The sequence below is a fragment of the Saccharothrix sp. BKS2 genome, from assembly GCF_047689505.1.
Classification (GTDB): domain Bacteria; phylum Actinomycetota; class Actinomycetes; order Mycobacteriales; family Pseudonocardiaceae; genus Actinosynnema; species Actinosynnema lopnurensis.
Window position 1 is genome coordinate 288358 of record NZ_JAUQOL010000005.1, and the last position, 57671, is coordinate 346028.

A 57671-nucleotide genomic window follows, 5' to 3' on the forward strand; every position below is an offset into this window, starting at 1 on the left:
CACGACAACGTCGAGAGCCACCTCGATCCGGCGCGCCAGGATCGGCTTCACCAGATCACGGGCGGCGTCCAGGGTGTGGAGGCCGACCGAGCGGATCTCGGGATCGGTGGGTTCGATCCGCACCACCTCTTCCTCGGTGATCACTCCGCCGTCGAAGATGAACGCCAGCCCTTCGGGCATCGGCCCGTCGGTGGGGACGTAGTCGATCAGCAGGAGCCGGCCGAGCGGACGGTCGATGTGGATCTCTTCCAGCACCTCGCGCACGGCTGTTCGCCAGGGTGTCTCGTCCGCGTCGACGGAGCCGCCGGGGATTTCCCAGGCCCGCTTGTACGTGGTCTCGACCAGGAGCACCCGGTCCTCCGCGTCCCTGAAGAGAACACCCGCGGACGTGCGCTTCCGGTTCAGCGAGGCGGCGTACTCCTCGAACGGTAGAAGGTCCACGGCACAGGAGGCTACCGGGTGCGCGAGAACCGCCGGTTCTCCGCATTTAATGCCGGATACGACGTGGACCACTGGCCATGTTCCGCCGTGGAAGCTGTGTTTTCCCAGCTCATCTACCTGAACACTGATCACTGCGAGCGCGTGGCACCGCGAAGTGGCCGAGCACCACCGCGCTTTGCCGACCTGTCGACGGGAGGAGTGCCATGGAGCCCTCGGTCTATCGCATTCGGCTTCGTCGGGACGAACTCGACCGGGCCTGCGAAGCCGCCGGTCTGAACTCCGCCTACGCCCTGGCCCGGGTGATCGGGATGAACCGCTCCACCGTCACGCGGATCCTCGCGGGTGACCTCCAGCCGGGTGCGGCGTTCATCGCCGGGGTGGTCGCGGTGTTCGCCCGGTTCGACCGCTACTTCGAGGTGGTGCGGGGAGAAACCGAGGTGGTGGTGCCCGGCATCGACAGCGGCAGAACGCCGCAAGGGGACGTTGAGGATGTCGGTCGCGCTCGACGAGCCGCCTGATCTGTTCCGTCTTGTCCGCTACCTGAAGAAGCACACATCGACGGAGGCGACAGCACTGATGTCATCAGCACTGACAACGCACATTCCGGACCACTTCGGCAGCGCGGGAACGGCCAGGTCCCGCCTCGTTGTCCCCTACATCGCCATGTGGAGCGGGGAAACGACGGAGGACCCGCGACTCGTGGTACTCCCGGGCGGGGCAGGCATCGCCTACGCGGACGAGATCCTCGGCGACCGCGACAGCAGGGGCGTCCTGTGGGACCGCGCCACGGTCAACCCCGGCCAGGGCACGCCCCGGTTCGCCCAGATCCACGTCCACCGGCAACGTCGAGCCATGCGCAAACTGCTGTGCCAGGTCTGCGCCGGACCGGCCGACCGCAACGACGACGGCACACTCTGGCTCATCCCCGACCGCACCCGGGAGTGGTCCGGCTGGCCCGAGGGGATGGTCGTCGCCGAGCCCCCGGTCTGCCTGCCCTGCGCGCACCTGGCGACTCGCGTCTGCCCCGCGCTGCGCAAGGAAGGGCACTTCGTCATCCGCGCACGCGAACACCCGATCCACGGCGTCGACGGGGTCCACTACCGCGCAGGACCGCACTTCCCCGTGCCCGTCGACCACGAACCGGTCACCTTCGACGACCCTGCGATCCGCTGGGTCCTGGCGTCGAAACTGGTGCGAACGCTCCACGACTGCACGGTTGTCACGAACTTCTGACGAGGATCAGCAACGAGGAGTCAGCCAGCGGTTAACGGCGGCACCGCGCCCGGACGCGTCCTCTACGCGGAACCAGCCCCCCGGACGGGCCTTACTGGCGGTCAGAGCCACCAGGGCCAACGATGAGGCAGGGCTTGACCTGCTGAAACAGGCAGCACAACTATGGGCAGTGAGTCAGAAGTTGACATTGGCCAGCTTGGACTGCCCGTAGGCGGCAGCCCGGTTGTAGGACCGTTCCCACTGGAGGTCGTCGAAGTGGATCGCGGCCCGGATGCGGTGGCCGGTGCTGCTGACCGTCACCACGCGCGAGCCGGGCACCGGCAGCATCAGGTCCAGCAGCAGCCCGGTGAGCGCGAAGTGGCCGAGGTGGTTGGTGCCGAACTGCATCTCGAAGCCGTCCCGGGTGGTCTGCTTCGGGGTGTACATCACGCCGGCGTTGTTGATCAGCAGGTCGACCCGGTGGAGCCGGGACCGCAGCGCAGCAGCCGCGGTCCGGACGGAGTCGAGCGAGGTCAGGTCCAGCGCCTGCACGGTCACGTCACCGGTCAGGCGGGCCGCGGCCCGCCTGCCCTTCTCGACGTCGCGCACGGCGAGCACCACGGACGCCCCGTGCTCGGCGAGCGCCTTGGCGGTCTCGTACCCCAGCCCGGTGTTGGCCCCCGTCACCACGGCCACCCGCCCGCGCTGGTCCGGGATGTCCGCCGTCGTCCACTTCTCGCCCATGTCAGGCTCCCCACCACTAAAGTACCGAAGGTATCTTGTAGTGACGACCATAAGGTACCTGCGGTACGTTGTCAACGTACCGCAGGTACTCAAGTTAGGCTGGCGATCGTGACTTTCCAGCGGGCGCGCACCGAGGAGCAGCGGGAGATCCGCCGACGGGCGATCCTCGACACGGCGTCGGCGATGCTCGACGAGATGCCCGTGGCCGCGGTCACCTTGAACGAGCTCAGCCGCCGGGTGGGCCTGGCCAAGCCGAACGTGCTGCGCTACTTCGAGTCCCGCGAGGCGGTGCTGCTGGAACTGCTGGACCACTTCCTCCGGGAGTGGCTGACGGAACTGGCGGGCGAGCTGGCCGCCGGCGTCGACCGGGAACTGCCCATGGGCGAGCGGGCGACAGCGGTGGCCGAGGTCCTCAGCCGCTCGCTCTCCGGCCGAGTGGTGCTGTGCGAGCTCTTCGGCGCACAGGGCAGCGTCCTGGAGCACAACGTCTCCGTCGAGGTCGTGGCGCGCTACAAGCGCGCCTCCCTGGAACGCCTGACGACCATGACCGCCCTGCTCCGGGAGTACCTGCCGGAACTGGGCGAGAACGCGACGCTGTTCAGCCTGCAAACCATGGTCATGGCCGGCGCGCTGTCGGCGTACGGCACACCCCCGCCCAGCTTGCAGGCGGCCTACCGGGCCGAGCCCGACCTGGCCCGCTTCCACCTGGAGCTGGGGGACTACCTGAAGCTGGCCCTGACCGCGACCCTCCTGGGCGTGCTACCCCGCCGCTGACCCGTGTCGCACCGAGCCACCTCCACCGTGGTGGTGCAGGTCATGGCGCCGCCCGGCCGATCCGATCCGCGCGGAGCCGGACCAACGGCCCGATGAACGGCCGGTGCCGCACCTCGGGACGTTGACCCTGTGGTCACGTCGCGACGATGAGCGCCTGCGGTGCGGCCGCCTTCATCCGGGTGTCGAGCCAGGCCAGTTGGCGTGAGATCCCGCCGCCGGCGTCCCGCGCGATCCGCAGGAGCCCGACGTCGCGCAGTCCCTGCGCGGCCCGGGTGATGACGGTCCAGGCGGTGAGGACCAGGGCGCCCAGGACGTGGAGGTCCTGGAGGTCGCGCAGGAGCCCCACCGGGCCGGAGCGGACCTCGGCCAGGCCGGCGGCGTGCAGGCGCTCGGGTTCCTCGACGTCGCCGTGGCCCTGGTCGCCGCAGCGCCGCACGACCGGGCCGAGCCGCGTGACGTGGTCGCCGCTGAAGGCGGCCGGGGTTCGGCAGGTGAACAGCACGTCGGGGTGCCTGGCGTGGCCCTCGCCGACGACGCGGAAGGAGTCGGCGAGGGCCTGCTCGGACCGGTGGGCCAGGCCGAGGTAGGTGTTCAGGTGCATCACCGGCCCCCGGCGGCGGCGTCGGCCGGTGCGGAACCGGAGGTGCCCGCCGCCGGGTCGTTCGGGTAGTGCGGCGTGTCGACGCGCCGGGTGGTCGTGGGCGCCCCGCCCGCGGTGGGTGGGACCCCGTCGCCGGCGGGTGCGGACGCGGCGGTGGTGGGCGCCGGTGCGGGGCCGTCGCCGTCGCGGACCTTGACCACGCGGCAGGCGGCGGTCTTGGAGCAGGGCTGCTTGGACACCGGGTCCCAGACGGTCATGGTCAGCTCGTTGGCCTGACCGGAGTGGCGGTGGGGGTCGGCGTCCTCGAGGTCCCAGGAGCCGTAGTGGAACGGGGCGAACACCGCTCCCGCCACGACCTGCCCGACGCGGGCCTTGACCTGGATCGCGCCGCGGGGCGACTCGACCCGGACCACGTCGCCCTCGCCGGTGCCGAGGTCGGTCACGTCGGCGACCGACAGCTCCACCCAGGCGTCGGGCGCGGCGTCGCGCGGCGAGCGGGAGCGGCCGGTCTTGGTGCGGGTGTGGAACCGGTAGGCGGTGCGGCCGGTGGTGCAGAGCAGCGGGTAGTCCTCACTCGGCTCCTCGTGCGCCGGTGTGTGGTGCGCGCCCTTGAGGAACGCCCGCCCGCCGGGTCGCAGGGCCCGGTGCTCCTGCCCGGTGACCGCCGCGCCGGTGAGCAGGTCGTGGCCGTAGGTCTCGCACTCGTCGGTGGCGGTGGGGAACACCGCGTCGGTGCAGAGCCGGTCGGTGCCGTCCGGGGCCTGGTCGTTGACGGGCCACGGGATGCCGGTCGGGCCGCGCAGCCTGGCGTAGGACAGACCGGTGTAGTCGACCGGTCGACTACGGGTGGCCTCGCGCCAGGCGTCGAAGACCTCCTCCGGGGTGCGCCAGGTGATCAGCGGGGCGCCGTCCCCGTCGCGGAAGTCCACCGCCGCGGCGTACATCAGGAAGATGTCCAGGTCGCTCCTGGCCTCGCCGGGCGGGTCGACGGCCTTCTCCGACAGGTGCACGGTGCGGTTGACGTTGGTGAACGTGCCGGTCTTCTCGCCCCACCCGGCGGCGGCGGGCAGCACGACGTCGGCCAGTCGGGCGGTCTCGGTGAGGAACAGGTCCTGCACGACGACGAAGCACCGGTCGCCGTCGAGGATGCGGCGGATGCGGGCGGCCCGGCGCAGGTCGTCGGCGTCGACGCCGCAGGTGCGGGCCACCTCCTGGGGGGTGCAGGGCTCCACCGTGGCGCGCAGGTCCTCCACGCCCGGGGTGTGGGCGTCCACCCACCGCTCGTCCACCCAGCCGTTGACGAACAGCTCGCGGGTCAGGCCGTTCATCAGCGCCAGGTTGGTGCCCACCCTGGGCGCGAGGTGCACTCCCCCCGTGCGTTCGGCCTCCAGCGCGACCGGGGTGCGGCGCGGGTCGACGCACACGATGGTCGGCGGGTCGGCGGGTCGGGTGCGGTCCAGGACGCGCATCCACAGCACGGTCCGGGTCTCGGCCGTGTTGTGGCCGTAGAGGAAGATCGCGTCGCAGTGCTCGATGTCGGTGCAGGAGCCGGGTTGCCCGTCGGCGCCGAGGGATTCCTTGAACGCCGCCGCGCTGGTCGCGGTGCACAGGCGCGTGTTGCCGTCCATGTGCGGCGTGCCCAGACCCGCCTTGCCGATGACGCCGAGGGCGTAGTACTCCTCGATGAACATCTGGCCGGTGGTGTGGAAGCCGTGGGTCAGCGGCCCCTTGTCGGCCGGCAGCCGCTTCGAGACCTCCACGACCCGGCCCATCGCGGTGCCCCAGTCGGTCTCCACCAGGCGGCCGGCTGCGACGGACGCGTGACGCCCTCGCTCACGGGGGTGAGGTGCGATCGCACGGCGCGTGGAACCCGCCCGAACGGGTAGGCCACCGGGGGCCAACGCCGCCTTGGCCGTCGCGGTGGCCGGCAGCGGGTTCCTCACGACGGAGCCGACCACAACGCCCCGAGCCCGGCTGGACGACTCTTTCGAGACCCCGGCACCTCGACGACGCACGACGCGAAGGAGAGCAGGATGAGCACACCCGGCAGCACCCCGCCGATGGGCGCGAGCAACGAGGCCGACCCCGGCCAGCTCGACGTGGCCCGCGCCGAGGGCGCCGCCTACCGCAAGGCCCTCGAAGCGATGCGCGAGGAGTCCGGCGCGGTGATCAAGCAGGCGGGCGAGTTCCTGGTGGCGCTGGTGCAGGAGGACGCCGAGGGCATGTACGCCCTCCAGGACGGGCACCTGGTCTGGCACGAGGCGCCCGAGGACGCCAACGGCCACCTGGAGATCGCCGTCGCCGACGCCTCCGACGGCCGCTTCGTGCCCGGCCTGGACGTGACCGTCACCGTCACCGTCACCTCACGCGGGGAGAAGGTGCTCGACACGACGCTGCCCTTCCTGTGGCACCCGTTCCTGTACCACTACGGCACCAACTTCACCATGCCCGGGGCGGGCGACTACGACGTCCAGGTCCACATCGACCCGCCGCAGTTCATGCGCCACGACCCGGTCAACGGCAAGCGCTACGAGCACCCGGTCGAGGTAGCCTTCCTGACCGTCCCCTTCAACCCCGGCCGCAAGCCCAGCCCCGACGCCCAGCCCCGCGCGCAGGGAACCCCCACCGGGTGAACCCGGTGTCGCCGGGGTCCGCGCCGGCGGTATTGGGCCTCGGTGCACGGCGGTGAGCAGGTCGCGGCACGCACGCTCCCACACCTGGCACTGCGGCGGACAGAACACCCGCGCTCGCCGTGTTCCCGTCGACGCGTTCGAGTCGGGCCTGCACCCAGCCGGCGCTACGGGGAGGGATGGGACAGGGATGCAGCCGAAAGACCGTCTGGTCCGTGTCAGCCGGATCCTGCGGTCCGGCACCCGTCCATCGGCAGACAGCGTGGCCGGCGGTGTCCCCAGGCGAGCAGGAGCGATGCGCACGACGTCCTGGTCCCCGCCAACGCAGCCTTGTGGTCCGCGCGTCGTCGGCGTCTCGTCTCCGGGAGAATCAGACGATCACCGATGTACGAGACTGAAACAAACCGAATGAAAACGCGCACCTCGGCTTGTGAAGTCCCTGGTCAAGAAGTGTGCTCCTCGCGCGAGCGGGGTGGTCCCGCCGTCACCAGCCCCGATGGTCAAGGATCATTGTGCTCCCCGCGCGAACACGAGGTCCACGCACGGCCGATCGCCCCACCAACCAATCCAGGAGCCCCGTTCTCATCGAACTGTGCCTGCTCCTGCGCGATTTCCTCGGCGATCCCGACCTCGACACCCGGATCGACGACCTGACCGACGACGACCTCTACCGGCACATCACCTTCGCGGCGTCCCTCCGGCACTCCCGCCCCGACTTCACCGCGCGGCACACGCCGGAACTCGACCACATCGCCACCGCCGTCCTGCGACGGCTGTCGACGGGGTCCCTCGGCAACACCTCGCTGCGGTCGCCCCAGTCGAGGTACGGGAGGGACGCGACACCGGGCACGGTCCAGGTGTCCGACGGACCCGCGAGCACCACGGCCCCCGACAAACCGGTCGGGGCGCTGTGGACCTCGTCCTTCCTGCCCGAGGGCGCCGGCATGTGGCAGTGGGGCGAATGGGCGGAGTTCGGCCACGGCAGGCAGTTGTTCACCGTCGTGTTCGACCCGACCGACCTCCGCGTGTCCACCATCGGCTCGCCCGCCGACTACGAACGGCTGGTGAACCGGTACCCGCGCTCATCGGACGGCCGGGCACGGGTATGCTGGACCCGCGCCGCCGAAGACCTCGACGCCGTGCACCTGACCGTGTCGGGTCTCCTCGTGGCGCAACACGTCCCGGTCGCGACACCGCACGGTATCGCCACCCTGACCGGTTGGGATGCCGAGTCCACCGCCTGGCTGCACCTGCCGGCCGACCTCCGGTTGACCGCCGCGACCACCTGACCGCATCCGGTGAAGCCGGCCGACACGCGGACCCGATGAGCACGGAGCCACCTGGCACACCGACCAGGTCGAACCGACCACCACCCCGGCGTCGGGTCCCGCCCGACGGGTACGAGCGCCCACCGCGACTCCCGCCCGGTGCGCCGCACGACGTCCTTGACGAAGTCGAGGGGCGGCCTGCCCGTTCTGGACAGCACCCCCTCGGAATTGGAGTTCCAGGCGAACAGGCCGTGCCCGGTGAGTTCGGCGATCGACACGTCGGCGAAGTGCCCGGACACGGACCGGCCGCAGCCCTTTTTCGGGTTGTTGCTCCTGGCGTGCCACGCGTCCCGGCCCAGTGTCACCCGCGAGTTGGGCGCCTCTTCGTGGAATCAGCTTCGCCGTGCCGTCGTTGGTGACGAGGATGTTGCCCGGCGTGACGTTCCGGTGCACCATTCGGGTCACCGCATCCCCGCAGGGTGGTGTCCGGGTGACCCACCTGAACGCAGCCCTCTCCCACAGGCGGCGGAGAACGGTCAGGGGTGGTCGACACCCTGCGACCGGTTTCACGGAAACCGGTTCGTCGGTGCGATCCGGGGACAAGCGGGTCGTGCGGTGCCGGTGGGTTCCGCGGTGACCGGTGCGGGGTGTGCCAGGTCGAGCAAGAGAACGTGGGTCTGCGTGCGGCTCGGTGTGTGTTGCAGGAGCAGGGTGGCCGTATCGCGGTAGTTCTCGACCAGGTCGGGGTGGTCGGGGAACAGGCTGCACGTTGGGGTCTGGACGTGGACTACGGGCGGGAAGGTCGTGGCTTTCATCAATGTGGAGGACGCCTGTTCCCAGTGCCCAGCCCGCCCCAGGAGGTCGCCGACCTGGTGGCGTTCCTGGTCTCGGACCGGGCCTCGGCCATCACCGGTGCCGAGCATCGCATCGACGGCAGCACCGTCCGCACCGCCTGAACCACCCGCACCACCGAAGCCGTGACCGTCACCGCCACGATCAGCACCGCGCGGGGCGGCAACCCCACCGGGCAGCAACCGGGTCGCCGGGCGGTCGGCAACCGCGACACCCCCAGGTCCGGGGTGCGATCGACCGGTGGTCCGGCCGCCCCGGTGCAGAGGCGCTCCCCTGGCCTTCGCCAGAGCGGCACGGCCGCGGCGATCCTGGTCGTGACCGCGGTCGCGGGTTCCGACGACGGGGTGTCGTCGACGGCCGGTCGTGGAGGCACCTCGGCGGGCTTCGATCCGCAGGTTCGTTGTCGTATACCGGCCGGTAGCGGGTACACCGGCGGGGACACCGCAGACGCTGCCGCCGGGCCGCGACGACACAGCAGCGGTGCCCCGGCGGCGATCCGACAGGAGGCAGGGTGGTGGAGCAGTCCCCCCCGCACAGGAGGGCCTTTACCCGATCCAGGCGTGTACGGAGAAGCGGCGGTGCGGGAGTTCCTCGATCCGTGGCACCCGCGGGCCAGCGTCGAGGGCGGTCGCCCCGAACGCGTGTTCGTCGATCCCGAGCGCGTGTTGGACAACATCACCCTGGCCCTGCACCGGTTCGACGTCGACATCGACTCGCCACCGGCGTTCGACCCCGACACGGTGACGGTGAACGAGCTGTCGGTGATGCTGGAGGACCCGGATCGAGCGGCGGTGCTGGTGTCCCACCTGGTCAACGTCGCCGTGCAGCTCATGGCGGCCCGCTATCCCGAGGCGCTCGTCCGGTTCCCGCTGCCCGACACCTACGACCTGCGCGATGTCGACGGGTTGGCCATCGGCGACCGCGAGCACGACCTCGCCCGCACCATCCTCAACCAGCGCCTCGCCACCGATGCCGACCTGGGTCCCGACGACCTCGTCGAGCGGCTGCGACCACTGGGCCCCGGTGGGCAGGTCCACCTCCTGGTCGCCCTGTGCCGCATGTACCGCCACAAACTCCTGGCCCTCAAACACCACACCGGCACCTGCTGATCCGCCTGGGGCGACCTGCCTCCCCGCCGTTCCCACCCCGCTCGGCCAAGGCCCCACCACCCCGTCCCCGTCCCCGGCTCCGCCGGGGCCGGCGGGCAGCAGGCCCACGCCGCAGTCCGGCCGCTCCGCGAACGCGTCCGGCGCGGACCTCGACCTCTTCCGGGTCGCCGGCGGGCCGGTCGACCCGTGACGGGTCGCGCACCCCGAGGTCGGTGTCCGCGATCGCCGTGGATGAGCGGTAGGTGGAGTGCTCGTGGCACGGCACGAGTCCGCTGTGGTTCACCCGTGCCGGCCGTCGTGGACGGTCGTGGCAGTACCGGGTTCAGCCGATCGCCGAGACGACGACGTCCCCGGTGGCCCCGTACCGGCTCAGGTGGGCCTGGACCAGGGGAACGGCCATGGATTCCAGGCCGCCGGGGACGGCCAGGGTCGGGTGCACGTTGACCTCGAACACCACGCCGCCGTTCTCCACGGCCAGGTCGACCCCGCCGAAGACCAGGCCCAGCGACCGGGTCGCCGCGATCGCCAACGCCCGGTACCGCTCGGGCAGGGCCTCCACCGGCAGCACCCCGGACACCGCGCCCCGGGCCTCGTTGCACGGCGCGTCCGGATCGCCCTGGACGTGCTCGCACACCCGCAGCACCCGGTCCCCCAGCACGACGACGCGGAACTGGTGACGGCGCCCGTCCGGGCCGAAGTTGCCCGCGTCGCGGGAGAGCAACCAGTCCTGGCCCTTCCCCGCGTAGTGGGCCGCCGCCCGGTGCAGCTCCGGCTCACCGGTCACGTGGAACACGTCGGCACCGCCGGCGCCCACCGCCGGGCGGGCCCACGCGTCGCCGCCCAGTTCCCGCAACGCCGCCGACGCCGCACCGGCATCGGGCCGGTGCAGGGCGATGGTCGGCATGTGCGCCACACCCGCGCGGCGGAAGCACTGGACCGCGCGGCGCTTGTCCGTGGCGTCGCGCCACCCCCGCCGACCCGCACCCGGGCCGACAGGTCCGTCAGGTGGCAGGCGGTCCAGGAAACCGGCGAGTTCCCCGCGCCGATGCGGTCGGACCTCGTAGACCACCAGCACGTCCGGCACCGCGACGAACCCCTTCGCCGGCACCTCCAGCCGCAGCCCTTCCGGTACGAGGTCCGCCCGACCACCTCCACCGGCCATGAAGTGCCGGGCGTCCACGCGCACCGCCGGGCGCCCGGTCAACCGCTCGACCGCCTGCGCCAACGGCTCCGCGCTGCCCTCGTGCGAACCGTGGTCGGTCATCAGCACCACCACCGGGATACCGCCGGGGTCGTCCGGTGTGCGAGTGGGGTTGTCCACGACTGCGCCTCCGCACCCTGCTCCGACCGGGGAGGACCGGACCTCGGGGCCGGACCGGCCGCCACCTCACCCTATCGCCGACAGCGGTCGCGCGGGTTCCGGTGGGCGGTGAGGGTGTCGGGGGCGAGCGCGGTGGCGAGCGAGCCGTCGCGGGCGAGCGGGAGGGACCACCAGTCGCCGCCGACCGATCCGGACGGGTCCTCGCCCCACACGAGCAGTTCGGTGGCGATGACGCGGTGCCCGGCGAGGTGCGCGGGGGTGGTGTCCAGCGCGCACCGCCCGTGTCCACCGTGCCGGGCTGTCACCCGGTGACGGAGGAGCGGAACGTCTTGGTCACACCCCCGGTGGCCACGCAGGGCGAAATGGGCGAGGTGCCTCGCGGCACGCAGAAGGCCGACAACGCCTCCGGGCCGAGCACCACCAAGAACTCCGCGCCCTCGAGGCCGCGCAACGCCTCCGGTGCCGGGCCCAGCAGGATCGTGCCGGCGGCGAGTTGATGACCGCCCCTTGATCGCACGCCGCTCGAACCGGGGAGCTGCTGCTCGTGCGCGGTCCCCCACGGCCCACAACGGTCGGGCGGATCCCGCCACGCGACACCCGTGCGCAGCGTCCACGGGATCGCGGGATCACCGGACACCCTGATCAACGACCTGCAGGCCACCACCTGGAGGTCTCCGCGTCCTGGTGCTCGATGAGCGGTACCACAACCTCACTCCCGGAGGAGGATTCATGACGATGTGCGTCTTGATCCCCCTGGCTCGTGTCGGCGTGGTCCATCCGGTGAAGAGCGGTTGCCCCTGGCCTGCGATGATTTCTTTTGGTCTTCACTGAAACTTCCAAGAATCTTGATAAGCCTACCCGTGCTCGTCGGTTCCGGAGAAGGCATGTCGACGGACACGGGCGAAGCCCTGGTGGAGCCGGTGATCCACCGCTGGGCAGGAGGCCGCCGTCGGGGTTGGTCAACAGCGCCTGGCGCAACAGCGCGGTGGAGGGCAGTTCGTCGAACAGCGCGGAGATCGGGCACATCTCGATCGACGTCCACGGTGACGACTGCCCGTGCGGCAACGTCGGGTGCCTGGAGAACTACGCCGGCCCGTCGGCCCTCGTCCGGCAGGCGCCGGCGATGCCGGACCTCGCCCGGCGGCCGGCGCTCGACCCGGCGGCCGACGACTTCCTGACCGAGTTCGCGCGGATCGCCGCGGCCGCGAACGCCGGCGACCCCGAGGCCCGTGGACTCGTCGAGCGGTCGGCGCGCTACCTCGGTCACGCCGCGGTCACCGTGGCGGTCCTGTTCGACCTGGACGCGATCGTCCTGGCCGGGCAGGGCTTCGCGGTGGCGGGCTCGATCCACCAGGCGGTGCTCCAGCGGGAGCTGGACCGCCGGTTGTTCGCCCGCAAGGCGCACCCGGTCCGGGTGGTGCCCTCGGTCAACGGGTCGGACGCGGCTGCGGTCGGCGGGGCGGTCGACGTGGAAGACCAGGTCCGCTTCTTCGCGACCGGGCGGCGCTGCCGGCGCAGGAGGGTGTCCGGTGCCACCAACCGGTGCTCGCACAGCAGCCGTGGCAGGCGCCGCACCAACGCGGTGAGCGCTGACCGATCGGACCACCCCGGGCGCGGGCGGGGAGTGCGGTCGGACGTGTGCCCGCCGGAATGGGGGAACGCGCCCGGTGACCGCCTCCGGCGTCGCCACCGCCGGGCGGCGGGCGCCGGGTCGCTCCATGATGGACCTCCGATCGCTGGCGGAGGTGTGGGTGTGGCAACGGAGGAACAGGCCGACCGGCGGTCGGAGCGGGTCGCGGCACCGATCCGACCCCGGCGGTGGGCGGTGGTCGCGGTCGCGGCCTCCGGGGTGGCGGCGCTGGTCTACGTGCTCGCCGTGTGGACGGTGGGGGGCCAGGAGTTGGAGAACGCCGCGCTGCGCGGCGCGGACCAGGCCGACGCGGCCCAGGCCGGTGAGGCGTGGCGGGCGCTGGACGAGATCACCGTCTACTCGCTGGCGGCGGCCGTGGTGCTGATCGCGCTGGTCGGCGTGCTGCGGCGGCGGTGGGACCTCGCGGTCGCGGCGGTCGGCGTGGTCGTGCTCGGCCAGGTGGTCGTCCAGGGCCTCAAGCGGTTCGTGCTCGTCCGGCCCCCGTTGGTGGAGGTGGCGGGCGACTACACCCACAACAGCCTGCCCAGCGGGCACACCGCGATCGCCATGACCGTCCTGTTCGCCGCCGTGATCGTGGCGCCTCACCGCTGGCGCGGCGTGGTGGTGCTGCTCCTGCTGCCGTGGGCCGTGGGCATCGGCCAGTACACGCTCACCGCGAAGTGGCACCGGCTCAGCGACACCCTCGCCGCGGACGCGATCGCCCTGGCCCTGGCCGCGCTCGCGTCGTGGTGGCTGGCGCGGCGCGGGGGGCTGCACCGCTACGAGGGTCCTCGTCGGGTCGGCCGGGTTGTCATCGGGGCGTTCGCCGGTGTGTCGGCGGTGGTCGGACTGGCGCTGGGGGGCGTTCTGTGGGGCGTACCGCTCGCCCGGGTCGGCCTGGCCGGCGTGGTGCGGGACCACGACTACGAGTGGAACACCTACCTCGGCGCCGGGTCGTTCGCCTCGGCCGGATCGCTCATCGCGGCCCTGGTGTTCCTGATCTCCTGGCGACGGCTGGCGACCTGACGGCGCGCGGCGGGCGCCGCGGAGGTGACGGCCGCGCCGCGTTCCCGGACGACGGTCTCCACGTCGACCACGATCGGGTGGGACGGGCTGCCCCCACCGCGGCTTCCCCGACCACCAGCCGGCGATCGGGTCCACCGCGGGCGGACTCGTCCGGGAGCCGGTGCTCGGCACGGTCGTGCGCGTGGACCGCGGCGCGGTCGCCATCGAGCCCTCACTTGCCAAGGTGGACAGATTAGTCTCAATGTGTAAAGTTTGACCAAAGCCTCGTGAGGAGTGTGATGACGACGCAGACCGTGCGCAGGGCGCAGGGAGGTACGGGACCAGGACGCGGACGGCGCGTCGGCCGCGGGGAGACGAACGCGGACCTGACGGGCACGGACCACTCGCCCCCCGGGCGGCGGGAAGCGCAGGTGCCCGCGTGACGGGCCGGAGCGGGCGGGCGCTGTCGCGCAGTGAGGAGATCGCGGACGCCGCGATACCGGTCTTCCTGCGCTTCGGCCTGCGCAAGACCTCCATGGACGACCTCGCCAAGGCGGCCGGGCTCTCCCGTCAGGGCCTGTACCTGCACTTCAAGAACAAGCAGCAGCTCTTCCACGCCGGCCTTCAGCGCGTGGTCGCCCAGACCCAGGCCGCCGTCGCCCGGGAACTGGCCAGAGCGGACCTGCCGGCGCACGAGCGGCTGATGGGCGCCTTCACCGCGTTGCACGGACCCGCCGCCACGGCGACCGGCGACGCGGTGGACGAACTCCTCGCCGCAGCACGCACGTCGGGGAACTCGCTCCTGCACGACCTGGAGCGCTTCGTCGTCGAGGCGGTGTCCGACGTTCTCCGCGCCGAGGGGGCGCCGGAGCGCAACCCGGGCGCCTCCGCCGAGGACCTCGCCTTCCAGTTGCTCGCCGTCGCGGCCGGCGTCAAGCAACTCACCGTCCCGCCCAGCGACCGGGCCCGGCACATCCACCTCGCGATCGCCCTTGTCCTCGGCCCAGCCGACCGACCCCCACGACTGGACACACCATGACGTCGACTGAAACCCACAAGCTGGTCGTGGTCACCGGAGCCTCCACGGGCATGGGCGCGTCAGCCGCCCGCGAACTGGCCCGGCGGGGGTTCCACGTCCTGGCCGGCGTGCGACGCGACCGCGACGCCGACGCCGTCCGATCGACCGGCATCGAGCCGGTGATCCTCGACATCACCGAGTCCGAGCACGTGGAGGCACTCGCCGCGCGGATCGCCGACGACCCGCGCGCACTGCACGCACTCGTCAACAACGCCGGCATCCAGGTGAACGCCCCGGTCGAAGCCCTGCCGATGGCCGAGTGGCGGCGGGTGTTCGAAGTCAACCTGTTCGGCCACATCGCCGTCACCCAGGCGCTCCTGCCCGCACTGCTGCGCAGCGGGGGCCGTGTGGTCAACATCAGCTCGATCGGCGGCAAGTACGCCATGGCCACCTACGGCGCGTACGCCGGCGCGAAGTTCGCCCTGGAAGCAGTCAGCGACTCACTCCGCCGCGAGGTCGCACCGCTGGGCGTACAGGTCGTCGTGGTCGAGCCCGGCGGCGTCCGCACGCAGATCGCCGCCCGCGGGATCGCGACGGCCAACAACCTGGCGGCCAAGATGACACCCGAGCAGGAGGAGCGCTACGGCGGCCTGGTCCAGGCGAACAACGAGCTGATGGCCTCGGGCACCGCGTCGGGCCTGACCGCCGACGCCGCCGCCCGGGTCATCGCGAAGGCCGTGACGACCCGCAGACCGCGCACCCGCTACACCGCCGGCCGGGATGCCGCCCTGATCATGCGCCTGGGCCCGCTCCTGTCGGACCGCGCACTCGACCGCATCCTCGCCGCCAACCTGCGCCGCCTCTCACCGAAGGCAGCCACGGCATGACCGCTGCGCCGGCACGGCCGGGCTGAGCCCGGGCCGTCACACCACCTGCGTCGCGGCCACCGGGTTCGACCTCGCCGAAGTGGCCGTCTTCCGCGGCGGCCGGCTGCCGAGCACCGACATCCCGACCAGCCGGCCCGAGCCGACCCCGACCCCGACCCCGAACCTCACCGGACGTGTCCCCTTACCCGTCGGGGAGGACCACGTCGGGCCCCGGTCGCCGCGAACAGCCGTCGCACCGCGGAGGAGGGGGCGGACCTCACGGTCCGCACCCTCCTCGTCGTCATCGGCAGCGGTCGGTGACCGGGACTACTGCCCGTAGGACTTCGCGGTCCAGCCGAGCGAGCCGAGCGAGCCGCCCTTGATGGAGGGTGGCGCCGGCCGCGCCGAGGGCGAGTGCGGTGGCGCCGGACCGGCCACCTGACCGATGGGCTCGGCGGCGACCACGTGGCGCTGCGTGGCATCCCCCGCTGCGTGGCATCCCCGCTGTGTGGACGTCGCGGTGTTCCGCCCGTACGCGTGAGGAGTGGTGGACGGGTTCGCGCCGCGCGTGTCGAGCGCTCAGACCTGGTGCGCCGACCGTCCAGGACCCCCGGGTTCGACGTTCCGGTCGGGGTGGGGGGTGCGGCCCAGGGTGCTCTGCCGGGCGACCAGCTCGTGCGCGGCGCGCACCTCGATGCCGGGCAACGGCCCGGTGCTGCCGATGCGCGCGAGCAGCCGTTCCACCGCCGTGGTCGCTATGGTCACCTTGTCCGGCGAGATGGTGCTGATCGTCGGGTTGGAGTAACGGCCTTCCTCGATGTCGTCGTACCCGATGAGGGCGATGTCCTCGGGCACGCGCAGCCCGCGTTCCAGCACCTCGTGCAGCGCGCCGAGCGCGACCAGGTCGCTGTAGCAGAACACGGCGTCCGGCGGGTCGTCCCGGTCGAGCAGCAGGCGCATCGCGCCCGAGCCGTCGGCCCGGTTGAACCTCGGGGTGCGGACCACCAACGACTCGTCCACCGGCAACCCGGCCTCGGCGTGCGCCTGCCGGTAGCCGAGCGTGCGCAGCTGCGCCGCCTCGCCGGTCGGGTACGGCTGGTCCCCGATGGCCGCGATCCGGCGCCTGCCCAGCCCGATCAGGTGCGCGGTGGCCTCGCGGGAGGCCGCCACGTCGTCGATGCCGACGTGGTCGAACGTGCCGTTGGAGGACCGCTCGCCGAGGACGACCAGCGGCAGCGCGGGATCGCCGTCGTCCAGGTCCTCCTGCGCCAGCCCGAGCGGGCTGAAGATCATGCCGTCGAACAGCAGCGCCCGCGCGCCGCGCCGGATCAGCTCGCGCTCGTGCGCCGGGTCGCCGTCGGTCTGGTCGATCAGGACGTTGTAGCCGCGCTCGCGCGCCCTGGGGATGATGGCCTGCAGCAGCTCCGCGAAGTACGGGGTGTCCAGGTAGGGCACGACCACGGCGATCTGCCCGGAACGGCCGTTGGCCAGGTTGCGGGCCAGGACGTTGGGCCGGTAGCCCAGCTCCTGGATCGCCCGCTCCACCTTCTCGCGGGTCCGCTCGGTCACCCTGGCGTAGCCGTTGACCACGTTCGAGACCGTCCGCGCGGACACACCCGCGAGTTCGGCTACGTCACGGAGCGTGGCGTCGCGCATCGTTCTCCTCCGTCGGACCGGTGCGGCGGCCCTACCGCTACAGCGCTGCAAAGGAGTGTGCCCGGCGACCGCCACCCCGGCAAGCCCAGGCCGTCGGGTGATCGCAGCCCCCTCACATCTCGTTTGAATTAACTTCAGGTGAGGTCTTGCAGCGCGGCAAAAGGGCGTTCATAGTGCTTTGCAGCGCAGCAATACCGGTGCCACGGCGGCAACCACGGTCGGTTCGCCAACCTGCCGGCCGTGGCGCGACACCCGGACCACGACTTGCGAGGCACCGGATCGTGCCTCGCGGGGTCGACGCATACCCCTGTCCGTCTCGCTCACGCACCGTGATCGCGGTCGCGCGTGCCCTGACGCATGCCGCGACGGAAAGGCGCACTCATGCCCGGCACCACATGGTTGGCGAAACTCCGAGGGGGGCTCGCCGCCTGCGGCCTGCTCGCCGTGGCCGCGTGCGGCGGGGCCGGCGGTGACGACGGCGGACCCGTGACGGTGTCCGTCTGGGCCTGGTACCCGGAGTTCAAGGAGGTGGTCGAGGCGTTCAACGCCTCGCACACCGACATCAAGGTCGAGTGGACCAACGTCGGCACCGGCCCCGACCAGTACGCCAAGCTCAAGACGGCGTTCACCGCCGGCAAGGGCGCGCCGGACGTGGCGATGGTGGAGTTCCAGCAGATACCCACCTTCATCATCCTCGACGCCCTGGTGGACATGGGCGAGCACGGCGCCAACGAGGACAGGGACCTCTACGCCGAGTGGGCGTGGAAGCAGGCCACCGACGGGGAGAAGGTCTACGCGATCCCCGTCGACGGCGGTCCGATGGCGTTGATGTACCGCAAGGACCTCTTCGACCGGCACGGCATCGAGGTGCCGGCCACCTGGGCCGAGTACGGCGAGGCGGCCGCGAAGATCAAGGCGGCCGACCCGAACGCGTACGTCGCGAGCTTCGGCAGCGACGGCGGCTGGATCAACGGCCTGATGTGGCAGGCGGGCTGCCGGCCCTACGGCTACTCGCAGGCCACCGCCAAGGACCAGGTGAAGATCGACCTGACCGCGCCCGAGTGCAAGAAGGTCTTCGACTTCTACGGCGACCTGGTCGACCGGGGCCTCATGGCCAAGGACCCGTTCTTCACCGCCGACGCCACCGCCGCGCTGGACTCGGGCAAGTACTGGACCTGGGCCGCGGCCGGGTGGACACCCGGCTACGTCGCGGGCTCGTTGAAGAACACGGCGGGCAAGTGGGCGGTCGCGCCCATGCCGCAGTGGACCGCGGGTGCCGACGAGCAGGGCGACTGGGGTGGCTCCACGTTCACCGTGACCAAGCAGGCCGAGAACCCGGGGGCCGCGACCGTCGTGGCACGTGAGCTGTTCGGCAGGTCCAAGGCCGCCTGGGACGTCGGGTTGAACAAGGCGTTCCTCTACCCGCTGGTCAAGGACGTCGCGGCGGACCCGGCGTTCACCGGCAAGTCCTACGACTTCTTCAACGGCCAGAAGGTGAACGAGATCTTCGTGCCGGTGTCGAACAAGCTCGGCGAGTTCCAGTACACGCCGTTCCAGGACTTCGTGTTCGGCGAGCTGAACGACCGCAGCGCCGAGGCCATGTCCGGCAGCAGGCCGTGGAGCACGGTGTTGGAGGAGACGCAGGAGAACGTCGTCGCGTACGCCGAGCAGCAGGGCTTCAAGGTCAGCCAGTAGCGCTCCGGCGCCCGTCGCGGTGTGCTCGACACCGCGGCGGGCGCCGGGCCGAGTCAGGAGGTTCACCGTGACGCGGTCCACGCCGATCACGGCGCCCGAGGCCGACGACCCGCCGCCGGTCGTGCCGGTCGAGTCCCGCGCGCGGCGGCGTTCGCGCCGGGTCACCGCGCACCCGGTGGCCGGGATGTTGTTCGTCCTGCCGTTCTTCCTCGTGGTCGTCGCGTTCCTGGTCGTGCCGCTCGGGTACGCGTTCTGGCTCAGCCTGTCCAGCAAGAGCCTGGCCCTCGGCACGCGGTTCAGCGGCATCGACAACTACGTGCGCGCGTTCACCGACCCGTTGCTGCTGGACGGCCTGCTGCGGGTCGTCCTCTTCGGACTCGTGCAGATCCCGGTCATGCTCGGCATCGCGTTGGCGGGCGCGCTCGTGCTGGACGTGGTGACCACGAGGTTCGCCCTGGCGTTCCGGCTCATCGCGTTCATGCCCTACGCCGTGCCCGCCGTCGTCGGCGCGCTCATGTGGGGCTTCCTGTACAGCCGCACGTTCGGCCCGTTCGCCGACCTGCCGACGCTGGTGGGCGGCGATCCGATCGAGTTCTTCAGCACCTCGTTGCTGCTGGTGTCGCTGGGCAACATCGTGACGTGGGCCTGGACCGGCTACAACATGATCATCATGTACTCGGCGTTGCAGGGCGTGCCGCGGGAGATGCACGAGGCCGCGGTGATCGACGGCGCGACGCCCGTGCAGATCGCGCTGCGGGTCAAGGTGCCCGCGATCAAGCAGGCCATCTCGCTGGCCGCGATCTTCACCGTCATCGGCACCATGCAGTTCTTCACCGAACCGCACATCATGGCCCGGTTCGCGCCGCAGATCTCCGCCGGGTACACGCCGAACCTGTACGCCTACAACCAGGCGTTCGCCTACTCGGACTTCCACTACTCGGCGGCGCTGTCGTTCGCGCTCGGCTTCCTGGTGTTCGTGGTGGCCTACCTGTTCGTGTTCATCAACCGCAGGCGGGTGGCCCGCTCATGAAGGTGAAGACCCGGCTCCCCCACCTGCTGATGGGCGTGGGCATCCTGTACTTCCTCGTCCCGCTGCTGTGGGTGGTCGTCGCGGCCACCAAGAGCCAGCCCGACCTGCTCGACAGCCCGGCGCTGTGGTTCGCCGAGTTCAACCTGGTCGAGAACATCGGGCTGCTGTTCCGCGAGGACGACGGCGTCTACGGCAAGTGGCTGGTCAACACGGCGCTGTACTCGGGGCTGAGCGCGTTGGGCGCGACGGCGCTCGCGGCGGCGGCGGGCTACGGCCTGGCCCGGTTCCGGTTCACGGGCAAGCGGTTGTTCGAGACGGCGCTGCTGGGCATGATCATGGTGCCGGCCACCGCCCTGGTCCTGCCGACCTACCTGATCCTGTCCGAGGTGGAGCTCGTCGACACGATGTGGGCGGTCATCCTGCCGTCGCTGCTCAGCCCGTTCGGCGCGTACCTCATCCGGGTGTACGTGGACGAGAGCGTGCCGGTGGAGCTGATCGACGCCGCCCGCATCGACCGGGCGGGCGAGCTGCGCATCTTCTGGCAGATCGTGGTGCCGATGATGCGGCCCGCCATCGTCACCGTCTTCCTGTTCACCCTGGTCGCCACCTGGAACAACTACTTCCTGCCGCTGGTGATGCTCAGCGACTCCGACCTGTACCCGCTGACCGTCGGCCTGACCACGTGGTTCAACACCGCGCAGCAGGAGGCGGGCACCCGCGTGCTGTTCAACCTCGTGGTGACCGGCTCCCTGCTGGCCATCGTCCCGCTCATCGTCGCCTTCGTCCTGCTGCAGCGCTTCTGGCGCAGCGGTGCGGCCACGGGCGCCCTGAAGTAGGAGCACCGTGCTCAACGCCTCCCTCGTCCTCAACCCCGACTACGTCATCGCGCCCGTGCGACGCCGGCTCTTCGGGTCGTTCGTCGAGCACATGGGCCGCTGCGTCTACACCGGCATCTACGAACCCGGCCACCCGACCGCCGACGAGGACGGGTTCCGGGGCGACGTGCTGGCCCTGACCCGTGAGATGGGCGTCGAGCTGGTCCGCTACCCCGGCGGCAACTTCGTGTCCGGCTACCGCTGGGAGGACGGCGTCGGCCCCGCCTCGCAGCGGCCGGTGCGCCGCGAGCTCGCGTGGCACAGCATCGAGACCAACGAGGTCGGCATCGACGAGTTCGTCCGCTGGGCGCGCAAGGCCGACGTCGAGATCATGTACGCCGTGAACCTCGGCACGCGCGGTGTCGCGGAGGCTCTCGACGTGCACGAGTACGTGAACCACGACGGCGGCACGCACCTGTCCGACCTGCGCCGCGAGAACGGCGCCGAGAAGCCGCACGGCGTGAAGCTGTGGTGCCTGGGCAACGAGCTGGACGGCCCGTGGCAGCTCGGCCACAAGACCGCGCACGAGTACGGCCGGCTGGCCGCCGAGACGGGCCGCGCGCTGCGGCAGGCGGAACCGGACCTGGAACTGGTGGCGTGCGGCAGCTCCAGCTCGTCCATGCCGACGTTCGGCGAGTGGGAGTCCACCGTGCTGGAGCTGGCTTACGACGAGGTGGACCACATCTCGCTGCACGCCTACTACGAGGTCGTCGACGGCGACGTGGACAGCTTCCTGGCCTCCGCCGCGGACATGGACCACTTCATCGACAGCGTGGTGGCCACCGCGGACGCGGTCGGCGCGCGGCTCAAGAGCAGCAAGAAGATCACGCTCTCGTTCGACGAGTGGAACGTCTGGTACATGAAGCGGTTCCAGGCCGAGCCGCGCACGGAGTGGGAGGTCGCACCGCGCGTCATCGAGGACCAGTACGACGTCACCGACGCGGTGGTCGTCGGCAACCTGCTGATCTCGCTGCTGCGCCACAGCGACCGGGTGGCGGTGGCGTGCCAGGCGCAGCTGGTGAACGTGATCGCGCCGATCCGGAGCGAACCGGGAGGCCCGGCGTGGCGGCAGACGACTTTCCACCCGTTCGCGCTGACCTCGCGGCTGGCGCGGGGGAAGGTGCTGCGGGTGGAGACGTCCTCGCCGACGTACTCGACCGAGCGGTTCGGCGACGTGCCGGTGGTCGACTCGGTCGCCACGCACGACGAGGAGACCGGCGACACGGTGGTGTTCGTGGTCAACCGGCACCGGTCGGAGCCGGTCGACCTGGAGGTCGCGCTGGTCGCGTTCGGCGACGTCGAGGTGACCGAGGCGTGGACCGTGCACGACCCCGACGGCTCCGCGACCAACACCGAGGCCGAGCCGGACCGCGTCGTGCCGAAGCCGCAGGACGCCACCATCACCGACGGTGAGCTGCACGTCGTGCTGCCGCCCGTCTCGTGGACCGCCGTACGCCTCACCCGCACCTCCTGACCCGTGCGCGTCCCGGAGCGCCGTTCAGGGCGTTGACCCCGGGGTGGCAGCGCGACAGCCCAGCACCCCCGTCCGGCTCGGCACCACCCTCACCGCGCCCTCCGGCGAACCTGCCGGCCGAACGACGAACCCCGTGGTGGCCGGCGGCCCTCCTCCCGCCGGCCACCACCTCCCGCGGAGGAGCTGTTCCGCCGGGGGAAGACCACCGGACCGGTGGCGGGCACGCCTCGGGGGTGCTCCGGCTCCGGCGTCCCACCTCTTACGCGCTGGTGGCACCGCGAACACCGGTCGGGCGACGGGCGGGCTCTCGGTGGCGATCACCTCCGATCCGCGGAGCGGGGACCCGAGCCCCGTCGGGTCTCGGGTCCCACGCGCCGGCGGGTGAAGCGCTGGTCGGGGTTGCCGTTGCAGGTCCGCTGCGCGATGCGGGAGCCGTCGGCGGTGGAGGCTTCGTCGACCTCGGCGGCCTTGCCGCTGTGCTGGGCGGTGAGGTGCAGGCGGCCGGACCACCGGGTGTGTCGCCAGGAGGTGAGCAGGCCGCGGGTGAGCAGGCCGCCGGGACCAGGGCCCGGATGACGACCAGGGAGGGAGTCCTGCGGGCTGCTGCCCGTAGCCGTGGGTCGTGTTGCGGACGGGAGGACGCCGTTGGCGACGGGGGCGTTCGTCACCGGGTTGCCGCCGGCGGCGGCCGGGCGGCCGGCCACCCGCGTCCCGGCCCCGCGGGCCGGGGAGGTCAGCCGGCTGCCACCACGACGTCGAGGTGGTCGACGTTGGGCAGACCTTCCGCGGTGGTGGGTTCGAGGCGGACGGTGTTGCCGCCGGCGTTCAGGTGGGCGGTGATGTCCTTGGTGATCCAGGTCGTCCACGCACCGGTGGTCTCGAACGTGACCGCGCCGACCACGGAACCGTTGACCACGAGGTTCGCCGGTCGGGCGGTGCCGCTGCTGTGGCCGTTGGCGAACCTCACGCCCAGCGCCGCGGTGCCCGCCTGCGCCGCGTTGACGCTGAACTGGGCGTAGGCGCCCACGGCGGCGTTGCCGTTGCAGAACCCGGTACCGGTGAAGCCCGCCTGGTTCGAGTCGACCGTGCCCTGGCACACCGCCGGTGCCGCCTCCGCCTCGTAGCGCTGCCCCACCTCCGTCCCCCCGTCGGTCCTGACGAGGCCGAGCTGGTCGACGGCGAGGTAACCGTTGCCGGCGGCCGCGCGGATGGTGACCGTGGCGTCGCCGGCTGAGAGCGGGATGTTCGACAGCTCGCGGCGGGTCCAGCCGCTGGAGGCGGGGATGTCGAGCGTGCGGGAGTTGCCGGCGGCGTCGGTGACCGTCATCTGCGCGGCGCCGGGCGAACCGGAGGTCTTGGCGTGCAGGAACACCTTGTAGTTCCCGGCCGGGATGGTGATCCGCTGCCGCGCGCCACCGGCGTAGGGCTGGGCGGCGCCGATCTGCAGCGCGAAGCGGGAGCCGTTCGCACCGGCGACGTTGGTCACGAACGAACTCGGCCCGGACTCACGGAAGTTGGTCCACCCCGTCAACGTGGAGGTCGTGATGCGGTCGGCCTGGAAATCGGGGTTGAGGACGTAGTTGTTGTCCGGACCGACCCGCCACTCACCGGTCGTGATGTTGAACTGCCACTGGCTGACCGAGTGGAACCGGGGCCGGGCGCCGGTCTTGGTGATCGGCAGCCACTGGTTGTAGCCGATGCCGTTCCAGGCGAAGTCGGCCCAGCGGTCACCCGCGTAGATCACCGTGTTCTGCTTGGTGCCCTTGACGGTGACGAAGAACCCCGTCTGGGTGACGTGGCTGTAGTCCATCTCGGTGCCGGGCAGGACGTACTCGCTCGAGTAGGAGCCCTGGACGTCGCCGGAGGTCGATTCCAGGACGTAGTTGACCGAGGTGTTCCAGCCGTGCAGGTCGGAGGCGGCGTGGTAGTACCTGCCGTCGAGCTTGAACATGGCGTTGCCCTCGCGGCCGTCGGGGTTGCGGCCGATTTCCACCCCGGGTTCGATCCGCAGTGAGTCCGACTCGCGGAACTTCCCGACGAAGGCGCGGGAACGTCCTTCGCGGTTGGAGAAGATCAGGTAGTCCCGGCCGTCGTCGTCGGTGAAGACGGTCTGGTCACCGGTGCCGGTCGTCGGCGAGTTGACGACCTGCGTCTGGAAGTAGCCGTAGGTGAAGTTGGCGGTGGGGGTGTTGCCCTGCAGGAACAGCACCCCGTGCCCGCCTCCGACGTACGCCTGGGTGGCGAGCACGTACTTGCCGGTGTTCTCGTTGTAGGAGACCCCGAGCCGCCCGACCCAGCCCGCCTGGCCGAGCGTGGCACCGTTGTTGATCGCGGTCGAGCCCGTCGCGACCCGGTTCTCGAACCTCCAGTTCACCAGGTCCCTGGACGAGTACACCGGGATCGACACGAACGAGACCTCGTTGTCGTACTTGCGCGTCGGGTTGGCGCGGTAGCTCTCCGCACCCCGGTAGTGCACGCCGTACCAGTAGTACGTGTCCCCGAACCTGAAGACCCCGCCGCCCTGCGAGTGGATCGGGTTGCCGCTGGTGTCGTTCCAGAAGGTGTTGTTGGTGATGGTCTGGAATGTGCCCTCGTCCGCGGCCTCCAGGTCGGCGGCGGCGGTGACCAGGGCCGTCTTCGCCGCGGCGGCTTCCGCCACGCTCGCCGAAGGCTTCTTCGCGATGTCGTCGGCCGTGGTCAGCGCCTTGGCGAAGGACTTCCAGGAGTCGGTCGTGTACTTGGCGGGGACCCGTGTCCGGTAGTCGGCGACCGTCTTCTTCAGACCGTGCGGATCGGCCGCGACGTCCTCGACGACCTGGGTCTCCTCGGCGGACTGGGTCTCCTCGGCGACCGGGGCGGCTTCGGCGACCGGGGCCGCCGCGGTGGCGGACTGCGGCGCGGCCGTCGCCGGCTGCGGTGTCAGCACCGTTGCGAACAGCAGTGCGGCTGCGGTCAGCAGGCGCCGTTTCACGGGCGTGCGCGGTGTTCTGGTCATCTTGGCGCCTTTCACGGGGAGAGGTGTGCGGTGGGGTTCTTGGTGGTCCACGCGCCGGTGGTTGTGGAGTACACGGGGATCTCCTCGGGATCCTGTGGTGTGTCGGTGGCCGGGTCACACGTTGGGGGAGCCGTCCACGGCGGCGATCGGCCTGCGGCTGCCCGGGTCACACGCGGTGCTGCCGTGGAACGGGAGCGCGGCAGGGGACGCGGACGGGCTCCCGGAGCACGTCGCCCGGAGGTCGGGCGCACTCGGCGGCCCGCTTCGGTGCCGGTTCAGGCGGAGGCGGCCGGTGCGAGCGACCGGGGCGAGCCTTGTCGACCGCGCGACCGACCAGGGCTGTTCGCTCGTTGGGCGACCCGGCGTGGCCGCTCTTGGACCCTCCGGTCCCACCCGGAGGACCGGCGAGGACGGTGGAGGGGGAGACCGGGACACCGAGGTTGGAGGTGCGTTGGCGTTGCCGCGCCGGAAGACCGGGTTGGCGGACTTCGTCCACGACGACGCCGCGAGCGGGTCGCCGCGGCGGTGCTCCGGTGTCCCGGCTCGTGGTCCGCAGTGCCGCAGCAGCCGGCCGAGCAGGTCGGGAACGTGCGGCCGCAGAGGTACCGGCGGTTGTCGATCCGCTCCAGGTCGGGGCCCACATCGTGTTCCCCGCGGCGGGCGTCGGAACTCATCGGACCACGTCGTGCCGACGGGCGAACTCATGGGTACTCCCGATGACGGAAACGGAGTGGAAGTCGATTGCGCCGGCTCCCCCGGGAGCCCGTTCTCCACGCAGCCGAGCTTCGCCTCCTTGCGAGCAAGACCTGTTCGCGTTCCCTGCCTCCCGGCCGGTCCACCTCGCGCCGGGCCGTCGCCGCCCTGGACGACGATCGAGTGCGATCGAGGCCGAGCGGGACCGGTGACTCCGCATGTAAACGTTTACCAACTACCTACGGTAGAGGTACCGATCCAGCGCGGTCAAAGGGTTGACGGCACCGAGTAAGCGTTTTATGTTTTGACGGCCCAGCCCTGACCGGGCGACCGCCAATGACGACGGGAGGCCGATGCGGCGAACAGCCGGCGGGCGACACGCCGGCGCGCCGGCCCGAGTGCGGTCCGGGCGAGCGGTGAACGATCTGCGGCAGGGGTTGTGAGCGCTAACGCAGATCCGCTCCCGCTGCGGCCGTCCCGCTGACCCCGAAGGTTGCGCCACAGTCGTCTGGGAGCGCTCCCAGATCACCTGCGGGGCCCAGCTGGCACCGAGGTCGGCCTCTTCATGGACCTCGCCCCACAGGAGTGGTCCGCAGCAAGGGCCGACCTGTTGCGCACCATCTTGTTAGCGCTAACACAACGATTGACCGTCCGTGCCCCGGAACCGCGGGGTGCCGTCCCCCGGCACCGCAACCGGTGCGTTCGCGCTGCTCACCACCAGCTCGACGGGCGGGTGATCCGCGACGGCGACGCCGGCCCGGTCCGGTGGAGGCGCACCTCCACCTCCAAGCCGCCCGCAGCGGCTTGGCCGCTGCCACCACCGCCACGGCCGGCCCGATCACCCCGCCGGACGGCCTCACCACGCGGGTGTCGGGCCGTCGACCGGCACCCGGGGCCGGCACGACCGGCACCCGACCACCGAAAGGAGTTCCGTGATCCACTCGAACCCGGTACGCCGGAGATGGCGTGCCGCCCTGATGGCGACCGTGGGAGTCGTCGTGGCGGGCATCGTCACCGCAGCAGCCCCCACCTCCGCCGCTGCGGCGGTCATCGACACCAACGCCTGGTACCAGCTCGTCTCGCGGCACAGCGGCAAGGCCGTCAACGTGTGCGACCAGTCCACCGCCGACCGCGCCTGCCTGCAGCAGTGGGCACCGCTCGACCAGGCCGGCCAGCAGTTCCAGTTCGTCTCCTCCGGCGACGGCTACCACCGGCTCAAGGCCCGCCACTCCGGCAAGGTCGTCGACGTGCTGGACTGGTCCACCGCCGACGGCGCCGAGTTGATCCAGTGGCCCGACACCGGCGCGGCCAACCAGCAGTGGCGGGTGCTCGACACCGACAGCGGGCACGTCAAGCTGGTCAACCGGCACAGCGGCAAGGCGATGGACGTGTGGGAGCAGTCGACCGCCGACGGCGGTCGCGTCTCGCAGTTCACCGACAACGGCGGGGTCAACCAGCAGTGGCGGCTGGTCGAGGTCGACGGCGGGACCACCCCGCCCGCGGAGGGGCGCAGGGTGGAGAGCCTGGACCGCGGCGTGGTGGCCGTGCGCTCCAGCGGCACCCAGGTCCTGGTCAGCTGGCGACTGCTGGGGCTCGACCCGGCCGGCATCGGGTTCAACGTCTACCGGTCCGCCAACGGCGGCGCGGAGGTCAGGATCAACTCCTCCGTGCTGACCGGCGGCACCAACCACGTGGACTCGACGGCCACCCTGTCCCAGTCCAACACCTACCGGGTGCGGCCGGTGGTGGGCGGTGCGGAGCAGGCGCCCAGCGGGGCGTTCACGTTGCGGGCCAACTCCGCGACCGAGCCGGTGGTGCGGGTGCCGTTGCGCGCCGGCGGCGCGGTGAAGTTCCTCTGGGTCGGCGACCTCGACGGCGACGGCGAGTACGACTACGTGCTCGACCGGCAGACCTCGCCGCAGAAGATCGAGGCGTACCGCCGCGACGGCCGGTTCCTCTGGCAGGTCGACATGGGCCCCAACAGCACCGACCAGGACAACATCGAGGGTGGCTCGGCCACCATCGACGTCGGCCACAACGACGGCGTCACCGTCCAGGACCTCGACGGCGACGGCCGTGCCGAGGTCGCGGTGCGCATCGCCAACGGCGTCACGTTCGGCAACGGGGTCAGGTTCACCAACAGCGACAACAACCGGCAGTTCATCGCCGTCCTCGACGGCATGACCGGCGCGCCCCGCGCCACCGCCCCTGTTCCGACGGACTACCTGGCCGACGGCCCGATGTACGCCCGCTTCGGCGTCGGCCACCTCGACGGCGTCAACCCCAGCCTCGTGGCGTTCATGAAGAACCGGATCGGCAGCGGCGACTTCAACCTCGTGTTCACCGCCTGGCGGTTCACCGGCAGCGCGCTGACCATGCAGTGGAAGTTCCTGCGCGGCAACCAGAACCTGCCCGACGGCCACAACACCCGCATCGTCGACGTCGACGGTGACGGCCGCGACGAGATCGCCGAGATCGGGTTCGTGCTCAACGGCAACGGCACCCTGCGCTACTCACTGGGCACCCAGGGCGTCGTGCACGGCGACCGCTTCCACATCACCGACATCGACCCCAACCGCCCCGGCCTGGAGGGCTACGGCGTCCAGCAGAACAACCCCAACGGGCTGCGCGACTACTACTACGACGCCGCCACCGGCAACATCATCTGGCGACACACCGCGTCCGGCACCGCCGACGTCGGCCGCGGCATGGCCGGCGACATCGACCCCCGCCACCCCGGCATGGAGGTCTGGGCCTTCTCCGGCGTCCACAACGCCGCCGGCAACCGGCTCACCCACTCCGACACCTCGTTGCAGCCCTGGCCGCAACTGGGCCTGTACTGGGACGGCGACACCACGATGGAACTGCTCAACGACGGCAAGTTCGAGAAGTGGGACCCGAACAACCCCACCCCCACCAACCGGACACCCCGCCTGCTCACCACCGGCAACTACGGCGCGGTCGACGCCGCCCAGGGCAACTCCCCCGTCCTCCAGGGCGACATCCTCGGCGACTGGCGCGAGGAAGTCCTCTACACCAACGCCGCCTTCAACGAACTGATCATCTTCACCACCGACCGGCCCAGCAGCACCAGGCTCTACACCCTCGCCCACAACCCCGCCTACCGCAACGCCATGACCCTCAAGGGCTACATCCAGTCGAACCACACCGACTACTTCATCGGCGCGGGCATGGCGCAGCCGCCCCGCCCGAGGATCACCTACCAGCCCAGGTAGGCGGATCCGGCACCACCGGGTGAACCGGGGACCGGGCCGGCACGGGCGTCTCCCGCGCCGGCCCGGTCCGATCCCCGCACGCGACGTCCCGGGCGTCACACGCGCGGGCGCCACCTCTCGAACCAGGTCCGGGCGGCGCGCAACGGCGCCGGGAGCGGGGCGATGCCGGGGTACCACGCGCGCTCCCACTCCAGGGAGACCCAGCCCGACCACGATCGGAGCACCTCGGCGCACTCCTCCAGCGGCACGGCGCCCTCGCCGGGCGGCACCGGGGTCGGACTGCCTTCGGCCACGTCCTTGACCTGGAAGTAGCCGAGGTGCTCCCCCAGCACCCGCCTGGTCCGGGCGGGGCGCTCCCCCGCCCGCCACGGGTGCACCGCGTCCCACAGCACGGCGACCAGCTCGGGGTCGGCGAACGGCTCGACCAGGCGCAACGCCGCCTCACCCGTGGGATGGGAGTCGTGGGTCTCGACCAGCAGCCGGACGCCGCTGTCGCGCAGGTCGGGCAGGACGGCCCCGATGCGCTCCAGTGCCCGGCCGACGCCGCCGTCCACACCGCCGGGGAACACCCGGACGGCGGGAGCCCCGAGCCCGGACGCCAGGTCCACCAGTGCCCGCAACTCCGCCACCACCGGCCCGTCGGGGCCGGGCGCGCAGACCTTGGCGTAACCGGCCAGGCACGCGAGCACCACACCGCCGTCCTCGACCTGCGCGCGCACGGTGGTCCACCGCGAGGACGGCAGGCCGAGGCGCACTTCCTCGTCCGGGTGAACCCGGATCTCCAAGCCGTGGCAACCGTGCTCCGCCGCCACCCGCACGCTGTCCCGGACCGGGATGCCGGGCATTCCCAGCGTGCTCACCGCCAACCGCCACGATGCGGTCACGTGCGCCTCACCTCCGCTTGTCCGGGCGGACCGGGCGGAACCACGTCGGAACCTCGCAGGTCTTCGCCCGGTGAATGCCGTTCGGCCGTCAGCGGCGGCGTGTCAAGCGATGTACGGGAGCTGCTCGGGCTCCACCCGCCCGAGCAGCGGTGCGCCCTTGACGAACCGGCCCACCTCGGCGACGGCGAACTCGCCCAGGCGGCGCAGCTCGCGCCCCTGCGCACCGGCCAGGTGAGGGGTGATCAGGACGTTGGGCAGGGCGAAGAGCGGGTGTCCCGGCGGCAGCGGCTCCGGCTCGGTGACGTCGAGGACGGCGGAGACCGCGCCGGTGAGGCAGACCCGGGTCAACGCCTCGGTGTCGATCAGGGAGCCGCGGGCGGTGTTGACGACGACCGCGCCCTCGGGCAGCAGGCCCAGCCTGCGGGCGTCGAGGAGGTGGCGGGTCTCGGGCAGGGCGGGCGCGTGCACGGTGACGAGGTCGCTGCGGCGGCACAGGTCGTCCATGCCCACCCGCTCCGCGCCGAGCAGCACCGCTTCGGCCGGGGACACGTACGGGTCGTGGAGCAGGACCTCGACGTCGAACGACCGCAGCCGGTCCAGCACCAGCCGCCCGATCCGGGAGGCGCCCACGACTCCGACGGTGCAGCCGTGCAGCCCGGTGCCGTCGCCGGAGAGCCAGTCGCGGGGCTCGCCCTCGACGGCGGTCGAGTACCGCTTCGCGCGGTCGAACACCCGTTTCGCGCCCAGGACCAGCACGGCCATGGTGTAGTCGGCCACCGGGACGGCGTTGACCTCGGCGGCGGAGGACACGACGAGGCCGCGCTCGAAGACGACCGGGTCCACCCGGGTCTTCACGGTGCCGGCGGCGTGGACGAGGGCGCGCAGCCTCGGTGCGGCGGCCAGCACGTCGGCGTCGACCCTCGGGGCGCCCCACCCGGTGAGCAGGATGTCCGCCTCCGCCAGGGCGGCGGCGGCACCGGCCCCCTGGAACGAGGTGAACGTCGTCGTCGGGTCGATGTCGACCAGTTGCCGCAACCGGGTGATGAGGTCGGCCGGGAAGATGTCGCGGTGCGCCCACGAGGCGAGGGCGAAGACCGCGACGGGTCGCCGTGGCACGGTGTGGGCCCCTCTCGACGGATCGGCGCAGACCTATGTAAACGGTTACCGACGGGATCACTCTACGGGCCCTGTCCCCCGCCGACAACGATGTCTTCCCGAAATGCACCTGATACGTGCGAGGGACTGGGGCGCGCGGCGGAACGGGAGGGCTGTTGACGAGCCTATGTAAGCGGTTTACTTTGTGAACGCTCTGTATCGGCCTTGCCCGCGAGAGAGGCGTTCGCTGTGAGCATGACGCGGGTCCGAGGCGGTGACGGCGGTACCGAACCTCCGGGCGAGGAGGCACCCGACCGGTCGGAGCACGCCGGCGCTCGCACCGGTCGCCTCCGCCGCACCCGGGCGGACCGGGTGCTGCTGGCCGTCGCGTTACCCGGGTTGGCGTATTTCCTGGTCTTCCACTACGGCGCGCTGTTCGGCAACGTGCTGGCCTTCCAGGACTACGTCCCGTTCCTCGGCCTCGGCGGCAGCGAGTGGGTGGGCCTGGCGCACTTCGAGCGCATGTTCGGCGACCCGGCCTTCTGGAACGCGGTCGGGAACACCCTGTTCATCGCGGTGTTGCAGCTGGTGTTCTTCTTCCCCGCGCCGCTGGCCCTGGCGCTGCTGCTCAACAGCGTCGTGGGCGACACCCTGCGGCGGTTCGTGCAGAGCGTGGTCTACCTGCCGCACTTCCTGTCGTGGGTGATCGTCGTGGCGCTGTTCCAGCAGGTGCTGGGCGGCGCGGGCGTGGTGAACGGCTGGTTGTCGTCGCTGGGCTTCAGCGGTGTCGCGATCATCGGCAACCCCGATGCCTACGGGCCGCTGGTGGTCGCGCAGCTGGTGTGGAAGGAGTGCGGCTGGGCCACGATCATCTTCCTGGCCGCGCTGTCCCAGGTGGACGAGCAGCAGTACGAGGCCGCTGCGCTGGACGGCGCGGGCTGGTGGCGTCGGCTGTGGCACGTCACGCTGCCCGCGATCCGGCCGGTCATCGTGCTGCTGCTGGTGCTGCGGCTGGGAGAGTTCCTGTCCATCGGGTTCGAGCAGTTCTTCCTCCAGCGCCAATCGGTGGGCCCCGAGGCGGGCGAGGTGCTGGAGACGTTCGTCTACTTCACCGGCTTCGCCGGCGGCGACTTCGGCTACGCCGCGGCGATCGGGTTGTTCAAGGGCGTGATCGGCGTGGTGCTCGTCTACACCGCCAACAAGGTGGCACACCGACTCGGCGAACAGGGGGTCTACCACCGATGAGCAGAGCGAACACCCCCGCCTGGATGGGCCGCCCGACCCCCGCCGTGCGCGCCGCCAAGGCCGTGGCGTTGACCGTGGTGGTCGCGCTGGTGGTCTTCCCGCTGTGGACGGTGCTGGCGACGAGCCTGGCCAGTCCGCAGGACGTCATCGACAACGGCGGTTGGGTGGTGTGGCCGGACGAGTTCTCGTTCGACGCGTACACCGACATCCTCCAGGGCGGGATCATCACCCGCGCGCTGCTGGTCAGCTCGGGCGTCACCGTGGTCGGCACGGCGCTGAGCCTGCTGTGCACCATCGGTCTGGCCTACACGCTGAGCAGGCCGAAGGTCTACGGCGGCAAACCCATGCTGCTGCTGGTGCTGTTCACCTTCCTGTTCCCGCCCGGGATGGTGCCGCTGTTCCTGGTCGTGCAGGGCACCGGGCTGTTCGACTCCTACGCCGCGCTGGTCCTGCCCTTCCTGGTCAACGTGTTCAACCTGGTCGTCATGCGCGGCTTCTTCCAGTCGATCCCGCCGGAGCTGATCGACGCCGCGCGCATCGACGGAGCCGGTGAGCTGGGCATCCTGCGCCAGGTCGTGCTGCCGCTGTCCAAGGCGGTCATCGCGGTGATCGGCCTGTTCTACGCGGTCGCGTACTGGAACCGCTTCTTCGAGGCGATCATCTACTTCAACGACCAGACCAAGTGGCCCATCGGCACGGTGCTGCGCCAGTACGTCACCGGCGGCGCCTCCCTCGCCGAGACCTCCGGGGAACTGGCCACCGCCTCGCCCCAGTCCGTGCAGATGGCCGTCGTCATGCTCGCGACGCTGCCCATCGTGTGCGTGTACCCCTTCGTGCAGCGCTACTTCGTCAAGGGTGTCGTCACCGGAGCCGTGAAGGCGTGAACGCCCCCGCTCCTTCCAGCACGATGCCGGGAGAGGAACCTCGACATGGACCACCGCACCGACCGCCGCTCCCTGCTGCGGCTGGCGGGCGTCGGCGCGCTCGGCCTGGCCTTCCCGCCCCTGCTCTCGGCGTGCGGGGCCGGCTCGTCGGGGGACGGCGTCTCCAACGCGGGCAAGGACCTGGCCCCGTGGCCGACCCACGTGCCGTTCTCCGGTCCGACCCCCGACGCCCCCGGGGACGACTCCGGTGTGCAACCGCTGTTCCTGAACTACCCCGACGAGGTCGTGCGGTCGGTGCACAACCCCGTGGGTGACGGCTCGGACGTCACGGTGGTGGTCGTGTCCTACGGCGCACCGCCCAAACCGGTCGAGGACAACCGGTACTGGCAGGCGGTCAACGCCGCGCTGGGGGTCAACCTCAAGGTCACCGTCGTGCCCGACCCCGAGTACGGGCAGAAGATGGCCACCTTGATGGCGTCCGGCGGCGACCTGCCGGACATGATCATGTTCACGAACCTGGCCCTGCCGCACGCGGCCGAGTTCGTCCAGGCCCGCTGCGCGGACCTGTCGGGGTTCGTCGGCGGTGACGCGGTCAAGGAGTTCCCGAACCTGGCCAACATCCCCACCTACGCCTGGAAGGGCATGGGCCGCATCGGCGGCAAGCTCCACGGCATCCCGCTGGAACGGCCGGTGCCCGCCAACAGCCTGTTCGTCAACCGCACGGCAATGGACGCGGCCGGCATCCCGAAGGACTGGACGACCGAGCAGTACCTCGACGCGATGAGGGAGCTGACCGGCGACCGCAGGTGGGGGGTGGGCTGGTTCAAGACGCTGTTCGGCGGGCTGGGCGGCATCACCTACCACGCCGGCTCGCTCGGCGCGCCCAACACCTGGTCGGTCGACGGCGACACGTTCACCTCCACCCTCACCACACCCCAGTTCGAGCAGGCCCTGGAGGTCATGCGCAAACTGGTCGAGGCGGGCGCGCACTACCCCGACAGCCTCACCGTCAGCTCCACCGACATGCAGAGCCACTTCCACAACGGCACCGTCGCCTCGATGAACGACGGGTTCGGCTCGGTGAGCCTGGCCACCCTGAACAAGGTCGACAACCGGTTCGCGCTCGACCTCGGCCGCCCGTACGGGCCGCAGGCCACGCCCTGGCGGGGTCCGGGCGTCTTCGGCCACGTCACGTTCAAGAAGGCCGACCCCGCCCGGATCAGGCTCCTGCTGCGCGTCTGCGACTACTTCAGCGCGCCCTTCGGCACCGCGGAGCACGAGCTGGCCAACTACGGGGTGGAGGGCGAGCACTTCACCAAGGACGCCGGCGGCATCAGGACCACCGACCTGTACGGCCAGGAGAACAACTCCCTGCTGCCGACCAAGTACGTCGGCACCGCGCCCGCCGTGCTCTACCTGCCCGGCTACCCGGAGACCGCCAAGGCCGTCCACGACTGGCAGAAGGCCACCCTGCCCCGCAGCGTGCGCAACCCCGCCACCGGACTCCGCTCCGCCACCGAGGCGGGCAAGGGCGCGCAGCTCTCGCAGATCATCGGCGACGGGATCGCGGCGATCACCTTCGGCCGCAAGCCGCCGTCGGCCTGGAAGGGCGTCGTCGCCCAGTGGCAGCAGGCCGGCGGCGACCAGGTCGCCGAGGAACTGGCCAAGGAGCACGCGGCGAACCAGTGAACCGGGGCGTTTCAGGGGCGCTACCGCCCCTGAAACGCCCATTCGCACGTCGGCACACCGTCCAGTCGAACCGTCGCCATCCGCGCATCCGGCAGTTCCAGGACGACCACGTCGCCCTGGACCCGGGCGCCGACCGCGGGTGGCTCGTCGACCATCACGCCGAGCTGCACGAGGCTGACGTAGATCGCGGCTCCCCCGCCGTGGCCGTCGGCGATCACGTACGGCGTGGCCGAGCAGGGGCCGAAAGCATTGGTTCCCTCGGCCGTCAGCACCCCCGCACCGGTGTAGCCGTGCAGGGCGCGCACGGCGCTGGTCAGCCCGTCCGGACGCCGTGCCAGCGCCACGTCGCCGCCTTCACGCAGATCGAGCGGGACAGGTCCGGCGACAGCGTGGCCGCCGTCCTGCACCCGGTGCCCCGCCGGTGCGTTGACCTGGTGGATCCTGATCTCCGCCGCGCCGTGGACGATCGAGGCCGTGAGCACGTGGACGTCGCCGTCCCGGTAGGCCGAGGCGGCAAACCGGTAGCCCACCGCCAGGGGTTCGATGCGCCGGCGCGCGGAGGCCGTGCCGTCGGGTGCGATGACGGCGAGGTGGTTGTCCACCCCCGACGCCGCTCCACCGAATTCCGGCCCGGTGTGGGTGGTGTAGGCGAACTTGAGGTAGTGCGGGTCCGGCACACCGTCCGGGGGCGGGACGCGGTCGCGGTCGCTGCCGTGGTTGACCAGGCGCACCACGCCGTCCGAGCGGGTGGCGTGCAGCAGCCAGCCGGGTGCGGGCAGGGACACCGCCTGGTCCGCCAGGTCCACCGGCGCCGATTCCTCCTGGTCGGCCCACACCGGGTGGTCGGGCGGAACCAGCAGGCCCAGGAATGCCTTGCTCGCCCAGTACGGCGACGCCGGCCCCGAGTAGTCCTGGACGGTCGGCAGGAACGGCTCGTACCAGCCCAGGGTGAGCAGCCCCCGTTCGTCCGGCACGCCGTGCTCGGCGAAGTGGCGCAGCACGCCGCTGGCGATGCGCCGGGTGCGGCCGGGCGGCAGGGGTGACGCGCCGGTCAACGCGCCCAGCCACAACGGCGCCACGGTGGCGAACCGGTAGGTCAGGGACCGCCCTTGGTGCACCGGTGCGCCGTCGGCGGCGAAGAAGTGCTGGTACTGCTCCAGGAATCGGCTCAGCCGTGACGCGTACAGCTCCTGGCGGGTGGTGTCGCCGGCCATCCTCGCCCACAGCGACGGGTAGAGGTGCAGCGCCCAGCCGCAGTAGTGGTCGAAGTTCTTGCCCCTGCCGTCGGAGTACCAGCCGTCCCCGAGGTACCAGTCCTCGATCCGCTCCAGCCCGCCGGTGATCTCGTCCGGCTCGTGCGGGCCGCCGACCTCGGCCAGGAACTGCGCCACGACCACCCGGAACAGCACCCAGTTGTTCTCCGGCGTGCGCTTGCCGGTGAACCCGGCCAGCCACGCCACCACCCGCTCCCGCTCGGCGGACGACAGCAGGTCGAACAGCCACGGGCGGGTCTCGTGCAGCGCCAGCGCCACCGAGGCGGCCTCCACGAGCTGCTGGGACATGTCGACCAGGGCGGGCCACGCGTACGGGTGCGCCGGGTCGGTGCCGGCGACCAGGCCGCGCGCGTACCGCTCCAGCAGGGCGGGCGGCACGTCGCCGCCCGCGCCCGCGATCCGGAACGCGGCGAGCAGGAACGTCCGGGCGAAGCCCTCCAGCCCGTCGCTGACCTCCCCCGCCCGGCTCGGCCTGCCGGGCAGCCGGTACTGGGCGAAGTCGGCCGTCGCGTACGGCGCCACCGACGCCAGCAGGTGGTCCGCGACCGCCTCCCAGTGCGCCCGGGTCCACCCGGTGCGCGGTGACCGTTGCGGATCTGGCGGCGGCAAGGCCAACGCGGAGGCATCCATGACGTGGTTCGCTTCCTGTGCGAGGGTCACGCGGGGAGGTGATGTCCCACCAGGGCCAGGCACTGGATGGCCGCCAGGCCGTACTGGGAGCTGGCGTTGGTGGAGACGAAGGCCGCCTCGTCGACCGGCTTGAGCACGGCCGGGCCCTCCACCCGCACCGACGTGAACTCCCGGGTCGCCGGATAGCCGGCGTGGCCGGTGTCGAACTCCTGCCACGCACGTGCGGCCAGGGCGGCGTCGTCGAGCTTGGCGGCGGCGTAGGCGGTGAGCCGGGAGTGGGCCTGGCGCAGGTTGAGGCTGCCCCACGCCTGGCCCGTCTCCGCCTGCTGCTCGGCGGCGGTGCCGTTGTAGAGGCGGCAGTACTGGAGCCACGCCCTGGTGAACGCCTCGTCGCCGGTCAGGTCGATGAGTTCGCCGCACACCTCGACCAGGCCGAACACCGATCCCAGGGAACCGACGCTCACTGCGGGCTGAGCGGGCGCGAACTCGCCGTTGTCCAGGTCGTACAGGCCGCTGCCCTGCGCGAACCCGTTGGGCATCGCGGCGATGGTGCGCATGCCGTTGAGCAGCTTCTCGCGGGCGACCGGGTCACCGCCGCGCTCCCACTCGGTCAGCCACGCCATCGCGAGGCCGCTCCAGTCCGTGCCGGTGCTCACGGCCAGCGCGTGCGGGTCCGGCTCGTACGGCTCGGTGCGGATCTTGCGCAGGGGGTCCAGCGCCAAGAACGTCTTGTCCGAGTCGACGAGGTCGCGCATCAGGTCGCCGGTGCGCTCGTCGGCGGTGAGGAAGTAGTGGAAGCGCCGGTAGCCCGCGGTGCTGATCCGCAGCTGCTTGGCGCTGTCGGCCCAGTGCTGCACGCCGTGCCGCGTCCCGAGGTCGCGCCACTCGCCCAGGTGGTAGACGTCGACCTCGCCGGTGTGGCGGGTCATCGCCTCGGCGAAGCGGAACGCCTCGGCCCGGCCGGTCCGCAGGTAGTGGTACCACAGCCACAGGTCGGGGGAGAGCTCGGAGTTGGCCCAGGCGTAGCCGCCGACGTCGTAGCGCCACACGTGCCGGTCGGGGTCGTAGCTGTGCATGACGTCGCCGTAGTCCCAGAACCCGTACCAGGACCGCTGCTCCACCTGCCCCCTGTGGTGGTCGAACAGGAAGTCCAGGCGGTCCTCGACGCGCGCCTTCGCCGGGGTCGAGCGGTCCACCGGCGACCAGTCGCCGAACACCCCGGCCGCGTGCAGGTGCGCCGGCGACGCGACGACCAACGGCGGCGTCCGCACCGCCTCGGCCAGCTCCGCCACCCGCGCGGCGGCCGGCGTCGAGTCCAGCGCCCAGAACACCAGCTCGGTCGTGCGCGCGATCCCGTACGGCGTGCCGAAACCCGGCTCGTAGTCCTCGTAGGTGATCTCCAGGCCCTCCAACTGCTCCGGGTAGGTGTCCTGCCCCATGCCGTCGTGGTAGAAGCGCAGGTCCATCGCCCCGGCCTCGGGCGACCACAACCACACCGTCACCTCGGCGGCGTCCCCGGCCGCGCCGCGGATGTCGAGCTGGGTGGGGTGCAGCTGCCAGAAGTCGCGCATCCCGAAGGCGAACCCGCCGGTGGGCCCGCCGACGTACCCGAGCCCGCCCGCCCGGCCGCCGGCGTCGACCGGGATCCACGCGTGCCCGGCCTCGGTCCGCTTGCGGATCTGGAAGCCGTCGGCGGACAGCTGGCGCAGCGAGTAGTCCCCGAAGGCCGGGACGAGGTGCAGCCGCGAACTGACCCGGGTGTCCCAGGTCGCGGTGGGCGGGGTGGCCTGCCCCGCCACCTGCGCCCGGCGGACCGCCGCGCCGGGGTCGCGGCGCAGGCCCGTGATGCCGCGCACCGCTTCCGACAGCACGCCGTCGCCGGGGCCGGCGAAGCGCACGTGCCGGTCGTGCGGCTCGTCGCGCATCGGCACCTCGAACCGGATGCCCAGGCCGCGGATGAAGTCCTCCTCCTCGTCGCCGTCGAACACGAACGTGTGCACGGCGCGGATGCCGTCGCTGCCGGCGTAGAAGTACAGGCGCACGGTGAACGGCAGCCAGGACCGCCCACCGTGCCGGTGCCTGCCCTCGACCTTCACCACCGCGCGGACCGGGCCCGACTGCTCGACCGTCACCCTCTCCGTGCGGCCGGTGAACCGCTCCGACTTCACCGAGCCGCCCTCGTCGTCCCCCGCCTCGCCCTGCCGCAGGCACACCAACCTGCCCTGCCGGGCGACCTCCCGGCCGCCCCGGACGATGCTGCGCACCAGCCGGTCGCCCCGCTTGGGGATGTGGCACCGGATGGCGCCGGTGCCCACCTCGACCTCGTCACGACCGTCCTCGACGGTCAGGGCCGTCGCGGGCGCCGCGGGCCGCCCTCCCGTGAGCACGTACTGCTCGGCCGCCGGCACCTCTGCCCCGATGGCGTGCGCGGTCCACTTCAACGACCCGTCCGGCCAGTACCCGGTCGCCCACGACTGCACCGGCACCTGCTGCCCCGCGGCGGTCCGCAGTGCGAACGCCTGGTCCACCGGCACCGCGCCCCGGGGCCACGGCACACCCCACGTGCAGCCTGCGGCCAACCGCCCCGGCGCGCCGCCTTCCAACCACCTGAGCTGGACGCCGTCCTCGGGCAGGCCGCTCACCCGGACCGCCCGCGTGCCCGCAGCGGGTTCCGCGCGCGCCCGACCCGCGGGGTGGACGAGCTGTCCGGCCGCGCCGACCGCCGTCGCGCCGAGCAGGAGGTTGCGCCGGGAGATCATCGACATGAGGGCTCCGCGAGAGTGGGCGTTGCGCCGGCGAGACGGCCTCTAGTTCAACCGTTTACACGTCCTCGATCGCAGCACGTCCACTGTTTCGTGTCAACACTCCCCGACCTCATCAGGATGCGGTTACCTTCGCGCGGAGAGGGGACGATCAACCGTGGGAGCACCCGCCCTGCCCGCACCACCTGCGGTGATTTGACAGTGCGACACCCAGCCGGAAACATCGCGTGTAAGCGGTTTACCACGAGGTTTCAGCAGCAGGGGGCGACATGGTCCGGCGCGCGGCGGCCGACAACGGTGGGCCGCGGCCCACCACGATCCGCGACGTGGCCGCGCACGCGGGCGTCTCCGTCGCCACGGTGTCGCGCATCCTCTCCGGCACCTACCCCAGCGCCCCCGCCACCCGCACCAAGGTCATGCGGGCGGTCCGCGAACTCGACTACGTGGCCAACGCCAACGCCCGCGGCCTGGCCGGTGCGAGCAGCCGCAGCGTCGCCATCATCGTCAACTCCGTCATCTCGCCCCACTACGCCCACGTCGCGCAGGGCGTGCAGACCCAGGCCGCGGTCGAGGGCAAGCTGTGCATCGTCGGGACCACCGGCGGCGACCCGGAACGCGAACTCGCCACGGTCCAGCTCATGCGCGAGGAGCACGCCGAGTGCGTGATCCTCGTCGGCAACGTCGTGGCCGACGAGGCGTACCGGGAGCGCATGGCGGACTACGCCCGCGCCCTGGCGCTCGCCGGCTCGCAGCTGGTCCTGTGCGGACGCCCGGCGCTGGGCCCCGACGTGCCCGCCCTCGTCGTGGAGTACGACAACACCGGCGGCGCCCACGCCATCACCAGCCACCTGCTCTCGGCAGGCCACCGGCGCATCCTGTTCCTCGGCCGCCGCGACAACTACACCACCCCCGAGAGCCGCATCGCCGGCTACCGCAAGGCCCTGGCCGACCACCACGTGCCCCACGACCCCGACCTGGAGGTCGAGGGCACCATGGAACGCGGCGAGGGCTACCGGATGATCCGCGAACGGCTGGCCACCGGGCCACGCGACTTCACCGCCGTCTTCGCCGGCAACGACCTCATCGCCGCCGGCGCCCGCCAGGCACTGCGCGAGCACGGGCTGCGCATCCCCGACGACATCTCCCTGGTCGGCTTCGACGACCTGCCCCCCTCCGCCGACATCGACCTCACCACCGTCCACGTGCCGCACGAGGAACTGGGTCGCACCGCCGTGCGCATGGCCCTGCAACGCGCACGCGACAAGTCCCGGACCGCCGAGCACGTCATGCTCGGCACCCACATCGTCATCCGCGACTCGGTCCGCCCCCTCATCCACCCCGCTCCCCCGGCCCACCGGTAGGGCCTTGCCGGGTCGGGTGTCGGGGTGTGCCGGATGTGACCGCCCCGACGGGCGAACCCGGAGGAGACGGCGCCGGCCGGCCCGACGATCGAGGGATTCGCCGCACCCTCGACGAACACCATTCGCGGGCGGTGCCGGAACACCACGCGGCCTGCCGCAACCACCACCGACCCACCGGGCGCTCCAGCTCGCACCACCACGACCCGAACACCCGATCGCAGAGCCGGGCCATACCCCAACACACCACCGACCGGTCCTCTGCGGCCTGATCGACGAGCACGACTCCACAGCGGCCTGACCGCAGTTCAGACCGCGTATCCGACTTCCGGCACCCCGCAGGGACAACTCCCGATCCGCTTGCGCTCCCGGTTCAGCCACAGCGCCGACCTGCTCCGACGACTCGCTGGGCTCGCCGCGTGGGACGTCGTCCTCCAGCCCCTCCGCCTCGGAGCGGTCAGGCGGTCAGCTCTGCGGATCCGGTGGGTTGGTCGTCGTTGACGTGGATGAGCGGTCGAGTTGCCCCTGCAGTTGTTCGGCGTCGTCGTTGCGTCCCTGTTGCCGGTACAGCTCCAGTGCCGTGCGCCATGCGGTGCGGGCGTGGTCGTGTCGGCCGAGCGCCGCGTACGGGTGGCCGAGGTGTTCGAGGGTGCTGGCGGCGTCGTAGACGTTGCCGAGGGCGCGGCGCAGGACGAGGGCCTGGCGGTAGTGGTGGATCGCCAGGTGGTGGTTGCCGGTGTTGTGCTCGATGTAGCCGAGGCTGTCGAGGGTGTTCGCCTCGCCGGTGGCGTTGCGGTGTTGCCGGTGCAGGGCCAAGGCTGTGCGGAAGTGGTCGCGGGCGGTGTCGCAGTCCCCCAGTCGGGCGGTGTACCAGCCCACCGCGTTGTGCGCGTGGGCCTGGCACAGCGGTGCGTCGAGGCCGAGGAGCAGGCGCAGCGCGTGGGTGGCGTGGTCCAGGGCCTCGCGGTCGTCGCGCCCACCCCGCACCCGGGCGAGCGCCTGGTGGGCGTGGGCCTGCTGGTAGGGGTCGCCGTGCTCTTCGGCGAGGGCGATGGCGCGGTCCAGCTGCCCGACCGCGTCCTCGGTCAGCCCCAGGGCGGCACAGGCACCACCCAGCTGTTGGTGGGCGATGATGCGGGAGATGGAGTCGGGCAGGTGTGCCGCGGCGTGCGCGGCGGCCTGCCACGTGGCGCGGCGGTCGTGGCGGTGACCCCGTCGGTGGTGGAAGGTGTTGGTGGACATGGCCAGCCACCACACGGTGCGGTGATCGCGCTGGAGGGCCGCGAGGTGCTGGGCTTCGAGCAGGGTGGTGCGTTCGGCGTCGAACCAGGCCGTTGCCGCCGCGGCGTCGGGCAGGGGGTGGGGGTGCGCGACCGAGGTGGGCGGAGCGAGCCCGACGGGCCTGTGGTGCACGTCCAGCAGCAGGTCGGCGGTGTGGGCGGTGTGGGCGTAGAAGTCGATCACGCGCCGCAGCGCCGCGTCCCGCACGCCGCCGGGTAGTCGCCGCGCGGTGTCGGTGGCGTAGGCGCGGATCAGGTCGTGCATCCGGTAGCGGCCGTGCGCGTCGCGATCGAGCAGCGACGCCTGTTCCAGGCTCCGCAGCACGGCCCGGGCGGCGGTGGGCGGCAGGCCGGTCAGGTTGGCCGCGGCCGGCAGGCCGATGTCCGGGCCGGGTGCGACGGCCAGCAACGCGAGCGCGGCGGTGTGCTCCTCGGCGAGCGCGCGCAACGACCAGGACAGCACGGCTCGCAGGCTGGCCGACGGGTCGTCGTCGTCCAGCGCGGCCAGTCCGGATTCCCGCAGCTCGGCGACCGTGACGGACAGCGGTACCCGCGAGCGGGCGGCGATCACGCTCAACGCCAGCGGCACCCCACCGCACAGGCCGATCAGTTCGTCGACCGCCGCGTCCTGGGCGGCGACCTGCGGCGCACCGAGCCGGGCGGCCAGCAGCTCGCGCGCCTCGTCGTCGGACAGCCCGTCCAGTGGCAGGCGGTGGGCACCGTGGCCGGTGACCAAGCCGGTCAGCTGGTTGCGGCTGGTCACCACGACCGTGCAAGCCTCGCCGCCGGGCAGGAGCGGGACGACCTGATCGGTGTCGGCGGCGTTGTCCAGCACCACGAGCACCCGCTTGTCTGCGGTCAGGCTGCGGAACAGCGCGGATCGGGCGTGCACGTCGGACGGGACCGCCCCCGGTGCGACGCCGAGGGCGGTGAGGAAGCCCCGCAGCACCGCGGTCGGCGTCATCGGCGCGCTGTCCGGGTCGAAGCCGCGCAGGTCCACGAACAGCTGGCCGTCGGGGAACCGGGCGAGGCGACGGTGTGCCCACCTCAAGGCCAGCCAGGTCTTGCCGAACCCGCCCGCGCCGGTGATGGCCGAGATCACCATCGTGCCGCCCGACCTCGCGGCGTCCACCAGGTCGTCCAGGCGGTGCAGTTCGTCGTGGCGGCCGGCGAACACCAGGGGCCCGGCACGCAGTTGGCGGGGTACCACCGGCCGGGGCCCCGCGCCACGACTCGTGCCGGTGGGAGGAGCGTCGGCGGTGAGGACCTGCCGGTGGGCGTCCTGGAGGATGGTGCCGGGTTCGGTGCCCAACTCCTCGATCAACCGCGCACGGACCTGCCGGTGGTGCTCCAGGGCGTCGTTGGTGCGTCCGGCCTGGTGCAGGGCCAGCAGGTACTGACCCGCGACCCGCTCGTCCAACGGGTGCCGTGCGGCCCGCGCGGCCAGCTCGGCCACCAACTCCCGGCCGTCCCCGGCGCGCAGCACGGCGTCGGCGAGGTCGTGCTGCGCAGTCAGTCGTTCCTGGTCGAGCCGGTCGCGCTCGGCCTGCGCCCACTCCCCGCCCACGCCGGTCAGCGCCTTCCCCCGCCACAGCGCCAGCGCCTCGGTCAGGGCCCGCACCACGTGGCCGTCATCGCCGCGGGCGCGGGCGCGCAGCTCGCGGAACCGGTGCAGGTCCACCACCGGTTCGGTCGTGTCGGTGATCAGGGCGTAGCCACCCGAGCGGCGCACGATGGCCACGCCGTCCGCGCCGACCAGCGCGTGCCGCAGTCGGGAGATGTAGCTGTGCAGCGTCGACCGCGACCGCGGCGGCGCGTCCGCGCCCCACACCCGTTCGACCAACCGGTCCACCGGCACGACCCGACCCGCGTCGACCGCCAACGCCGCCAGTACGCACCGCTGCCGTGGCGTCCCCAGATCCACCGACCGATCGGCGAACTCCGCGCACACCTCCCCCAACAAACGCACCACCACACGTACCGCCTCCCCCCTGGGCACCTCCAAGAGAACCAGACGCAGCGGCTCGACCAGCGCAGTACAGAAAACCTGCCAGAAGTTCACACGATCGGGCGTGCATCGTTCCCATCGGCAACAGCGGGGGGAGAAATCATGATCGAAATTCACCGTGCACGCACGGCACGCCCCCTGACCGCCGCCGCGAAGTCGATCGAGCGGCGCCCCGTGGACCAGGCGGGACGAGGCGTCGCGGGTCGACTCGGCAGAACGACGATCGACCAACTGCCCACGACGAAGAAATGGAATGCCCATGAGAGCCGAACTCGCCATCACCGCGGCAACGCTCGCCCTGGCCACCGTCGCGGTGGTCCCCGGAACCGCCCGTGCCGCCCAGCCCGCCCAGGACACCGCCACCTCGGCGGTGTCCCCCGCACCGGACGGTTCCCACGACGTCCGGGCCGAGGCGATCAACTACACGTTCAGCCACGCCACCTCGGTGGCCCTCTACAACGCGGCGAAGACGGGCGGAGCGGGCGCGGTGGCCGTCATCTGCGCGCGGCTCGGCGGCCCGATCCCCGGGCTCGTCTGCGGCGTGCTCGCGGAATACCTCATCGACCAGGCCACGAACCCGCCGGCGCCCGGTCGCTGCTACCAGGTGTACCCGGTGGTGGGTCTTCCCCCGGTCGCCATCCGCGAGGTCAACTGCTGATCCCTGAACGATTCGGGGTGAGCGGTACAGCAAACCGGTGCGGCGGCGCCTTGCACCCGGACGGGGCACTGCCGCACCGGCTGCCGGATCCGCGTGGCGCCCCGACCCGTGGCCCTCGCACCCGCGCGATCCGATCGGCGGTGAGCGGCCCGGGGTTCGTCCGCCCGTCCCGCTCTGGTACTGGAACGTGCAGTCGCCGCCGACGACTCCGCCGGACCCCACCGAGTGAGTGGCGCAGGTGGCCACGGCGTTCGAGCGGTTCGTGTACCGAGGGAGGGGCGGGGAGAACATGAAGTTGTCGATCTTCAAGTTCACGAACCGGAAGACGTAGCGTGCGCCCGTGTCGACGAAGGCGGCTCAGCCGACGCCGGTCACCACGTCGGTGTTGATCATCCTGGTGCCGCTGGTGCAGGAGGTGGTGGTGGCCGCGGTGGCCTGCGGTGCGATCAGCAGCGCAGGCACGACGATCGAGGCACCCAGGACGAGCGCGCGTCGCAATCGGCTTCCCGTGGACATGTGCGGACTTCCCGGAGCGGTACGGACCCCATCAGAAGACCGCACCGGTTCTCGACCCGCACACCGCGACCACATGGCACATCGGGGATGCCGAACCCCGTCGGCCGCAGGGGTGGGGAGGAATTCGCCGTGCCGCTGCTGGCCGTCGACGCCGCCGGGTCCCGATCCGATCGCGCGTCCTGGTGTCGAGTCGGGAAACCCGGAGATGTGAGCTCCCGGTGGCCGCCGGGCCACGGCGTCACCAAACACCCCCGGACGCTCCCCGGTGTGGGCCTACCCGTTCTGACGGACATCCGAGATCAGGGGACGCGTGTCCCCGGAAGGATGTCCCATCATGGAGTCCATGGGCAGCAGGAAGCGGCGGCCTCGGCGGTCGTTCACTCCGGAGTTCAAGGCCGAGATCGTGGAGCTGTGCCGGCGGGGTGACCGTGTGCCGCTCGGAAAGTCATCGCTGCTGGTCAAGTGGCGTGTCTGTACTCGTTGATGAGGCCGCCGAGGATGCGGGTGCGGAGCAGTCTGCGGTTGTCGAGGTCGTCTACCGCGGTGGGGTGGTGCTGAGCCTCGGGCGGTAGTTGGTTGCGGGTCTGGTGGGGTCGGTGTCGGTTGTAGTGGTCTTCGTAGGTCGTGAGGACTTGTCGTGCATGGGCTTCGCCCAGGATCAGGATGTGGTCGAGGCCTTCGCGTCGGATGGTGCCGATGACCGTTCGCAGTGGGCGTTCATCCGGGGTGCCTGCGGCGCACTCTTGATCACACGCAGATCGTCGGCTTGGAAGACGGCGTCGAACGCCTGGCCGTACTTGCCGTCACGGTCGCGGAGCAGGAAGCACAGCGACTCCATCCGGCGTCCGAGGTCGGCGGCGAGGTTCCCGGCCTGCTGTGTCGTCCACTCCCGGGTGGGGTGGGCGGTGACGCCGGTGACGTGCAGGCGCCTGGTGCCGTGTTCGAGGAACACCAGCGCGTACAGGCGTGTGCCGAGCACGGTGTCGAGGTGGAGGAAGTCCGCCGCGATGATGCTCTCGGCCTGGGCGGTGAGGAACTCGCGCCAGGTCGGGCCGCTCCGGCGTGGCGCCGGGTCGATGCCCGCATCGTGCAGGATCCGCCAGACCGTCGAGTGGGCGATGCGGTGGCCGAGCCGGGCCAGTTCGCCCTGGATCCGTCGATGACCCCACCTCGGATTCTCCCTGGCGAGGCGCAACACGAGCGACTTGACCGCCGCTCGGGTCGGTGGGCGTCCGGTAGGTCGCCGCGCGGAGTAGTCCCACTTGCGGACCACGAGTGTGCGGTGCCAGGCGAGCAGGGTGCCCGCCGTGACAGGGAAGACCTCCCGCCACCGCCGACGATCCACCAACCCGGACAGGGCGGCGAACCAGAACCGATCCGCGGGTTCATAGCGGACCGGGCCTGTCAGGTGCCGACGAAGGACCGCATTCTCGTGCCGCAGCACGAGCAGCTCGGCGTCCTTCGCCGCCTCGCTGCGCAGCAGGGCCGACGGGACGGACAGCAACCTCCGGGTCATCTTGTACAGCAGGGACACGATCACCCGGACATGCTCTCAACACGGCGACACGCCTTGCTCTACCAGCGACGATGACTTTTCGAGCGGCACAGGCGCCGCGGTCGGACAGGCCCAGCAGGAACTGCAGCACGCTCACCGTGGCCAGTTGGGCGGGTGAGAGCCCGGGGCGTCCGTTACGCGAGTAACAGTCGGCGAAGTCCTCGTCGCTCCACAGACCGCCGAGACGGTCACGCACCCACATCGCCGTCGTACCACCGGGATTGCTGGCTCGTGCCATCCACGCGGTGAGCTCCGGGACCTCCACCACAGACCGGGAACCAACCGGTAACGACATCTGACCACCTCGGGAGCCTTGTGACCTTCACAGACCCCTGAAGCCTCAGTTACCGATCGGTCACCCTCCGCGACACGCTGATCGCTCCAAGATCACCGACAGAGTCAAGCTCAGAGCCCGGCCGTACCCAACACACCACCGACCGGTCCTCGACGGCCTGATCGACGAGCACGACTCCACAACGGCCTGACCGCATCTCAGACCGCGTAGCCGACTTCCGGCACCCCGCAGGGACAACTCCCGATCCGCTTGCGCTCCCGGTTCAGCGGCCCACCGATCACCGGCCCGGAAGGTACGGGCAACAGCCGGGAAACCGCGGTGGCGATCGCCACCGCGGTTTCCCGGCCGGAATTCGGACACCGACGAGGGGAATTCGGCACCCCGCGGCGGCACGTCGTTCACAAACCCATCGGCGAAGCGACTCCCAGCGCCTTGGCCTGCTCGACCTGCGCCGGCGTCGGCTCGACCCGGCTGAAGGAGTCCTTCCCGACGCGCGTGGCGCTCCACTCGTCCGCGGGCAGGGTGCTGGAGGTCAGCAACCAGTGCGTGACGATGCGCTCCTGCGCGCCGCCGAAGTACTGGCCGCTCCACGTGGCCGTGGAGTGCGCGTTGCGGTAGCTGTTGCGGTAGGTCACCGTCCAGCCGAGCGTGGTGCCCGCGCCGGTGGCCAGCGGCTGGGTGTCGTAGCGACCGCGCAGCACGTAGGTGTTCTCCGCGTTGCCGACCGCCGACTCGTAGGTCCCGGTGAGCGTGCCCCCGGGACCTGCGGTGATCACCATCTCGGAGCCCAGTTGGTTGTACCAGCTGCCGGTGATGGCCGAGAGCTGCTGCTGCTCCTCCACCTGCGGTTCGGCGGCACTGGCGGAAACCGAGAGAACGCTGAGCACCATCGCCATGGCGATGACCAGCACCTGTCGCGCACGAGACACTTTTTCTCCTGAAATCGAATTCGGAGGCATACGCACGATATTGAGCGGACGCACCGGACGGCACGCTTGACACCGTTCCCGGGAGCCAATGATAACGAGGGCGACAACGTTCTGGGCACCGATTCCCAAAACGCCACCTCGTCGCACCGGCAACCATATCGGCAGGCGCCCGACGGGAACATGCGCCGTTGGAGTGACCCGCAGTTGAAATGCCGAAGCAACCACTAATACTCCAAACGGCCTGCTTGGCACGTTCAATCGCGGAAGTGCGGCCCTTTTTTTGCGTTGATGAACCTGACGGGTGCACCGGAGGATGGGTTACGTGCACCCCGCACTCGGCTCACCGCACGGACAGGTTCGGCGGAGCACGACGCGGGCCGTGCGGTCAGGGTGGTCCAGAGGGGCAGTGGCGCCGAGTTCGGACGACGTGCGGGGGTGCGATGCGTACCAAGGATCTCGCTCATGTGGCGCTGTTCGCGGCGCTGACCGCGGCGCTGGGACTGCTCCCGCCGGTCGAGGTGGCGCTCGTGCCGGCACCGATCACCGCGCAGACGCTCGGGGTGATGCTCGCCGGAGCCGTGCTCGGCTCGAGGCGGGCTGGGTCGGCGCTGCTGTTGTTCGTCCTGCTGGTCGTGGTCGGCTTGCCGGTGCTGGCGGGAGGACGCGGCGGACTGGGCGTGCTGCTGGGCCCCAGCGGCGGGTTCATCCTGTCGTGGCCGGTTGCCGCGTTCGTCGTCGGTCTACTGACGGAACGCTTCTGGCGCCGGTACACCGTGCTGCTCGGCATCGCGTGGAACGTGGTGGGCGGCGTGCTCGTGGTGTACCTGATCGGCATACCGTGGATGGCGCTGGTGGGAGACCTGGGCTTCGACAAGGCGCTGGTGGGTTCGCTCGTGTACGTACCGGGCGACCTGACGAAGGCGGTGATCGCGGCGGTGGTGGCGGTCACGGTGCGGCGCGCGTACCCGCTGATCGAGGACCGGGGCGCATGAACGTCATCGACGGTTTCCTTACGCACGCGCGAGTGTCCCCCGATCGGGAGGCGCTCGTGCTGGGCCGTGAGCGGCGCACGTTCGGGCAGTTGCGGGACCGCGCCGTCGCCGTGGCGGGTGCGCTGCGGTCCGAGTTGCGCCCCGAGCACCACGAGACCGCGCGGATCGCCCTGCTGCTGGGCAACCGGCCGGAGTTCCTGGAGATCTTCTGCGGTGGTGCGGTCGCGGGCGTGCCGGTGATGGTGTTCGACCCGGCGTGGAGCGCGACGGAGCTGTCCGCGATCCTGCGCGACACCCCGCCCGCGCGGCTGTTCTGCACGCCGGGGTCGCCGGTCGGCGACGCGCCGCCGGGCGCCGTGGTCGAGGTGCCGGGTCCGGACTTCGCGCGGTGGCGGGATCTCCCCCGTACCGCGTCGCTCCCGGAGGTCCCGGACAGCGCGCCGTTCTACGTGGCCTTCACGTCGGGCAGCACGGGGCGCCCCAAGGGCGCGGTCCGCTCGCACCGGTCGTGGCTGCGCACCTTCGACCGGTCGAAGGCGGAGTTCGGCATCGACGACACCGACCACGTGCTGCTGCCCGGTTCGCTCGGTCACTCGCACTTCCTCTACGGCGCCCTGCACGCCCTGCACGTGGGCGCGACCGCGCACCTCATGCCGAAGTTCGACGCGGCGGCGGTGTTCGACCAGCTCGACCGGCACCCGATCACGCGCCTCTACCTCGTGCCGACCATGTTCGAGGCGCTGCTCGAGCACGCGAGCCACCACCCGGGCCACGTGTTCCCCGGGGTGCGGTCGCTGCTGTCCGTGGGCGCGAAGTGGTCGCCGGCGCGGCGGGCGCAAGCGGTGACCCTGTTCCCCGGGGCGGACGCGGTGGAGTTCTACGGCGCCACCGAGCTGAGCTTCGTGTCGGTGCTGCACGGTGACCGCGGCGGTCCGCTCGACTCGGTGGGCCGGCCGGTCGACGGCGTGGAGGTGTCGGTGCGCTCGCCGGACGGCGCGGAGGTGGCCGTCGGCGAGGTCGGGCAGGTGCACGTGCGCAGCGACATGCTGTTCTCCGGCTACCTGTCGGAGCAGGACTCGGGTGGGCCGGACGCCGACGGGTGGTTCACCGTGGCCGACGTCGGCAGGCTCGACGAGCAGGGCTACCTGCACCTGGTCGGCCGTGCGAGGGGGATGCTGATCAGCGGCGGCTTGAACGTGTACCCCGAGGAGGTCGAGGCGGCCTTGGCGCGCTTGGACGAGGTGGCGGAGGTGGCGGTGGTGGGCCTGCCCGACGAGCGCTGGGGCGACCTCGTGTGCGCAGCGGTGCGCTGGCGCGACGGTGCGCGGTTGACCCTGGCGGACGTCCGGGACCGCGCGTCGGCGCACCTGTCGAGGCAGAAGTGCCCGCGTCGCCTGGTGGAGCTGACCGCCATGCCGCACACCGCGAGCGGCAAGGTCGACCGGCGGAGGGTGCGCGAACTGGTGCAGGCGAACGCGCCGGACGTGCGGGAGGTCCGGTGAACGACCGGGACGCCGTCGTCGTCGCGGCGAGGCGCACGCCCATCGGGCGCATCGGCGGCTCGCTGGCCACCACCACCGTGGACGGTCTGCTCGCCCCCGTGCTGGTCGCGCTCGTCCGCGACCTCGGCATCGACGGCGGCGAGGTGGACGACGTCGTCATCGGCAACGCGGGCGGTTCCGGTGGGAATCCCGCGCGGTTCGCCGCGCTGGCCGCAGGGTTGGGCGTCGACGTGCCGGGGCTGACCATCGACCGGCAGTGCGGCAGCGGGCTGGAGGCGGTCAACCTCGCCGCGCGGCTGGTCGCCTCCGGCGGCGCCGAGGTGGTGCTCGCGGGCGGGGCGGAGAGCGCGAGCACCGCGCCGTGGCGCGTCGAGCGGCCCACCGCCCTGCACGGCACGCCGAGGTTCTACGCCCGGCCGCACTTCGTGCCCGCCGAGTTCGGGGACCCGGACATGGGTGTCGCCGCCGAGAACGTCGCCCGGTTGGGCGGCATCGGCCGCGAGCGGCAGGACCGGTTCGCGCTGGACAGCCACCGCAAGGCCGTCGCGGCGACCGCGGCCGGGCGGTTCGCCGGTGAGCTGGTGTCGCTGGAGGTCCGCGTCGGCAAGAGCACCGTCCTGGTCACCGAGGACGAGTGCCCGCGCCCCGACACGAGCTTGGAGCAGCTCGCCCGGCTCCGCCCGGTGTTCGCCGACGGCGGCACGGTCACGGCGGGCAACGCGTGCCCGGTCAACGACGGCGCGGCGGCGGTAGCCGTGGTGTCCGGCCGCAGGTTCCGCGAGCTGGGGCCGCGCCGCGGCCTGCGCGTGGTCGACTCGGTCACGCACGGGGTCGACCCGGAGGTCCTGGGCTGGGGGCCGGTGCCCGCCGTGCGCGCTCTGCTCTCGCGCAACCCCGACGTGTCGCTGGGCGACGTGGGGGTGGTCGAGTTCACCGAGGCGTTCGCCGGGCAGGTGCTGGCGTGCCTCGACGAGCTGGGCATCCCCGAGGCCAAGGTCAACCGGGGCGGTGGGGCGATCGCGCTCGGCCACCCGTGGGGCGCGTCCGGGGCCGTGCTGCTGACGCGGCTGTTCGCGGACATGCTCGGTGACCTCGACCCCGTCTCCGCCACCGCCCGGTACGGCCTGGCCACGCTCGGCGCGGCGGGCGGGCTGGGCATCGCCACGCTGGTCGAACGGGTGACGACCTAGGAGCCCGGAGTGCTGAGCCTCTACCACGACGCCGACACACCCGTGCACGCCCTGCCCGCCGGGGTGAAGCTGCTGGTGCTGTTCGCGGTGGGAGCGGCGCTGTTCCTCGTGCGGTCGGTGCTCGGCCTCGGGATCGCGTTCGCGGGAGTCGTCCTGCTGTACGCGGTGGCGCGCGTGCCGTGGCGCACCGCGTGGCGGCAGCTGCGGCCCGTGCTGCCGTTCACCGCGCTGATCGTCGTCGCCCAGTTCGTGCTGGCCGACTGGCGCAACGCCGTGCTGGTCGGCGAGCGGGTGCTGGTGCTGGTGCTGCTGGCCAACCTCGTCACGCTCACCACCCGCACGACGGCGATGATCGTCGCGGTCGAGGCCGCGCTGGGGCCGCTGCGACCGCTGGGCGTGCGGCCGGAACGGGTGGGCCTCCTGGTGGCGCTGACCATCAGGTTCATCCCGGTGATCAAGGAGCAGGCCGACCAGGTGCGTGCGGCGCAGAGGGCTCGCGGCGTCGAGCGCAGCTTCGCGTTCCTCACCCCCCTGCTGATCAAGACCCTGCGCCTGGCCGACGGCCTCGGGGAGGCGCTCGACGCCCGCGGTCTCGACGCGGAACCGCCGCGCCGGCGCTGAGCGCCAGCTGCGGTCGGCGGCGGGTCACCGCGCGGCGGTCAGGCGCGGCGGCGGCCCGGCGGGGAGCCGTCCCATCGTCCCTATGATGGGGTCCGGGGAATCCGGTGTCCCGATCCGAGGGGGCGGTGTGCGCATCGAAGAGGTCGCGCCGATCGAGCCCCGAGCCGGGGGCGTCGGATGACCATCGAGGTCGAGGGCGTCGGCCACCGGTTCGGTGACCGCAGGGTGCTGCACGACGTCAACCTGAGGCTCGACGAACGGCGCGTGGCGGTCATCGGCTCCAACGGCTCGGGCAAGAGCACCTTCGCGCGCCTGCTCAACGGCCTGCTCGTGCCGACCGAGGGCCGGGTGCGCGTGGATGGCCTCGACACCCGCAAGCAGGGCAAGGCGGTCCGACGCAGGGTCGGGTTCGTCTTCCAGGACCCCGATGTGCAGATCGTCATGCCGACCGTGGCCGAGGACCTCGCGTTCGGGCTCAAGCACCACGGGGTGGCGCGCGACGAGATCCAGCGACGGGTGTCCGACGCCCTCGCCACCCACGGGCTGGAGGAGTTCCGGGATCACCCCGCGCACCTCCTCAGCGGCGGCCAGAAACAGCTCCTCGCGATCGCGGCGGTGCTCGTGCTGGAGCCCGAACACGTGGTGTTCGACGAGCCGACCACCCTGCTCGACCTGCGGAACAGGCGCCGGATCGGCAAGTTGATCCACGACCTGCCGCAACGGATCGTCGTGGTGTCGCACGACCTGGAGCTGGTCGCGGGGTTCGACCGGGTGATCGTGTTCGACGGTGGTCTGGTGGTCTCCGACGGGCCGGCCGAGGAGAGCATCGCGGCTTACGTCGCGATGCACCCGCCGCTGTGACGGCCGGTGATCCGCGGCCGGCCGGGAAGGCTCCACCGCAACCATCGCCGCCCCGGCTCCGGGGCGGCGATGGTTGCGTTCGGGCCGCGGTCGCCGCTCAGGAGACGACCGGCGAGCCGACTCCCAGGGCCTTGGCCTGTTCGACCTGCTGCGCGGTCGGCGCGGTGCGGGTGAAGGTGTCCTTCCCGACGCGCGTGGCGCCCCACTCGTCTGCGGGCAGGGTGCTGGAGGTCAGCAACCAGTGCGTGACGATGCGCTCCTGCGCGCCGCCGAAGTACTGGCCGCTCCACGTGGCCGTGGAGTGCGCGTTGCGGTAAGCGTTGCGCCAGTTGACCGTCCAGCCGAGGGTGGTGCCCGCGCCGGTCGTCAGCGGGGCGGTGTCGTACCGTCCGTTCAGCACGTAGGTGCTCTCGGCGTTGCCGACCGCCGACTCGTAGGTCCCGGTCAGGTCACCGTCGGGTTCCGCGGTCACCACCAGCTTCGAGCCCAGCTGGTTGAACCAGGTGCCCGTGATGGACGAGAGTTGCCGCTCGGCCTGCTGCGCGTGGCCCTGCGGCGCCTCGGCGGCGCTGGCCGAGATCGAGATCGCGCTGAGCAGGACCGCCAAGGCGACCGCCAGGACCTGTCGGATGCGGAACACGTATTCTCCTGACTGCGAATTCCATCGAACGTGGACAGAGTTCTTCGGAAGCGGCAAGACTCTTGACCGATCACCATTCAGCCGTGGCTCAGCGGTCCGACCGCGCTTCGGTTCACCGCTCTCATACGACGCCACTCGCCGCCTGCGCCACAGTAACCATACAGGCACAACGGGCGGAATGCGCCGTTCGAGTGGTCCGACCAACGACGCGCCGCACTCCGACCGAATACGCCGGACGCCACCGATCCCGTTCCCGCGGTAAAGGCGAAGTCCCGTTTGTCGTCGATCTCCGCTGATCGGAGCAACAGCGTCAACCGTGCCGTGGCGTTGTGGTGTGGAATTGCACGACGACTTGCGGGTGACGACCCTGGCGCGTTCGGCGCCTTTCCGGCAGGCTTCGGGCATGGCGGTCGAGCACTTCGACGTGGTGATCGTCGGCGCCGGTCTCTCCGGTATAGGGATGGCCTGCCGGCTGGTCCGTGAACGGCCGGGCGCCCGCTTCGCGGTGCTCGAATCGCGGTCCGATCTGGGTGGCACCTGGGACCTGTTCCGCTATCCCGGATTCCGCTCTGATTCCGACATGCACACGCTCGGCTACCGGTTCCGCCCGTGGCGGCACGCGGCCACCATGCCCAGCGGGCAGGCGATCCTGGCGTACCTGCGCGACACCGCCGACGAGGAGGGGATCACCGGCCGGATCCGGTTCCGGCACCGGGTGGTGCGCGCCGAGTGGTCGGGCGAGCGGCGGCGGTGGGCGCTGGACGTCGAGGTCGCCGGTGGTGGGGAGACCTCGCGGTGCACCGCAGGGTTCCTGGTCATGTGCACCGGCTACTTCCGGTACGACCGCGGGTACTCGCCGGAGCTGCCCGGCGTCGAGCGCTTCGCCGGTCCGGTGGTGCACCCCCAGGCATGGCCCGACGACCTCGACTGGACGGACAGGCGGGTGGTGGTGGTCGGCAGCGGCGCCACCGCCGTCACGCTGGTGCCCGCGCTGGCGGACCGGGCCGCGCACGTGACCATGGTGCAGCGCTCCCCCGGCTACGTCCTGGCGCTGCCCGCCGAGGACGCAGTGGCCCGTGCCCTGCTGCGCGGGCTGCCCGAGCGGGTGGCGCACCCGTTGATCAGGTGGAAGAACATCCTGCTGAGCACAGCGCTCTACCAGGTCAGTCGACGTTTCCCGAGGCTGGTCCGGCGGCTGCACCGGGCCGCCGCGGTGTCGGGGCTGCCCGAGGGCTACGCGGTCGACGTCCACTTCAACCCGCGTTACGACCCCTGGGACCAGCGGATGTGCATGGTGCCCGACGGCGACCTGTTCCGCGTCATCCGTGAAGGGAAGGCGTCGGTGACGACCGACCGGATCGCGGGGTTCACCCCGACCGGCGTGCGCCTGGCGTCCGGCGGGGAGGTGCCCGCCGACGTCGTGGTCACCGCGACCGGGCTGGAGTTGTCGCTGTTCGGCGGCACGGCGCTGGCCGTGGACGGCCGGCAGGTCGTCCTGCGCGACACCGCGGCATATCGGGGGATGATGCTGGGCGACGTGCCGAACCTCGTATACACGATCGGTTACACAAACGCGTCGTGGACGCTTAAGGTCGATTTGGTCGCGAAGTACTTCCTACGGCTCCTCCGCCACATGGACGCGCACGGGTATGACGTCGCCACGCCCACCTACACCGATCCGGAGCCGGCCCGGGAACCGTTCCTGGACTTCCCCGCCGGTTACGTGCTGCGGGCCTTGGACGAACTGCCGAGGCAGGGCGGTCGCGCACCGTGGCGATCGGCGATGAACTACCTGGTGGACAGCGTGGCGCTGCGTTGGGGAAGAGTTGACGAAGCAATGGTTTTCACCGGTGCGCGGACCACCCGGGTGAGATCCTGATCACGCATCCGCGGGTCTGATCCGGTGCACGGATCAGCAAGCAGCGCGAACCCGATCGGCAGGTGGCGCACCCACCGAAAGGAACAACGAATCACCCGACTATTTGTGCGGGAGCGCCTTGCGCCCCTGTCCGGGGCGCTCCACGATGGCCGTCATGACAGAAACCATTCTCGCCGGTGTTCTGGAGTCGGTGACGACGAAGGCCCTCTCGGGCGTTCGGCCGACCCCCGAGGAGATGCTGGCGGTGTTGCGGTCGGCGGACGAGGACCTGTTGGACGTGGTCGCCGCCGCGTCGCGGGTCCGGCGCCGCTACTTCGGCACGCGGGTCAAGCTGAACTTCCTGGTCAACATGAAGAGCGGCATGTGCCCCGAGGACTGCACCTACTGCTCCCAGCGGCTGGGTTCGAAGTCGCAGATCATGAAGTACTCGTGGTTGAGCGCCGAGGAGGCGGCGGACAACGCCGAGCGGGCCGTCGCCGCGGGCGCGAAGCGGGTGTGCCTGGTCGCCAGCGGGCGCGGTCCGGCTGACCGCGACATCGACCGGGTGGCCGAGACGGTCGGCGCGATCAAGGGCGCGGCTCCGGAGGTGGAGGTGTGCGTGTGCCTGGGCCTGCTCAAGCCCGGCCAGGCCGAGCGGCTGCGCGAGAGCGGTGCGGATGCCTACAACCACAACCTCAACACCAGCGAGGAGAACTACCGCGACATCTGCTCGACCCACACCTTCGACGACCGGGTCCAGACGGTCTCGCAGGCCAAGCACGCGGGCCTGTCGCCGTGCTCCGGCGCCATCTTCGGGATGGGCGAGACCGACGAGGACGTCGTGGACGTGGCGATGGCGCTCAAGGACCTGGACCCCGATTCGGTGCCGGTCAACTTCCTGATCCCGTTCGAGGGCACGCCGATGCACGGCCGGTGGGAGCTGACGCCGCAGCGGTGCCTGCGCGTGCTGGCCGCGTTCCGGTTCATGTTCCCCGACGTGGAGGTCCGGCTGGCGGGCGGGCGGGAGATCCACCTGCGGACCATGCAGCCGCTGGCCCTGCACCTGGCCAACTCGATCTTCCTGGGCGACTACCTGACCAGCGAGGGGCAGCCGGGTGAGGAGGACCTGAAGATGATCGCCGACGCCGGGTTCACCGTCGAGGGCGCCGAGGAGCGCACCCTGCCCACCGCTCGTCACGACCTGGTGGCGGTCCGCCGCCGCGGCGCCGGGACCACCCTGCCGGCCAACACCTGACCGGCGCCCCGGGCGGTGGTCGCGTGCGGGCGCACCACGCGGGCCACCGCCCGGGGCCACCGCCCGGGGTCGGCACCCGGGGTCAGCGCGGCAGGTCGGCCACCACGGGCAGCTCGCCGCCGAAGTACCGCGCCCGGCACCGCTCGCGCTGCACCTTGCCCGACGAGGTGCGCGGTATCGAACCCCGGCCGACGACCACGACGCGGTCGGGCGCGTGCCCGAGTTCCTCCCGGAGCCGGTCCATGACCCGTTCGGCGACCCGGGCGGGATCTCCGCCGTCGACCGGCTCAACCACGACCACCATCCGCTCGGCACCGGGCTCGGAGAACGCCGCGCAAGTGGCGCGCGCGCCGTCGGCCCGCGACGCGACGTGCTCGTAGTCCTCGGGGTAGAGGTTGGCCCCGCCGACGATGATCATGTCCTTGACCCGGCCGCACACCACCAGACCGGCCGGTGTGAGGTACCCGAGGTCGCCGGTGCGCAGCCAGCCGTCGCGCACGGCCTCCGCGGTCGCCACCGGGTCCTGCCAATAGCCCAGCATCAGCGACGGGCCGCGCACGCACAC

The 57671-nt window shown here is 71.5% G+C and carries 48 protein-coding genes and 1 pseudogene (2 of these 49 only partly in view); 27 read left to right on the top strand and 22 right to left on the bottom strand.

All coding sequences use genetic code 11. The annotated features are described in order from the left end of the window. Positions 1 to 441, bottom strand: partial view of an NUDIX domain-containing protein gene (locus tag Q5530_RS12450; protein WP_415362335.1) — the 5' portion only. Its footprint begins 60 nt before the window's first position; 441 of the gene's 501 nt are visible here — the first part of the coding sequence; its start codon is at positions 439 to 441; its stop codon lies off the left edge, out of view. 203 nt (positions 442 to 644) lie between these two features. Between Q5530_RS12450 and Q5530_RS12455 the strand changes: the two genes are divergently transcribed. Continuing rightward, on the top strand, positions 645 to 959 hold the full coding sequence (locus tag Q5530_RS12455) for a helix-turn-helix domain-containing protein (RefSeq protein WP_415362336.1): 315 nt from the start codon (positions 645 to 647) through the stop codon (positions 957 to 959). Continuing rightward, positions 931 to 1674: a hypothetical protein gene (locus Q5530_RS12460; RefSeq protein WP_415362337.1), complete on the top strand. Its 744-nt coding sequence runs from the start codon at positions 931 to 933 to the stop codon at positions 1672 to 1674. Before Q5530_RS12455 ends, Q5530_RS12460 begins: the two co-directional genes overlap by 29 nt. A 177-nt stretch (positions 1675 to 1851) precedes the next feature. Here the strand turns inward: Q5530_RS12460 and Q5530_RS12465 are convergent. Continuing rightward, a pseudogene (locus Q5530_RS12465) lies at positions 1852 to 2397 on the bottom strand (oxidoreductase); the annotation flags it as partial. Between the two features lie 108 nt (positions 2398 to 2505). Between Q5530_RS12465 and Q5530_RS12470 the strand changes: the two are divergent. Next, positions 2506 to 3171, top strand: a complete 666-nt coding sequence (locus Q5530_RS12470; RefSeq protein ID WP_415362338.1) for a TetR/AcrR family transcriptional regulator — start codon at positions 2506 to 2508, stop codon at positions 3169 to 3171. A 133-nt stretch (positions 3172 to 3304) separates the two neighbouring features. On the opposite strand, the gene Q5530_RS12475 is transcribed toward Q5530_RS12470, so the two are convergent. Both Q5530_RS12475 and Q5530_RS12480 read right to left on the bottom strand, forming a co-directional pair. Next, positions 3305 to 3772: a hypothetical protein gene (locus tag Q5530_RS12475; protein ID WP_415362339.1), complete on the bottom strand. Its 468-nt coding sequence runs from the start codon at positions 3770 to 3772 to the stop codon at positions 3305 to 3307. Continuing rightward, positions 3772 to 5568, bottom strand: a complete 1797-nt coding sequence (locus Q5530_RS12480) for a molybdopterin oxidoreductase family protein (protein ID WP_415362340.1) — start codon at positions 5566 to 5568, stop codon at positions 3772 to 3774. The genes Q5530_RS12475 and Q5530_RS12480 overlap by 1 nt, the downstream gene beginning before the upstream one ends. A 237-nt stretch (positions 5569 to 5805) precedes the next feature. Between Q5530_RS12480 and Q5530_RS12485 the strand changes: the two genes are divergently transcribed. From Q5530_RS12485 to Q5530_RS12500, 4 genes are all read left to right on the top strand, one after another. Further along, positions 5806 to 6405 (top strand): iron transporter, encoded by a 600-nt coding sequence (locus tag Q5530_RS12485; RefSeq protein WP_415362341.1) that lies wholly within the window; start codon positions 5806 to 5808, stop codon positions 6403 to 6405. Positions 6406 to 6914: 509 nt separating this feature from the next. Next, positions 6915 to 7691 carry a hypothetical protein gene (locus Q5530_RS12490; RefSeq protein ID WP_415362342.1) on the top strand — a complete coding sequence of 259 codons (777 nt, stop codon included), beginning with the start codon at positions 6915 to 6917 and terminating at the stop codon, positions 7689 to 7691. A gap of 818 nt (positions 7692 to 8509) precedes the next feature. Beyond that, positions 8510 to 8626: an SDR family oxidoreductase gene (locus Q5530_RS12495; protein WP_415362343.1), complete on the top strand. Its 117-nt coding sequence runs from the start codon at positions 8510 to 8512 to the stop codon at positions 8624 to 8626. Positions 8627 to 9082: 456 nt separating this feature from the next. Further along, positions 9083 to 9631 carry a hypothetical protein gene (locus tag Q5530_RS12500; RefSeq protein WP_415362344.1) on the top strand — a complete coding sequence of 183 codons (549 nt, stop codon included), beginning with the start codon at positions 9083 to 9085 and terminating at the stop codon, positions 9629 to 9631. Between the two features lie 322 nt (positions 9632 to 9953). Here Q5530_RS12500 and Q5530_RS12505 read toward each other — a convergent pair whose 3' ends face one another. From Q5530_RS12505 to Q5530_RS12515, 3 genes are all read right to left on the bottom strand, one after another. Next, positions 9954 to 10952 (bottom strand): ATP-grasp domain-containing protein, encoded by a 999-nt coding sequence (locus Q5530_RS12505; protein ID WP_415362345.1) that lies wholly within the window; start codon positions 10950 to 10952, stop codon positions 9954 to 9956. Between the two features lie 71 nt (positions 10953 to 11023). Then, the gene (locus Q5530_RS12510; protein WP_415362346.1) at positions 11024 to 11257 is read right to left on the bottom strand and encodes a hypothetical protein; all 234 of its coding nucleotides are present in this window, start codon (positions 11255 to 11257) and stop codon (positions 11024 to 11026) included. Next, entirely contained in the window at positions 11254 to 11589 is a 336-nt protein-coding gene (locus Q5530_RS12515; RefSeq protein ID WP_415362347.1) for a hypothetical protein, read from the bottom strand. The genes Q5530_RS12510 and Q5530_RS12515 overlap by 4 nt, the downstream gene beginning before the upstream one ends. Positions 11590 to 11907: 318 nt before the next feature. On the opposite strand from Q5530_RS12515, the gene Q5530_RS12520 reads away from it, so the two are divergent. From Q5530_RS12520 to Q5530_RS12530, 3 genes are all read left to right on the top strand, one after another. Further along, a complete protein-coding gene (locus Q5530_RS12520) occupies positions 11908 to 13608 on the top strand; it encodes an ROK family protein (RefSeq protein WP_415362348.1) in 1701 nt (566 codons plus the stop codon). A gap of 418 nt (positions 13609 to 14026) precedes the next feature. Then, the gene (locus tag Q5530_RS12525) at positions 14027 to 14626 is read left to right on the top strand and encodes a TetR/AcrR family transcriptional regulator (RefSeq protein WP_415362349.1); all 600 of its coding nucleotides are present in this window, start codon (positions 14027 to 14029) and stop codon (positions 14624 to 14626) included. Further along, positions 14623 to 15492 carry an SDR family NAD(P)-dependent oxidoreductase gene (locus Q5530_RS12530; protein ID WP_415362350.1) on the top strand — a complete coding sequence of 290 codons (870 nt, stop codon included), beginning with the start codon at positions 14623 to 14625 and terminating at the stop codon, positions 15490 to 15492. The genes Q5530_RS12525 and Q5530_RS12530 overlap by 4 nt, the downstream gene beginning before the upstream one ends. A gap of 36 nt (positions 15493 to 15528) precedes the next feature. Here Q5530_RS12530 and Q5530_RS12535 read toward each other — a convergent pair whose 3' ends face one another. From Q5530_RS12535 to Q5530_RS12545, 3 genes are all read right to left on the bottom strand, one after another. Next, positions 15529 to 15660, bottom strand: coding sequence for a hypothetical protein (locus tag Q5530_RS12535; protein WP_415362351.1), 132 nt, complete (start codon positions 15658 to 15660; stop codon positions 15529 to 15531). Between the two features lie 138 nt (positions 15661 to 15798). Further along, positions 15799 to 15936, bottom strand: coding sequence for a hypothetical protein (locus Q5530_RS12540; protein WP_415362352.1), 138 nt, complete (start codon positions 15934 to 15936; stop codon positions 15799 to 15801). 114 nt (positions 15937 to 16050) lie between these two features. Continuing rightward, positions 16051 to 17127, bottom strand: coding sequence for a LacI family DNA-binding transcriptional regulator (locus Q5530_RS12545; protein WP_415362353.1), 1077 nt, complete (start codon positions 17125 to 17127; stop codon positions 16051 to 16053). Positions 17128 to 17508: 381 nt separating this feature from the next. Between Q5530_RS12545 and Q5530_RS12550 the strand changes: the two genes are divergently transcribed. The 4 genes from Q5530_RS12550 (at position 17509) to Q5530_RS12565 (ending at position 22201) form a co-directional block, all read left to right on the top strand. Continuing rightward, entirely contained in the window at positions 17509 to 18822 is a 1314-nt protein-coding gene (locus tag Q5530_RS12550) for an ABC transporter substrate-binding protein (RefSeq protein WP_415362354.1), read from the top strand. A 67-nt stretch (positions 18823 to 18889) separates the two neighbouring features. Next, positions 18890 to 19852 (top strand): carbohydrate ABC transporter permease, encoded by a 963-nt coding sequence (locus tag Q5530_RS12555; RefSeq protein WP_415362355.1) that lies wholly within the window; start codon positions 18890 to 18892, stop codon positions 19850 to 19852. After that, positions 19849 to 20688, top strand: a complete 840-nt coding sequence (locus Q5530_RS12560) for a carbohydrate ABC transporter permease (protein WP_415362356.1) — start codon at positions 19849 to 19851, stop codon at positions 20686 to 20688. The genes Q5530_RS12555 and Q5530_RS12560 overlap by 4 nt, the downstream gene beginning before the upstream one ends. A 7-nt stretch (positions 20689 to 20695) precedes the next feature. Continuing rightward, positions 20696 to 22201, top strand: a complete 1506-nt coding sequence (locus Q5530_RS12565) for an alpha-N-arabinofuranosidase (protein ID WP_415362357.1) — start codon at positions 20696 to 20698, stop codon at positions 22199 to 22201. Positions 22202 to 22518: 317 nt separating this feature from the next. Here the strand turns inward: Q5530_RS12565 and Q5530_RS12570 are convergent, their stop codons facing one another. Both Q5530_RS12570 and Q5530_RS12575 read right to left on the bottom strand, forming a co-directional pair. Beyond that, complete coding sequence (locus tag Q5530_RS12570) at positions 22519 to 22905, bottom strand: RICIN domain-containing protein (protein WP_415362358.1); 387 nt, start codon at positions 22903 to 22905, stop codon at positions 22519 to 22521. Between the two features lie 29 nt (positions 22906 to 22934). Next, positions 22935 to 25196 carry a CBM35 domain-containing protein gene (locus tag Q5530_RS12575; protein ID WP_415362359.1) on the bottom strand — a complete coding sequence of 754 codons (2262 nt, stop codon included), beginning with the start codon at positions 25194 to 25196 and terminating at the stop codon, positions 22935 to 22937. Positions 25197 to 26866: 1670 nt separating this feature from the next. On the opposite strand from Q5530_RS12575, the gene Q5530_RS12580 reads away from it, so the two are divergent. Continuing rightward, positions 26867 to 29125: an RICIN domain-containing protein gene (locus Q5530_RS12580; RefSeq protein ID WP_415362360.1), complete on the top strand. Its 2259-nt coding sequence runs from the start codon at positions 26867 to 26869 to the stop codon at positions 29123 to 29125. 95 nt (positions 29126 to 29220) lie between these two features. Here the strand turns inward: Q5530_RS12580 and Q5530_RS12585 are convergent, their stop codons facing one another. Both Q5530_RS12585 and Q5530_RS12590 read right to left on the bottom strand, forming a co-directional pair. Further along, positions 29221 to 30009 carry a sugar phosphate isomerase/epimerase family protein gene (locus Q5530_RS12585; RefSeq protein WP_415362361.1) on the bottom strand — a complete coding sequence of 263 codons (789 nt, stop codon included), beginning with the start codon at positions 30007 to 30009 and terminating at the stop codon, positions 29221 to 29223. 102 nt (positions 30010 to 30111) lie between these two features. Beyond that, on the bottom strand, positions 30112 to 31125 hold the full coding sequence (locus Q5530_RS12590; protein ID WP_415362362.1) for a hydroxyacid dehydrogenase: 1014 nt from the start codon (positions 31123 to 31125) through the stop codon (positions 30112 to 30114). A gap of 234 nt (positions 31126 to 31359) precedes the next feature. On the opposite strand from Q5530_RS12590, the gene Q5530_RS12595 reads away from it, so the two are divergent. The 3 genes from Q5530_RS12595 to Q5530_RS12605 are packed head-to-tail and all read left to right on the top strand — an operon-like array spanning position 31360 to position 34922. After that, the gene (locus Q5530_RS12595; protein ID WP_415362363.1) at positions 31360 to 32349 is read left to right on the top strand and encodes an ABC transporter permease; all 990 of its coding nucleotides are present in this window, start codon (positions 31360 to 31362) and stop codon (positions 32347 to 32349) included. Then, a complete protein-coding gene (locus Q5530_RS12600) occupies positions 32346 to 33233 on the top strand; it encodes a carbohydrate ABC transporter permease (protein WP_415362364.1) in 888 nt (295 codons plus the stop codon). Before Q5530_RS12595 ends, Q5530_RS12600 begins: the two co-directional genes overlap by 4 nt. Positions 33234 to 33278: 45 nt before the next feature. Then, positions 33279 to 34922: an extracellular solute-binding protein gene (locus Q5530_RS12605; protein ID WP_415362365.1), complete on the top strand. Its 1644-nt coding sequence runs from the start codon at positions 33279 to 33281 to the stop codon at positions 34920 to 34922. 20 nt (positions 34923 to 34942) lie between these two features. On the opposite strand, the gene Q5530_RS12610 is transcribed toward Q5530_RS12605, so the two are convergent. Further along, positions 34943 to 36856 carry a DUF2264 domain-containing protein gene (locus tag Q5530_RS12610; RefSeq protein WP_415362366.1) on the bottom strand — a complete coding sequence of 638 codons (1914 nt, stop codon included), beginning with the start codon at positions 36854 to 36856 and terminating at the stop codon, positions 34943 to 34945. Continuing rightward, the gene (locus tag Q5530_RS12615) at positions 36853 to 39591 is read right to left on the bottom strand and encodes a Tat pathway signal sequence domain protein (protein ID WP_415362367.1); all 2739 of its coding nucleotides are present in this window, start codon (positions 39589 to 39591) and stop codon (positions 36853 to 36855) included. The genes Q5530_RS12610 and Q5530_RS12615 overlap by 4 nt, the downstream gene beginning before the upstream one ends. 266 nt (positions 39592 to 39857) lie before the next feature. Between Q5530_RS12615 and Q5530_RS12620 the strand changes: the two genes are divergently transcribed. Beyond that, positions 39858 to 40949: a LacI family DNA-binding transcriptional regulator gene (locus Q5530_RS12620; protein WP_415362368.1), complete on the top strand. Its 1092-nt coding sequence runs from the start codon at positions 39858 to 39860 to the stop codon at positions 40947 to 40949. 462 nt (positions 40950 to 41411) lie between these two features. Here Q5530_RS12620 and Q5530_RS12625 read toward each other — a convergent pair whose 3' ends face one another. Then, on the bottom strand, positions 41412 to 44195 hold the full coding sequence (locus Q5530_RS12625; protein WP_415362369.1) for a BTAD domain-containing putative transcriptional regulator: 2784 nt from the start codon (positions 44193 to 44195) through the stop codon (positions 41412 to 41414). Between the two features lie 298 nt (positions 44196 to 44493). Between Q5530_RS12625 and Q5530_RS12630 the strand changes: the two genes are divergently transcribed. Further along, complete coding sequence (locus Q5530_RS12630; protein WP_415362370.1) at positions 44494 to 44892, top strand: hypothetical protein; 399 nt, start codon at positions 44494 to 44496, stop codon at positions 44890 to 44892. Positions 44893 to 45866: 974 nt separating this feature from the next. Here Q5530_RS12630 and Q5530_RS12635 read toward each other — a convergent pair. The 3 genes from Q5530_RS12635 to Q5530_RS12645 form a co-directional block, all read right to left on the bottom strand. After that, on the bottom strand, positions 45867 to 46118 hold the full coding sequence (locus Q5530_RS12635; RefSeq protein ID WP_415362539.1) for an integrase core domain-containing protein: 252 nt from the start codon (positions 46116 to 46118) through the stop codon (positions 45867 to 45869). Then, a complete protein-coding gene (locus Q5530_RS12640) occupies positions 46067 to 46948 on the bottom strand; it encodes a helix-turn-helix domain-containing protein (protein ID WP_415362371.1) in 882 nt (293 codons plus the stop codon). Before Q5530_RS12640 ends, Q5530_RS12635 begins: the two co-directional genes overlap by 52 nt. Before the next feature lie 708 nt (positions 46949 to 47656). Continuing rightward, positions 47657 to 48187: an avidin/streptavidin family protein gene (locus tag Q5530_RS12645; protein ID WP_415362372.1), complete on the bottom strand. Its 531-nt coding sequence runs from the start codon at positions 48185 to 48187 to the stop codon at positions 47657 to 47659. Positions 48188 to 48651: 464 nt separating this feature from the next. Here Q5530_RS12645 and Q5530_RS12650 point away from each other — a divergent pair, with 464 nt between their 5' ends. The 5 genes from Q5530_RS12650 to Q5530_RS12670 all read left to right on the top strand — a co-directional run bounded on the left by Q5530_RS12650 (position 48652) and on the right by Q5530_RS12670 (position 53353). Then, entirely contained in the window at positions 48652 to 49179 is a 528-nt protein-coding gene (locus Q5530_RS12650; RefSeq protein WP_415362373.1) for a biotin transporter BioY, read from the top strand. Positions 49180 to 49211: 32 nt separating this feature from the next. Then, complete coding sequence (locus Q5530_RS12655; RefSeq protein WP_415362374.1) at positions 49212 to 50681, top strand: AMP-binding protein; 1470 nt, start codon at positions 49212 to 49214, stop codon at positions 50679 to 50681. Next, positions 50678 to 51871 (top strand): thiolase family protein, encoded by a 1194-nt coding sequence (locus Q5530_RS12660; protein WP_415362375.1) that lies wholly within the window; start codon positions 50678 to 50680, stop codon positions 51869 to 51871. The genes Q5530_RS12655 and Q5530_RS12660 overlap by 4 nt, the downstream gene beginning before the upstream one ends. 9 nt (positions 51872 to 51880) lie before the next feature. Further along, positions 51881 to 52492 carry an energy-coupling factor transporter transmembrane component T family protein gene (locus Q5530_RS12665; protein ID WP_415362376.1) on the top strand — a complete coding sequence of 204 codons (612 nt, stop codon included), beginning with the start codon at positions 51881 to 51883 and terminating at the stop codon, positions 52490 to 52492. 177 nt (positions 52493 to 52669) lie between these two features. Continuing rightward, a complete protein-coding gene (locus tag Q5530_RS12670) occupies positions 52670 to 53353 on the top strand; it encodes an energy-coupling factor ABC transporter ATP-binding protein (protein ID WP_415362377.1) in 684 nt (227 codons plus the stop codon). A gap of 97 nt (positions 53354 to 53450) precedes the next feature. Here Q5530_RS12670 and Q5530_RS12675 read toward each other — a convergent pair whose 3' ends face one another. Further along, positions 53451 to 53993 (bottom strand): avidin/streptavidin family protein, encoded by a 543-nt coding sequence (locus tag Q5530_RS12675; protein ID WP_415362378.1) that lies wholly within the window; start codon positions 53991 to 53993, stop codon positions 53451 to 53453. A gap of 403 nt (positions 53994 to 54396) precedes the next feature. Here Q5530_RS12675 and Q5530_RS12680 point away from each other — a divergent pair, with 403 nt between their 5' ends. Then, entirely contained in the window at positions 54397 to 55872 is a 1476-nt protein-coding gene (locus Q5530_RS12680; RefSeq protein WP_415362379.1) for a flavin-containing monooxygenase, read from the top strand. 154 nt (positions 55873 to 56026) lie between these two features. Then, positions 56027 to 57106 carry a biotin synthase BioB gene (bioB, locus tag Q5530_RS12685; protein ID WP_415362380.1) on the top strand — a complete coding sequence of 360 codons (1080 nt, stop codon included), beginning with the start codon at positions 56027 to 56029 and terminating at the stop codon, positions 57104 to 57106. Positions 57107 to 57188: 82 nt separating this feature from the next. Here the strand turns inward: bioB and Q5530_RS12690 are convergent, their stop codons facing one another. Continuing rightward, on the bottom strand, positions 57189 to 57671 hold the final stretch of the coding sequence (locus Q5530_RS12690) for an AMP-binding protein (RefSeq protein WP_415362381.1). Its footprint extends 1197 nt past the window's final position; only the last 483 of its 1680 coding nucleotides appear in the window; its start codon lies off the right edge, out of view; its stop codon occupies positions 57189 to 57191.

Bases quoted from the DNA above. Each gene is read 5' to 3' on its own strand.
- Q5530_RS12455 (WP_415362336.1), top strand. From the start codon at position 645: ATGGAGCCCTCGGTCTATCGCATTCGGCTTCGTCGGGACGAACTCGAC.
- Q5530_RS12460 (WP_415362337.1), top strand. From the start codon at position 931: ATGTCGGTCGCGCTCGACGAGCCGCCTGATCTGTTCCGTCTTGTCCGC.
- Q5530_RS12475 (WP_415362339.1), bottom strand. From the start codon at position 3,772: ATGCACCTGAACACCTACCTCGGCCTGGCCCACCGGTCCGAGCAGGCC.
- Q5530_RS12485 (WP_415362341.1), top strand. From the start codon at position 5,806: ATGAGCACACCCGGCAGCACCCCGCCGATGGGCGCGAGCAACGAGGCC.
- Q5530_RS12530 (WP_415362350.1), top strand. From the start codon at position 14,623: ATGACGTCGACTGAAACCCACAAGCTGGTCGTGGTCACCGGAGCCTCC.
- Q5530_RS12545 (WP_415362353.1), bottom strand. From the start codon at position 17,127: ATGCGCGACGCCACGCTCCGTGACGTAGCCGAACTCGCGGGTGTGTCC.
- Q5530_RS12550 (WP_415362354.1), top strand. From the start codon at position 17,509: ATGCCCGGCACCACATGGTTGGCGAAACTCCGAGGGGGGCTCGCCGCC.
- Q5530_RS12560 (WP_415362356.1), top strand. From the start codon at position 19,849: ATGAAGGTGAAGACCCGGCTCCCCCACCTGCTGATGGGCGTGGGCATC.
- Q5530_RS12575 (WP_415362359.1), bottom strand. From the start codon at position 25,196: ATGACCAGAACACCGCGCACGCCCGTGAAACGGCGCCTGCTGACCGCA.
- Q5530_RS12580 (WP_415362360.1), top strand. From the start codon at position 26,867: ATGGCGACCGTGGGAGTCGTCGTGGCGGGCATCGTCACCGCAGCAGCC.
- Q5530_RS12595 (WP_415362363.1), top strand. From the start codon at position 31,360: ATGACGCGGGTCCGAGGCGGTGACGGCGGTACCGAACCTCCGGGCGAG.
- Q5530_RS12600 (WP_415362364.1), top strand. From the start codon at position 32,346: ATGAGCAGAGCGAACACCCCCGCCTGGATGGGCCGCCCGACCCCCGCC.
- Q5530_RS12605 (WP_415362365.1), top strand. From the start codon at position 33,279: ATGGACCACCGCACCGACCGCCGCTCCCTGCTGCGGCTGGCGGGCGTC.
- Q5530_RS12615 (WP_415362367.1), bottom strand. From the start codon at position 39,591: ATGTCGATGATCTCCCGGCGCAACCTCCTGCTCGGCGCGACGGCGGTC.
- Q5530_RS12620 (WP_415362368.1), top strand. From the start codon at position 39,858: ATGGTCCGGCGCGCGGCGGCCGACAACGGTGGGCCGCGGCCCACCACG.
- Q5530_RS12630 (WP_415362370.1), top strand. From the start codon at position 44,494: ATGAGAGCCGAACTCGCCATCACCGCGGCAACGCTCGCCCTGGCCACC.
- Q5530_RS12670 (WP_415362377.1), top strand. From the start codon at position 52,670: ATGACCATCGAGGTCGAGGGCGTCGGCCACCGGTTCGGTGACCGCAGG.
- Q5530_RS12680 (WP_415362379.1), top strand. From the start codon at position 54,397: ATGGCGGTCGAGCACTTCGACGTGGTGATCGTCGGCGCCGGTCTCTCC.
- bioB (WP_415362380.1), top strand. From the start codon at position 56,027: ATGACAGAAACCATTCTCGCCGGTGTTCTGGAGTCGGTGACGACGAAG.